The sequence below is a fragment of the Pantoea sp. nfd-35 genome (genome assembly GCF_056892255.1).
In genome coordinates, this window is record NZ_CP122403.1 from 1,552,719 (window position 1) to 1,610,389 (window position 57,671).

Annotated in this window: 49 protein-coding genes and 1 riboswitch (2 of these 50 cut by a window edge); of the genes, 20 read left to right on the forward strand and 29 right to left on the reverse strand. The window is 55.1% G+C overall.

Annotation, left to right across the window (positions count from 1 at the left end):
- Together fruK and fruA are read left to right on the forward strand one after the other, a co-directional pair.
- Nucleotides 1-883, forward strand: partial view of a 1-phosphofructokinase gene (fruK, locus tag P9J57_RS07280; protein ID WP_013026437.1) — the 3' portion only. Its footprint begins 56 nt before the window's first position; 883 of the gene's 939 nt are visible here — the last part of the coding sequence; its start codon lies beyond the left edge, outside the window; the stop codon is at nt 881-883.
- A gap of 16 nt (nt 884-899) precedes the next feature.
- Complete coding sequence (gene fruA / locus P9J57_RS07285; RefSeq protein WP_015699904.1) at nt 900-2,594, forward strand: PTS fructose transporter subunit IIBC; 1,695 nt, start codon at nt 900-902, stop codon at nt 2,592-2,594.
- Between the two features lie 45 nt (nt 2,595-2,639).
- Here fruA and nfo read toward each other — a convergent pair whose 3' ends face one another.
- From nfo to P9J57_RS07300, 3 genes are all read right to left on the reverse strand, one after another.
- Entirely contained in the window at nt 2,640-3,482 is an 843-nt protein-coding gene (gene nfo, locus P9J57_RS07290) for a deoxyribonuclease IV (protein ID WP_014594118.1), read from the reverse strand.
- Nucleotides 3,483-3,729: 247 nt separating this feature from the next.
- On the reverse strand, nt 3,730-4,623 hold the full coding sequence (locus tag P9J57_RS07295; RefSeq protein WP_064352344.1) for an Rpn family recombination-promoting nuclease/putative transposase: 894 nt from the start codon (nt 4,621-4,623) through the stop codon (nt 3,730-3,732).
- A gap of 178 nt (nt 4,624-4,801) precedes the next feature.
- On the reverse strand, nt 4,802-5,854 hold the full coding sequence (locus P9J57_RS07300) for a YeiH family protein (RefSeq protein WP_483279439.1): 1,053 nt from the start codon (nt 5,852-5,854) through the stop codon (nt 4,802-4,804).
- Between the two features lie 102 nt (nt 5,855-5,956).
- On the opposite strand from P9J57_RS07300, the gene P9J57_RS07305 reads away from it, so the two are divergent.
- The 5 genes from P9J57_RS07305 to P9J57_RS07325 all read left to right on the forward strand — a co-directional run bounded on the left by P9J57_RS07305 (nt 5,957) and on the right by P9J57_RS07325 (nt 10,859).
- A complete protein-coding gene (locus P9J57_RS07305; RefSeq protein ID WP_013026432.1) occupies nt 5,957-6,322 on the forward strand; it encodes a YkvA family protein in 366 nt (121 codons plus the stop codon).
- A gap of 14 nt (nt 6,323-6,336) precedes the next feature.
- On the forward strand, nt 6,337-7,203 hold the full coding sequence (gene yieE / locus P9J57_RS07310; RefSeq protein WP_028724920.1) for a DNA-binding transcriptional regulator YeiE: 867 nt from the start codon (nt 6,337-6,339) through the stop codon (nt 7,201-7,203).
- 183 nt (nt 7,204-7,386) lie between these two features.
- Nucleotides 7,387-8,853 (forward strand): amino acid permease, encoded by a 1,467-nt coding sequence (locus P9J57_RS07315; RefSeq protein ID WP_029570288.1) that lies wholly within the window; start codon nt 7,387-7,389, stop codon nt 8,851-8,853.
- A gap of 141 nt (nt 8,854-8,994) precedes the next feature.
- Nucleotides 8,995-10,071 carry a FecCD family ABC transporter permease gene (locus tag P9J57_RS07320; RefSeq protein WP_013026429.1) on the forward strand — a complete coding sequence of 359 codons (1,077 nt, stop codon included), beginning with the start codon at nt 8,995-8,997 and terminating at the stop codon, nt 10,069-10,071.
- Nucleotides 10,068-10,859, forward strand: coding sequence for an ABC transporter ATP-binding protein (locus P9J57_RS07325; protein ID WP_105079387.1), 792 nt, complete (start codon nt 10,068-10,070; stop codon nt 10,857-10,859). Before P9J57_RS07320 ends, P9J57_RS07325 begins: the two co-directional genes overlap by 4 nt.
- A 36-nt stretch (nt 10,860-10,895) precedes the next feature.
- On the opposite strand, the gene fghA is transcribed toward P9J57_RS07325, so the two are convergent.
- The 3 genes from fghA to ptrR form a co-directional block, all read right to left on the reverse strand.
- Nucleotides 10,896-11,741 (reverse strand): S-formylglutathione hydrolase, encoded by an 846-nt coding sequence (gene fghA, locus P9J57_RS07330; protein ID WP_013026427.1) that lies wholly within the window; start codon nt 11,739-11,741, stop codon nt 10,896-10,898.
- A 15-nt stretch (nt 11,742-11,756) separates the two neighbouring features.
- Nucleotides 11,757-12,881: an S-(hydroxymethyl)glutathione dehydrogenase/class III alcohol dehydrogenase gene (locus P9J57_RS07335; RefSeq protein WP_015699906.1), complete on the reverse strand. Its 1,125-nt coding sequence runs from the start codon at nt 12,879-12,881 to the stop codon at nt 11,757-11,759.
- Nucleotides 12,882-12,959: 78 nt separating this feature from the next.
- Nucleotides 12,960-13,871, reverse strand: coding sequence for a putrescine utilization regulator PtrR (gene ptrR, locus P9J57_RS07340; RefSeq protein WP_013026425.1), 912 nt, complete (start codon nt 13,869-13,871; stop codon nt 12,960-12,962).
- 106 nt (nt 13,872-13,977) lie between these two features.
- Between ptrR and P9J57_RS07345 the strand changes: the two genes are divergently transcribed.
- From P9J57_RS07345 to mglC, 7 genes are all read left to right on the forward strand, one after another.
- Nucleotides 13,978-15,105, forward strand: coding sequence for a YbfB/YjiJ family MFS transporter (locus tag P9J57_RS07345; RefSeq protein ID WP_014605426.1), 1,128 nt, complete (start codon nt 13,978-13,980; stop codon nt 15,103-15,105).
- 126 nt (nt 15,106-15,231) lie between these two features.
- Nucleotides 15,232-15,897, forward strand: coding sequence for a GTP cyclohydrolase I FolE (gene folE / locus P9J57_RS07350; RefSeq protein ID WP_014594111.1), 666 nt, complete (start codon nt 15,232-15,234; stop codon nt 15,895-15,897).
- Between the two features lie 50 nt (nt 15,898-15,947).
- The gene (yeiB, locus tag P9J57_RS07355) at nt 15,948-17,108 is read left to right on the forward strand and encodes a DUF418 domain-containing protein YeiB (RefSeq protein ID WP_022623414.1); all 1,161 of its coding nucleotides are present in this window, start codon (nt 15,948-15,950) and stop codon (nt 17,106-17,108) included.
- Between the two features lie 142 nt (nt 17,109-17,250).
- On the forward strand, nt 17,251-18,291 hold the full coding sequence (galS, locus tag P9J57_RS07360) for an HTH-type transcriptional regulator GalS (protein WP_013026421.1): 1,041 nt from the start codon (nt 17,251-17,253) through the stop codon (nt 18,289-18,291).
- A gap of 320 nt (nt 18,292-18,611) precedes the next feature.
- Entirely contained in the window at nt 18,612-19,607 is a 996-nt protein-coding gene (gene mglB, locus P9J57_RS07365; protein WP_013026420.1) for a galactose/glucose ABC transporter substrate-binding protein MglB, read from the forward strand.
- A 70-nt stretch (nt 19,608-19,677) separates the two neighbouring features.
- Nucleotides 19,678-21,198, forward strand: coding sequence for a galactose/methyl galactoside ABC transporter ATP-binding protein MglA (gene mglA, locus P9J57_RS07370; protein WP_029570284.1), 1,521 nt, complete (start codon nt 19,678-19,680; stop codon nt 21,196-21,198).
- A 19-nt stretch (nt 21,199-21,217) separates the two neighbouring features.
- Nucleotides 21,218-22,228, forward strand: coding sequence for a galactose/methyl galactoside ABC transporter permease MglC (gene mglC / locus P9J57_RS07375; protein WP_013026418.1), 1,011 nt, complete (start codon nt 21,218-21,220; stop codon nt 22,226-22,228).
- A 263-nt stretch (nt 22,229-22,491) separates the two neighbouring features.
- Here the strand turns inward: mglC and sanA are convergent, their stop codons facing one another.
- The 6 genes from sanA to metG all read right to left on the reverse strand — a co-directional run bounded on the left by sanA (nt 22,492) and on the right by metG (nt 29,451).
- Nucleotides 22,492-23,211: an outer membrane permeability protein SanA gene (gene sanA, locus P9J57_RS07380; protein ID WP_014594108.1), complete on the reverse strand. Its 720-nt coding sequence runs from the start codon at nt 23,209-23,211 to the stop codon at nt 22,492-22,494.
- Nucleotides 23,212-23,344: 133 nt separating this feature from the next.
- A complete protein-coding gene (locus P9J57_RS07385; protein WP_014594107.1) occupies nt 23,345-25,042 on the reverse strand; it encodes an NAD-dependent malic enzyme in 1,698 nt (565 codons plus the stop codon).
- Between the two features lie 168 nt (nt 25,043-25,210).
- A complete protein-coding gene (gene cdd, locus P9J57_RS07390) occupies nt 25,211-26,101 on the reverse strand; it encodes a cytidine deaminase (RefSeq protein WP_014594106.1) in 891 nt (296 codons plus the stop codon).
- 119 nt (nt 26,102-26,220) lie between these two features.
- Nucleotides 26,221-26,913, reverse strand: coding sequence for a CidB/LrgB family autolysis modulator (locus P9J57_RS07395; protein ID WP_014594105.1), 693 nt, complete (start codon nt 26,911-26,913; stop codon nt 26,221-26,223).
- The gene (locus P9J57_RS07400; RefSeq protein ID WP_015699913.1) at nt 26,906-27,298 is read right to left on the reverse strand and encodes a CidA/LrgA family protein; all 393 of its coding nucleotides are present in this window, start codon (nt 27,296-27,298) and stop codon (nt 26,906-26,908) included. The genes P9J57_RS07395 and P9J57_RS07400 overlap by 8 nt, the downstream gene beginning before the upstream one ends.
- Nucleotides 27,299-27,417: 119 nt before the next feature.
- A complete protein-coding gene (metG, locus tag P9J57_RS07405) occupies nt 27,418-29,451 on the reverse strand; it encodes a methionine--tRNA ligase (RefSeq protein WP_483279440.1) in 2,034 nt (677 codons plus the stop codon).
- Nucleotides 29,452-29,627: 176 nt separating this feature from the next.
- On the opposite strand from metG, the gene apbC reads away from it, so the two are divergent.
- Nucleotides 29,628-30,740 (forward strand): iron-sulfur cluster carrier protein ApbC, encoded by a 1,113-nt coding sequence (gene apbC, locus P9J57_RS07410; RefSeq protein ID WP_174261447.1) that lies wholly within the window; start codon nt 29,628-29,630, stop codon nt 30,738-30,740.
- Here apbC and P9J57_RS07415 read toward each other — a convergent pair.
- Entirely contained in the window at nt 30,737-31,204 is a 468-nt protein-coding gene (locus tag P9J57_RS07415; RefSeq protein WP_014594101.1) for a GNAT family N-acetyltransferase, read from the reverse strand. The genes apbC and P9J57_RS07415 overlap by 4 nt on opposite strands.
- Before the next feature lie 322 nt (nt 31,205-31,526).
- On the opposite strand from P9J57_RS07415, the gene ahpC reads away from it, so the two are divergent.
- Nucleotides 31,527-32,090 (forward strand): alkyl hydroperoxide reductase subunit C, encoded by a 564-nt coding sequence (ahpC, locus tag P9J57_RS07420; protein WP_013026408.1) that lies wholly within the window; start codon nt 31,527-31,529, stop codon nt 32,088-32,090.
- A 71-nt stretch (nt 32,091-32,161) separates the two neighbouring features.
- Nucleotides 32,162-33,730 (forward strand): alkyl hydroperoxide reductase subunit F, encoded by a 1,569-nt coding sequence (gene ahpF, locus P9J57_RS07425; protein ID WP_042676823.1) that lies wholly within the window; start codon nt 32,162-32,164, stop codon nt 33,728-33,730.
- Between the two features lie 47 nt (nt 33,731-33,777).
- On the opposite strand, the gene P9J57_RS07430 is transcribed toward ahpF, so the two are convergent.
- The 4 genes from P9J57_RS07430 to P9J57_RS07445 form a co-directional block, all read right to left on the reverse strand.
- Nucleotides 33,778-34,737 carry an AEC family transporter gene (locus P9J57_RS07430; RefSeq protein WP_014605433.1) on the reverse strand — a complete coding sequence of 320 codons (960 nt, stop codon included), beginning with the start codon at nt 34,735-34,737 and terminating at the stop codon, nt 33,778-33,780.
- 92 nt (nt 34,738-34,829) lie between these two features.
- Nucleotides 34,830-35,027: a hypothetical protein gene (locus tag P9J57_RS07435; protein ID WP_014605434.1), complete on the reverse strand. Its 198-nt coding sequence runs from the start codon at nt 35,025-35,027 to the stop codon at nt 34,830-34,832.
- A gap of 312 nt (nt 35,028-35,339) precedes the next feature.
- The gene (locus P9J57_RS07440) at nt 35,340-35,879 is read right to left on the reverse strand and encodes a hypothetical protein (protein ID WP_014594098.1); all 540 of its coding nucleotides are present in this window, start codon (nt 35,877-35,879) and stop codon (nt 35,340-35,342) included.
- Nucleotides 35,880-35,885: 6 nt separating this feature from the next.
- Nucleotides 35,886-36,956: a lysozyme inhibitor LprI family protein gene (locus P9J57_RS07445; RefSeq protein ID WP_483279441.1), complete on the reverse strand. Its 1,071-nt coding sequence runs from the start codon at nt 36,954-36,956 to the stop codon at nt 35,886-35,888.
- A 151-nt stretch (nt 36,957-37,107) separates the two neighbouring features.
- A riboswitch (TPP riboswitch) is annotated at nt 37,108-37,204 on the forward strand.
- A gap of 31 nt (nt 37,205-37,235) precedes the next feature.
- On the opposite strand from P9J57_RS07445, the gene thiM reads away from it, so the two are divergent.
- Nucleotides 37,236-38,036, forward strand: coding sequence for a hydroxyethylthiazole kinase (thiM, locus tag P9J57_RS07450; protein ID WP_246876440.1), 801 nt, complete (start codon nt 37,236-37,238; stop codon nt 38,034-38,036).
- Nucleotides 38,023-38,823, forward strand: coding sequence for a bifunctional hydroxymethylpyrimidine kinase/phosphomethylpyrimidine kinase (gene thiD, locus P9J57_RS07455; RefSeq protein WP_024471931.1), 801 nt, complete (start codon nt 38,023-38,025; stop codon nt 38,821-38,823). The genes thiM and thiD overlap by 14 nt, the downstream gene beginning before the upstream one ends.
- 34 nt (nt 38,824-38,857) lie before the next feature.
- Here thiD and P9J57_RS07460 read toward each other — a convergent pair whose 3' ends face one another.
- The 3 genes from P9J57_RS07460 to yegS form a co-directional block, all read right to left on the reverse strand.
- A complete protein-coding gene (locus tag P9J57_RS07460) occupies nt 38,858-39,544 on the reverse strand; it encodes a GntR family transcriptional regulator (RefSeq protein ID WP_015699924.1) in 687 nt (228 codons plus the stop codon).
- Nucleotides 39,545-39,588: 44 nt separating this feature from the next.
- Nucleotides 39,589-41,055 (reverse strand): mannitol dehydrogenase family protein, encoded by a 1,467-nt coding sequence (locus P9J57_RS07465; RefSeq protein ID WP_105087433.1) that lies wholly within the window; start codon nt 41,053-41,055, stop codon nt 39,589-39,591.
- Between the two features lie 156 nt (nt 41,056-41,211).
- Nucleotides 41,212-42,114 carry a lipid kinase YegS gene (yegS, locus tag P9J57_RS07470; protein ID WP_014594093.1) on the reverse strand — a complete coding sequence of 301 codons (903 nt, stop codon included), beginning with the start codon at nt 42,112-42,114 and terminating at the stop codon, nt 41,212-41,214.
- Nucleotides 42,115-42,174: 60 nt separating this feature from the next.
- Here yegS and P9J57_RS07475 point away from each other — a divergent pair, with 60 nt between their 5' ends.
- Nucleotides 42,175-42,306 carry a hypothetical protein gene (locus tag P9J57_RS07475; RefSeq protein ID WP_019106532.1) on the forward strand — a complete coding sequence of 44 codons (132 nt, stop codon included), beginning with the start codon at nt 42,175-42,177 and terminating at the stop codon, nt 42,304-42,306.
- Between the two features lie 38 nt (nt 42,307-42,344).
- Here the strand turns inward: P9J57_RS07475 and trhP are convergent, their stop codons facing one another.
- The 9 genes from trhP to P9J57_RS07520 form a co-directional block, all read right to left on the reverse strand.
- Nucleotides 42,345-43,721, reverse strand: coding sequence for a prephenate-dependent tRNA uridine(34) hydroxylase TrhP (gene trhP / locus P9J57_RS07480; protein WP_026021076.1), 1,377 nt, complete (start codon nt 43,719-43,721; stop codon nt 42,345-42,347).
- A gap of 116 nt (nt 43,722-43,837) precedes the next feature.
- Nucleotides 43,838-44,545 (reverse strand): envelope stress response regulator BaeR, encoded by a 708-nt coding sequence (baeR, locus tag P9J57_RS07485; RefSeq protein ID WP_483279442.1) that lies wholly within the window; start codon nt 44,543-44,545, stop codon nt 43,838-43,840.
- Nucleotides 44,546-44,551: 6 nt separating this feature from the next.
- On the reverse strand, nt 44,552-45,940 hold the full coding sequence (gene baeS, locus P9J57_RS07490; RefSeq protein ID WP_014594091.1) for an envelope stress sensor histidine kinase BaeS: 1,389 nt from the start codon (nt 45,938-45,940) through the stop codon (nt 44,552-44,554).
- On the reverse strand, nt 45,937-47,337 hold the full coding sequence (mdtD, locus tag P9J57_RS07495) for an MFS transporter (RefSeq protein ID WP_013026397.1): 1,401 nt from the start codon (nt 47,335-47,337) through the stop codon (nt 45,937-45,939). Before mdtD ends, baeS begins: the two co-directional genes overlap by 4 nt.
- Nucleotides 47,338-47,349: 12 nt before the next feature.
- Nucleotides 47,350-50,427 (reverse strand): multidrug efflux RND transporter permease subunit MdtC, encoded by a 3,078-nt coding sequence (gene mdtC, locus P9J57_RS07500; RefSeq protein WP_028715330.1) that lies wholly within the window; start codon nt 50,425-50,427, stop codon nt 47,350-47,352.
- Nucleotides 50,424-53,546, reverse strand: a complete 3,123-nt coding sequence (locus P9J57_RS07505) for an MdtB/MuxB family multidrug efflux RND transporter permease subunit (RefSeq protein ID WP_210452798.1) — start codon at nt 53,544-53,546, stop codon at nt 50,424-50,426. The genes mdtC and P9J57_RS07505 overlap by 4 nt, the downstream gene beginning before the upstream one ends.
- The gene (locus P9J57_RS07510) at nt 53,546-54,778 is read right to left on the reverse strand and encodes an MdtA/MuxA family multidrug efflux RND transporter periplasmic adaptor subunit (protein WP_014605441.1); all 1,233 of its coding nucleotides are present in this window, start codon (nt 54,776-54,778) and stop codon (nt 53,546-53,548) included. Before P9J57_RS07510 ends, P9J57_RS07505 begins: the two co-directional genes overlap by 1 nt.
- A gap of 401 nt (nt 54,779-55,179) precedes the next feature.
- Nucleotides 55,180-56,532: a molecular chaperone gene (gene yegD, locus P9J57_RS07515; protein WP_014605443.1), complete on the reverse strand. Its 1,353-nt coding sequence runs from the start codon at nt 56,530-56,532 to the stop codon at nt 55,180-55,182.
- Nucleotides 56,533-56,608: 76 nt separating this feature from the next.
- Nucleotides 56,609-57,671, reverse strand: partial view of a diguanylate cyclase gene (locus P9J57_RS07520; RefSeq protein ID WP_483279443.1) — the 3' end only. 2,276 nt of this gene lie beyond the right edge of the window; only the last 1,063 of its 3,339 coding nucleotides appear in the window; the start codon falls outside the window, past its right edge — the gene reads right to left on this strand; it ends in the stop codon at nt 56,609-56,611.

Below are 57,671 nucleotides of genomic sequence, written 5' to 3' on the forward strand. Positions count from 1 at the left end.
TACGCCTGAAATTGAACGTGGTGAAGTGAACCTGGTGAAAACCACTGGCTTACATGCTGCCGGGAAAGGCATCAATGTGGCGAAAGTGCTGAAAGATCTGGGTATCGACGTAACCGTTGGTGGCTTTCTGGGTAAAGACAATCAGGATGGTTTTCAGCAGCTCTTTAGTGAACTGGGGATCGCCAACCGTTTTCAGGTCGTGAATGGCCGCACGCGCATCAACGTCAAGCTGACTGAGCAAACCGGTGATGTGACCGATCTTAACTTTTCCGGTTTTCAGGTGACGGCTCAGGACTGGGATCGCTTTACCAGCGACTCATTAACCTGGCTGGGCCAGTTCGACATGGTGTGCGTGAGTGGCAGCCTGCCGGAGGGGGTCGATCCTGATGCCTTTACCCGCTGGATGACTGAACTGCGTACGCACTGTCCCTGCATCATCTTTGACAGTAGCCGCGAAGCCCTGGTGGCGGGCCTGAAAGCCGCCCCCTGGCTGGTTAAACCTAATCGTCGCGAGCTTGAGATTTGGGCAGGGCGCAAGCTACCTGCACTTCAGGACGTGATTGACGCAGCGCACGAGTTGCGTGAGCAGGGCATTGCACATGTGGTGATTTCTCTGGGTGCTGAAGGCGCACTTTGGGTCAATGCCTCAGGTGAATGGATAGCTAAACCGCCGGTGTGCGAAGTTGTCAGCACCGTTGGCGCAGGTGACTCCATGGTAGGTGGCCTGATTTATGGCCTGTTAATGCGTGAATCCAGTGAACATACGTTACGTCTGGCTACTGCGGTAGCCGCAATGGCTGTCAGCCAGAGCAACGTCGGCGTGACCGATCGTACCCAGTTGGCCGCAATGATGGCGCGCGTCGACTTACAACCCGTTAACTGACAGCAGGAGAGCGATAGTGAAAACGCTGCTGATAAAAGATCCTTCAACAGGACTGGCTTCTGCCTACATGGCAAAACAACGTCTGGCCGCTGCGGCTGCTCAGGCTGGTATAACGCTAACCGAAAACCCGGCCGAGGCCGAACTGGTGATCGTCACCGGTAAAACAGTACCAGAGGATGCCGCGCTGACGGGGAAATCCGTGTGGCTGGGCGATGTGCAGCAGGCAGTCAGTGAACCTGAACTGTTCCTGAATCGTGCCAAAACCGAAGCGAAACCCTGGCAAGCCAGCGTGGCAGCACCTGCTGCCGTTACCGCTGTGCCAGCGAATGGGCCAAAACGTGTGGTTGCCGTGACCGCTTGCCCAACGGGCGTTGCGCATACCTTTATGGCGGCCGAGGCAATCCAGGCGGAAGCGACCAAACGCGGCTGGTGGGTTAAAGTTGAAACCCGTGGCTCTGTAGGGGCCGGTAACGCGATCACCCCTGAAGAAGTTGCCGCAGCCGATCTGGTTATCGTGGCCGCGGATATCGAAGTGGATCTGGCTAAGTTTGCGGGTAAACCGATGTACCGCACCTCAACCGGTCTGGCACTGAAAAAGACCGCGCAGGAGCTGGATAAAGCCGTGGCAGAAGCGAAGCCTTATAAACCTTCTGGCGCGCAAAACAGTTCTCAGGAAGAGAAAAAAGAGGGCGGCGCGGGGGCTTACCGTCACCTGTTGACCGGCGTCTCCTACATGCTGCCCATGGTAGTGGCGGGTGGCTTGAGTATCGCGCTGTCGTTTGCGTTTGGTATCACGGCCTTTAAAGAGCCCGGTACGCTGGCCGCTGCCCTGATGCAAATCGGTGGCGGGAGTGCCTTTGCACTGATGGTTCCGGTTCTGGCGGGCTTTATTGCCTTCTCAATCGCGGACCGTCCTGGTCTGACGCCTGGCCTGATTGGCGGTATGATCGCCACCAGCATCAACGCGGGCTTCCTTGGCGGCATCATCGCCGGTTTTATTGCGGGTTATGCGGCCAAACTGATCAGCGGTAAGGTGAAGTTGCCACAGAGTATGGAAGCGCTAAAACCTATCCTGATTATTCCTCTGTTTGCCAGCCTGATCACCGGCTTGCTGATGATCTACGTGGTAGGTAAACCGGTCGCGGGCATCATGAGCGGTTTGACCAGCTGGCTGGCTAACATGGGTACCGCGAATGCAATCCTGCTGGGCGCTATCCTGGGTGGCATGATGTGTACCGATATGGGTGGTCCTGTTAACAAAGTTGCTTACGCATTTGGCGTCGGCCTGCTGAGTTCACAAACCTACGCACCTATGGCCGCGATTATGGCTGCCGGTATGGTGCCACCGCTGGCGATGGGGCTGGCGACGCTGGTTGCGCGTCGTAAATTTAACAAAGGTCAGCAGGAAGGCGGTAAAGCCGCGCTGGTTCTGGGTCTGTGCTTTATTTCAGAAGGTGCGATTCCGTTTGCGGCCCGTGACCCGATGCGCGTCCTGCCATGCTGTATCGTCGGTGGCGCAGTAACCGGTGCCGTTTCCATGGCGATTGGTGCCAAGCTGATGGCACCGCACGGTGGCCTGTTCGTCCTGTTAATCCCGGGGGCGATTACGCCGGTCGTGGGTTATCTGATGGCGATTTTGATTGGTACCGCGATTGCCGGATTAGGCTATGCAGTACTGAAGCGCCCGGAAGAAGAGCTGGCGAAAGCCTGACAGGTAAGACGACAAAGGAGCCGCAAGGCTCCTTTTTCTTATTTCTTAACGTTGTTCTGACTTAAGCCAGGCAATTTCATCTTTCCAGATATCCGGATTAATGGTCTCCAGAATCAGCGGAATACCATCGAAACGCGAATCCTTCATCATCCAGCTAAAGACGGTTTTACCGATATTCCCCTCACCCAGGCTGTGATGACGGTCAACCCGGCTGCCCAGCGTACTTTTGGCATCATTCAGGTGCATCCCGCGAAGATAGTTAAAACCCACCACGCGCTCAAATTCGGCAAAAGTCTCCGTGCAGGCGGCTTCACTGCACAGATCGTATCCGCCCGCGAAGGCATGGCAGGTATCAATGCAAACGCCGACGCGCGACTTATCTTCGACGTGTTCAATAATGGTCGCCAGATGTTCAAAGCGGAACCCCAGGTTGCTGCCCTGACCGGCGGTATTTTCGATAACGGCGGTCACGCTGTGGGTTTGATCCAGGGCGATGTTAATTGACTCGGCGATGCGCTTTAAGCAGGTCAGCTCATCAATTTGCTGTAAATGACTGCCCGGATGAAAATTCAGTAGCGTCAGCCCCAGCTGTTCCGCGCGCTGCATTTCATCTACGAACGCATCGCGCGATTTTTGCAACGCGTCCATGACCGGATGCCCCAGGTTTATCAGATAGCTGTCGTGCGGCAGAATCTGGCCCGGGCCAAAATGGTATTTCTCACAGGCAGCGCGGAAAGCGGCGATGGTTTCGTCTGACAGCGGGGCGGCTTTCCACTGACGCTGGTTCTTCGTGAACAGCGCAAAAGCCGTGGCTTCCAGTTCGTGGGCGCGGAGGACCGCCTGATCCACACCACCCGATGCGCTGACGTGCGCGCCAATATACTTCATGCCGTTCTCCTGAAGGATTTAACTCAGATTGAACGGCATGATACACGATGGCGCTGTGGCAAAGCGCGGTGCGCAGGAAATTTTTAGCGAGGTCAGGAGGAGGCATTATCAGGAATACAGCCGTGCCGCAAAGGGCTTGCTGTTTTCACCCGAATACACGAAAAGTCTCAGAAAAGGGGCCGGGCGTGAGGCGAAAACGGCCGATGCCGAATCGACCTTGTCTGTCGGAAGAAGGCAACGCAGCGAATCAGTGGCGGAGTTTCGCCAATTCGTCTTCGGTCAGGCCGGTCATTTTAATCACGGTCGGGCGATCAAGGCCGTTATTTAACATGGCCCGGGCAATCTTCAGCGCTTCTTCCTTCCTGCCTTTTTCAATGCCTTTTTGTTCCAGCTGTTCTGCAATGGTCATCAGAGCCTCTCCGTGTTGCGGCACCCGCTGTGCCAGCTTATGAACAAAGGTTTGCGCATCTGAAGCTTCGCCCACCTGTATCATGTAGTTTACCAGCGATATCACCAGCGATGAAGAGAGATGTTTATGTAGAAGAAGACTGACCAGGCTGTCAATCAGGGCTGTCAGGTTTCGCTGGTGGATATGCTTTTGCAGTAAGGTTAAGGCGGCCATGCTGCGATGGTGTGCAATCTCCTCGTCAGGGATAATCGTCACATCAACCAAAGGGAAAGCCGTGGTGTACAGTGCGCCCGCGATGTCCGGTCGGGCAAATTCATCGAGCCAGCAGAGGGAATAAGGATACGGGCTGCGTTTACCGGTATAGAACAACATTGGGATAACCAACGGCAGTGTTTTATGCCCGGCCTGCAGGTGGCGGTGCATGGCGGCAACCGCATAGCGCATCAACCTGAAGGCCATATGTTGATCCGGACCGGACTGATGCTCGATAAGCACGTGGATGTAGCCTTCCCCGGATGCGGTTTTAAGGCTGTAGAGCACGTCGCTGAAATACTGACGCAGATCGTCTTCGACAAACGAACCCGATTCCAGTTTAAGGGTGGACAGGTCGCAAAGGGCGCGTAACGGTTCTGGCAGGTGGATCGCCATAAAATCCTGCGCAATATCGGGCTGTGTCAGAAACTGCCTGAACAGGGCATCGTGAGGCGTTGGCGTGGTGGTTTTTATCTTCATCCGTCCCGGCTCGAAAAAATGATCCGCCTAAAATAGGGCAGACCGGGGCGTTCGCCTAATAACGGCGCAGTAATGTACGGCGCGTCTCGCAAATCTCCGCGTGTGGGGCAGTGAAGGGGAAGTGGCCGCCATAACCGGCGCCGTCAAGGGCCGGTCAGGAAGGGAGAGGGCTGCGTGCTTACGCCATGAGGTGCTGGACCAGCAGATTAATAGTACCGCCACCCACAATCAGCCAGACAAATACCAGTGCTCCTAACAGCACAGGCTTAAATCCGGCAGCGCGCAGGGCAGTAAAGCGGGTAGTTAAGCCCAACGCTGCCATTGCCATGGTCAGCAGGATCCCGCCGAGGGTATTTAATGTGTTAACCCACCCGGCCGGCAACCAGTGCAGGGAGTTGAACAGAGCGACAGCAACAAACATTAAAGCAAACCACGGAAAGGTGACCGGCTGTGCGCTATGCTGTGCTGTCTGTTCACGTCGCAGTACACCGCTTAGCAACAGTAAAAACGGAGCCAGCATCATCACCCGGAGCATTTTCGCAATGACTGCGCTGCTCTCGGTTTCGGGCGCAATGCTGTGCCCGGCGGCGACCACCTGGGCCACTTCGTGGATCGTCGAACCGGTGAAAACACCAAACTGTGTCAGACTGACGGCAGGGAAAAGATGATGAACCCATCGCCACAGCAAGGGATAAACAAAGATCGCCAGGGTGCCAAACAGCACGACCGTTGCCACCGCCACCGCCACCTTTGAGGGGGCCGCTTTCACGACTGGCTCTGTGGCCAGTACGGCAGCGGCACCGCAGATGCTGCTCCCCGCACCGATTAACCACACGGTGTCACGATCGAGCCTGAGCAGGCGCCTGCCCAGCAGGCAGGTTATAAAAAACGTGCTGCTCAGGGTCAGTACATCAATAACGACGCCGCTCAGGCCGACATCCGTGATTTGTTGTAAGGTGATGCGAAATCCGAACAGTATCACGCCCAGCCGGAGCAGTTTTTGTTTGGCCAGCAGTACGCCAGCGTCGCACTGACCGGCCATCGGGGAATAAACACTGTTGCCGATAATGATGCCCAGCATAATGGCCAGAGTTAACGAACCCAGCCCCAGATGCGAGACGGCAGGTACCTGCGCCAGCAGCGCCGTGACGCTGGCAAGGGTACCGCATAGCAACAGGCCTGGCAGCCATTGCTGCACAGTGTGAGATTTTGAAATGCTGATGTCGGCCATGATTACGCTCCTGGTTGAGCACGCATCATCGCGCCAGGTTTGTTAAAAGTGAAATTGATTATATATTTATAATCTACCGCTATAAGTGATAAGGCAGGATATATGCTGTTCGCACGACTGGGGCGCTTCATCACGCTCATCAAAAGAGATGTTTTAACGCTCGCCTATGCCTGCCGCGATCCCCGAACGCCGCTGTGGTGTAAAGGCGCGGCCGTGGGACTCATGGCGTACGGCATCAGCCCCATTGATGTGATCCCTGATGTCATCCCGGTCGTCGGGCTACTCGATGATGCAGTGATCATTCCCACCGGCGTCATGTTGCTGCTGAAAATGTTACCCACGGAAGTGCGCGCCAGCAGCGCAGAGCGTGCCCGGCAGCAGCGTGCACGCGGTAAAACCCTGTTCGGTGTGCTGGGTGTGGTTTTTCTGCTGTGGATAGCCCTGATGGTTTACCTCTTACAGCGTTAGATTCAGGAGTCTCCATGCACATTACACTGCGACAAATCGACGTTTTTACCGAAGTGCTGAAAAGCGGCTCCACCACGCAGGCTTCTCAGGTGCTGGCCTTGTCCCAGTCAGCCGTCAGTGCGGCACTCGCCGATCTGGAAAACCAGCTTGGCGTTCAGCTTTTCGACCGTGTAGGTAAGCGACTGGTAGTGAATGAACACGGCCGGTTACTATACCCGCGGGCCGTCGGCCTGCTTGAACAGGCGACGGAAATCGAACAGCTGTTTAAAGAAGATAACGGGGCTATCCGAATTTATGCCAGTAGCACAATCGGGAATTACCTGTTGCCGGGGATGATTGCCGGCTACCGCCGTGATTTCCCGACCTTACCTTTAGAGCTGAGCGTGGGAAACAGCCAGGACGTGATCATGGCCGTGTCTGAATTCAGGGTTGATGTCGGGTTAATCGAAGGTCCCTGTCATATGACGGAACTGGTAAGCGAGCCCTGGCTTGACGATGAGCTGGTGGTGTTTGCCGCGCCGGATGCCGCCATTTTACAGCAGCCGGTGACGCTGGCATCGCTGGCGGACGCCACCTGGATTCTTCGCGAACGGGGTTCAGGGACGCGCGAAATCGTTGATTACCTGCTGCTGTCTCATCTGCCGACCTTCCAACTGGGCATGGAACTGGGCAACTCCGAAGCGATCAAACATGCCGTGCGTCACGGCATGGGCATTAGCTGTTTATCCCGCCGGGTTATTGCCGACCAGCTCAGTGCCGGAACGCTCATTGAGCTGAATACGCCTTTGCCCAATTTGACGCGTACGCTTTACCGTATTCATCATCGGCAAAAACATATCTCAAAGGCGCTGTCACGGTTTTTGTCCTACTGCCGGGAATAACCGCAGGGGGAGGCTGATGATGAAATAAGCGGTTCAACCCCTTGAAATTCAGGGAGACAGGCGCTGCCGCTAATAATCTGCCGCCTATCATGAAGGTAACTTATATCAACGCAGCATTCGCTATACAGTGCGGCCTTTGCTGCTACAATCGCGCCTTATTTTTACCCAGCGTAATGTTTACACATGCATAATGACACAAAAACAACACAACAACCTGCGTTACGACGCGATCTAAAAGCGCGTCACCTCACCATGATCGCCATTGGCGGTTCAATCGGTACAGGCCTCTTTGTGGCATCAGGTGCCACCATCTCTCAGGCCGGTCCAGGCGGCGCGTTACTCTCCTATGTTCTGATTGGTTTGATGGTTTATTTCCTCATGACCAGCCTGGGTGAACTGGCGGCATTTATGCCGGTATCCGGTTCTTTTGCTACCTACGGTGCGAAATACGTCGAAGAAGGCTTTGGTTTTGCCCTTGGCTGGAACTACTGGTACAACTGGGCGGTTACGATTGCCGTTGACCTGGTGGCTTCCCAACTGGTGATGAATTACTGGTTCCCGGACACGCCAGGATGGATCTGGAGCGCTCTGTTCCTGAGCCTGATGTTCCTGATCAACTACATCTCGGTGAAAGGCTTCGGCGAAACGGAGTACTGGTTTTCGCTGATCAAGGTTGTCACCGTGGTGATCTTTATCGTGGTTGGCGTACTGATGATTGTCGGGATTATGCGCGGCGCTGAAAATGCGGGCTGGCATAACTGGCAGGTCGGTGACGCGCCATTTGCGGGCGGTTTCGCCGCGATGATCGGCGTGGCGATGATTGTCGGCTTCTCCTTCCAGGGCACTGAACTCATCGGTATTGCGGCGGGGGAATCAGAAGATCCGGCGAAGAATATTCCTCGCGCGGTACGTCAGGTGTTCTGGCGTATCCTGCTCTTCTATGTGCTGGCTATCCTGATCATCAGCCTGATTTTGCCTTATACCGATCCGCAGCTGTTACACAATGATATTAAAGATATCAGCGTCAGTCCGTTTACGCTGGTGTTCAAAAATGCCGGTCTGCTGTCAGCGGCGGCGGTGATGAACGCGGTCATTTTAACGGCGGTATTGTCCGCGGGTAACTCCGGAATGTACGCCTCAACGCGCATGCTTTATAACCTTGCACGCGAAGGCAAAGCACCGCGTATCTTTGCCCGCCTGTCAAAAGGTGGCGTCCCCCGTAATGCCCTGTGGGCGACCACGGTGGTGGCTGGTCTGTGCTTTTTAACCTCGAAATTTGGCAATCAGGAAGTCTATCTCTGGCTGTTGAATACCTCAGGCATGACCGGCTTTATCGCCTGGCTCGGTATTGCAATCAGCCACTACCGTTTCCGTCGGGGTTACGTTGCGCAGGGCCACGATCTTACTGCGCTGCCATATCGTTCCGGCTTTTTTCCCGTTGGACCGATTTTTGCTTTTGTCCTTTGTCTGATTATCACTCTGGGCCAGAATTATCAGGCGTTCCTGCAGGATAAAATCGACTGGTACGGCGTGGCGGCTACCTATATCGGTCTGCCGCTGTTCCTGCTGATCTGGCTGGGTTACAGGCTGGTGCGGGGCGGTCGGATCGTCAAATATACTGAAATGGAATTTCCCGTCTATAAAGACTAACAATGCCTGAAAGCGCCCGGTGAACGCCGGGCGTTTTTTAAGCTTACGTCATCACTGTTAACATTCCATGAATTGATAATTATTATCACCTGCACTATTGTGGCTGCGTTTTTAATTCTGGAGCCATTACTGGGTTGAATCATGACAACGGAATCCTCGTTGATCGGTGCTGAAGCGGACCATCAGCACACATTAAAAAACTATCATCAGGTTGTGCGCCGCCGAATCTTCTGGCTGGGTGCGCTGCTGATAGCGATACTCGCCTCACTCGTTCTTGATTTTACGCTCGGTCCGGCAGGGCTCTCTTTGTCCGTGTTGTGGCACACGCTGCTCTCTCCTGAGAGCGTCGATGCAGGTACCCGCGTAATCGTCTGGGATATTCGCCTGCCTTATGCCTTGATGGCGATTGTTGTTGGCCTGGCGCTGGGCCTCGCCGGCGCCGAAATGCAAACGATCCTGAATAATCCGCTCGCCAGTCCGTTCACGCTGGGCGTGTCTTCTGCGGCGGCGTTTGGTGCAGCACTGGCGATTATTCTGGGCGTAGGGATTCCGGGCATCTCCGGGCAGTGGTTTATCTCGGCCAATGCCTTTCTGTTTGCCCTGTTTGCCGCGTTGATGCTGGATGGCATTACGCGATGGACTCAGGTGTCATCGTCCGGTGTGGTGCTGTTTGGTATCGCCCTGGTGTTTACTTTTAACGCCCTGGTTTCAATGATGCAGTTTATCGCCAGCGAAGATACGTTACAGGGGCTGGTGTTCTGGACCATGGGCAGCCTGGCGCGCGCCTCTTGGGAAAAGCTGGGCGTACTGAGTGCGGCCTTTGCGCTGTTGGTTCCCTTCTCTATGCTCAGCAGTTGGAAACTTACCGCGTTGCGCCTGGGTGAAGACAGGGCGATCAGTTTTGGTATTGATGTTCGTCGTTTACGCCTGGCCACGCTGCTCCGTATCAGCGTACTGTCCGCGCTGGCCGTCGCCTTCGTCGGACCGATTGGCTTTATTGGGCTGGTGGCACCGCATATTTCCCGCATGATGTTTGGTGAAGATCATCGCTTCTATTTGCCGGCCAGCGCGCTGACCGGTGCCCTGGTGTTGTCGCTGGCTTCTGTGGCGTCGAAAAACCTTATTCCCGGCGCCATCGTGCCGGTGGGCATTGTGACTTCGCTGATTGGCGTACCGTTCTTCCTGAGTATTATTCTGCGTCACCGGGGGACAGTATGAGGGAGCAAGGATTAAGCCTGCGCGGCTTCACGACCGGCTATCCCAAACGCCAGGTCATTGAAAACCTGAATGTGGCGCGCCTGCCGCGTGGGGAAATTACGGTTCTGCTAGGACCGAACGGCTGTGGCAAATCTACGCTGCTGCGTGCGCTGGCCGGACTGAATAAAGGGCAGGGCGAGCTGTGGCTCAACGGGGAAGACCTGATGACCCAGCCTTTCGCCCAGCGTGCCAGACAGGTCGTGTATCTGCCCCAGTCGCTGCCGGCTGGCGTTCATCTGCACGTGCTGGAGTCCATTATCGTGGCACAGCGCGCCTCCGGTGGTTTACATAGCGCCGCCAGCGAGGCGGACGTGATGGCGCTGCTGGAGCAACTGGGCATTGCGCATCTGGCCATGCGTTACCTCGACCAGCTCTCCGGTGGACAGAAACAGTTAGTGGGCCTGGCGCAGTCGCTGATTCGTCGGCCTGCGCTGCTGCTGCTGGACGAACCGCTCAGCGCGCTGGATTTAAACTACCAGTTCCACGTGATGGATTTGGTACGGCGTGAAACCGCGCTGCGCAATATGGTCACGGTGGTGGTGGTGCACGATATCAATATTGCCTTACGCCACGCTAAGCATGCGGTGATGCTTAAAGCGGGCAGGTTAATTGCCGAAGGCACGCCGGATAGCGTTATCACCCCAGCAACCCTGGCGCAGGTTTACGGCGTACAGGGCCGCATTGAGCACTGTTCACGCGGTACACCGCAGGTCATGATTGACGGGCTGGTACAGGAAGGACTGTCTTGAAATCAGGGGATTGCACTGGCAATCCCCTGTGTGAGATCACCCTACCAGCAGGTGTTGCGCATGGAAGCGCAGGTGATCTTCGACAAAGCTGGCAATGAAGAAGTAGCTGTGATCGTAGCCAGGCTGGATGCGCAGGGTCAACGGGAAGCCCATTTCCTGCGCGATCGCTTCTAAGCGCTCCGGCTGCAGTTGATCCGCCAGGAACTGATCGCTGTCGCCCTGATCGATCAACAACGGCAGACGATGCTGAACCTCCCGCATCAGCTGGCAGCTGTCGTAGGCGAGCCAGGCCTGGCGATCGTCCCCCAGATAGGCCGTGAATGCTTTCTGGCCCCAGGGAACCTCACAAGGGTTAACGATGGGCGCAAAGGCGGAAGCCGACGCAAAGCGGTTTCCCAGACGTAATGCCAGCATCAGCGCACCGTGTCCGCCCATGGAGTGGCCCATTATCGACTGACGTTCACTGACCTTAAAGTTATCGGCAACCAGCTCAGGCAGCTCGTCACTCAGGTAGTCGAACATACGGTAATGATCCGCCCAGGGCTGTTGCGTGGCGTTGAGGTAAAAACCTGCGCCCTGACCCAGGTCATAGCCTTCGTCATTCGCAACCTGCTCACCGCGTGGGCTGGTGTCCGGCATGATTAACACCAGGCCCAGCTCGGCAGCGACACGCTGTGCGCCAGCCTTGGTGGTGAAGTTCTCGTCGTTGCAGGTCAGGCCCGCCAAAAACCACACCACCGGCGGCGGGGAATCACCGCGCGGACTCGGCAAATAGATACTGAACGTCATCGGGCAATGAAGTACCTGAGACTGATGACGCCAGCGCTGCTGCCAGCCGCCAAAAATACGATGCTCTTCCAGCAGCTCCAGAGTAGATGTCATAGATAGCGCCCCCGGTTACTTGTTAAAATGCACGACGGAGCGGATCGATTTCCCTTCATGCATTAAATCAAAGGCGTCATTAATCTCTTCAAGCGGCATGGTATGGGTAATGAAATCGTTCAGCGCGAACTTCCCATCAAGATAATCCTGCACGATACCGGGAAGTTGTGAACGGCCTTTCACGCCACCGAAAGCAGAGCCACGCCAGACGCGGCCGGTTACCAGCTGGAATGGACGCGTTGAAATCTCCTGACCTGCGCCTGCAACGCCGATGATCACCGACTCGCCCCAGCCCTTGTGACAGCACTCCAGAGCAGAGCGCATCACATTGACGTTACCGATACATTCAAAGGAATAATCCACGCCGCCGTCGGTGAGTTCAACAATCACGTCCTGAATCGGCTTGTCATAGTCTTTCGGGTTAATCAGATCGGTGGCACCCAGCTTACGCGCCAGATCAAACTTACTGGTGTTGATATCAACACCAATAATGCGGCCCGCTTTGGCCATTTTCGCGCCGATAATCGCCGACAGACCAATGCCGCCCAGCCCAAAGATGGCAACGGTATCGCCTTCTTTAACCTTGGCGGTGTTCATCACTGCGCCCATACCGGTGGTTACGCCACAACCCAGCAGGCACACTTCTTCCAGTGGCGCTTCTTTACTGATTTTCGCCAGGGAGATTTCAGGCACGACGGTATATTCAGAGAAGGTTGAAGTGCCCATGTAGTGGAAAATCGGCTTGCCGTCTTTAAAGAAACGCGTGGTACCGTCAGGCATCAGACCTTTGCCCTGCGTGGTGCGGATGGCCTGACACAGATTCGTTTTACCGGACAGGCAGAACTTACATTGACCACATTCTGGCGTGTAAAGCGGGATCACGTGATCGCCCACTTCAACGCTGGTCACGCCTTCGCCGACCGCTTCAACAACGCCACCGCCTTCGTGACCCAGAATCGCCGGGAACACGCCTTCAGGATCGCTGCCGGACAGCGTATACGCATCCGTATGGCAGACGCCGGTGGCGACGATACGTACCAGCACTTCCCCTTTCTGCGGCGGCATAAGATCCACTTCTTCGATTTTTAGCGGTTCGCCTGCGGCCCAGGCTACGGCGGCACGGGTTTTGATCATGTTCATGCAATCCCTCTTCCAGTCAGATTGTGACGCGATGTGGCGTCTGGATGGTCGTGATAAGTTAAAAATAGCGCGGAAACTCTATTCCGCCGCCTGCAATGGATGCATCAGCTCGTCATTGAGCGGACGATCGTGAAATTGTTCAATAATAAGATACTTCAGCGCCTCAACGTTGGGCGTGAAGGCATCGCGTCGCCACATCAGCCAGGTGGCGGTGTTGCGATATTCAGCCGGCAGGCTGTGTACCTGAACACGGGCGCGGTCTGGCATCTGTTTCAGCACCGACGCGGGAATCATAGCCACGCCCGCGCCGCCTGCGACACAGGCCAGCATGGCATGGTAAGACTGAATCTCCATCACGCTGTGAGGCGCGGCCTGGCTGTCGCGGTACCAGGCTTCAAGTTTAACCCGGTAAGAACAGCTGTTGCGAAAGGCAAACAGGGTATCGTCTTGCGTGTCGCGCGCGCAGGTTACCGGGATATGATCAAGATCGGTGATCAAGACCATCTCCTCGCGAAAGGCAATACAGCCATTCAGATCGTCGTGCTGAACCGGGCCATCGACCAGGGCCGCGGCCAGCGTGCCTTCACGTACTCGATCAATAATTTCCCCTGAGGTGCCTGTGATCAGCGATAAGGCGACAGCAGGAAAACGCTGATGGAAGGCAGCCAGAAGGCCAGGCAGGCGCGTCGCGGCGGTACTTTCCATCGAGCCAAGTGCAAAATTCCCGCCGGGTTTACCCGCTCGGGTCATATTTAATGCTTCATCACTCAGGGCCAGAATACGCTGGGCGTAGTTAAGGAAATTATGGCCCATGGGCGACAGGCGAATGCGCTGTTTTTCGCGAATAAACAGATCGACACCCAGTTCCTCTTCCAGCTGACGCAGACGCGTCGTGAGGTTGGAGGGAACCCGATGCAGCTGTTCCGCAGCACGGGCCAGGGAACCGCTTTCTGCCACGGAACAGAACATACGTAACTGAACTAAATCCATAGTGTTCTCTTCCTGTAAACAAGTTGCTTAAGATTATTCACTTTTTGTGAGTTTAAGCATCGTTCATGCTATAAGCAAGTTTCTGTGTAAAAAACTGAGGTGGCAGATGGCGTTTCGCGTGGCAATAAGTGCATTTTTGACGTTGTTTGTTGTAATGGGAATCGGGCGCTTTGCCTTCACTCCGCAGGTTCCCCTGATGATTCAGGCGCACCAGTTAACGCTGACCAGCGCCAGCCTGGTGGCGGCGTTAAACTATCTGGGCTACCTGTGCGGGTCTTTCGATGCCATGCGCGCACGCCATAAGGTCGCGTTGCGTCTGCAACTCGGAACGTGGGGTGCCGTGGTGCTGACGGCACTGTCGGCCTTTGCCGACGGGCCGTGGTGGCATGGCATTATTCGCTTTGCCATCGGCTGGGCCAGTGGATGCGCCCTGGTGCTGGCGGCGGCGTGGAGCAACGAGCAGTTGCATCAGTATGGTCGTCCGGGGCTGTCGGCAGCCGTCTTTGCCGGACCGGGTGCAGGCATTTTTATCAGCGGTCTGCTCGCGGTGAGCTTGCACAGATATCAGGTCTCAGCGGCGCTGGCCTGGTGGGTTTATGCCGCGCTGGCGGCGGTATTGGTGGCGCTCATTAGCCGAAATCTGCCGCGCAAGGGTGAGCTACATCGTCCGGAGCAGGCACCGCCATCGCTGGTGCTGACCCGTAACCTCCGGCGGCTGGTCCTGAGTTACAGCCTGGCGGGCTTTGGCTATATTCTCCCCGCGACATTTCTTTCACAAATGGCTGCAGTGCGTTTTCCAGGCAGTGCTGTGGCACAGTTTGTCTGGCCGATATTCGGCGGTGCGGCGGTCATCGGTATTGTTCTGGGCATTGTCACGCGCAAGACGGGGAGCAGCCATGCCCGCCTGGCGGTGGCCCTGTGGGCACAGGCGCTGGGTGTGCTGGCGGCCGCATTGCTGCCGGGATTCAGCGGGCTGCTTATCGGCGCGCTACTGGTCGGGGGCGGCTTTCTGTGTGTGGTACAGCTGTCTTTGCTCTGTGCCCGTGAACTGGCACCGCAGCATATGCGTTATATGGCCGGCCTGCTGACAACCGGCTATGCGGTTGGGCAACTGGCAGGGCCTATGCTCTCCTCGCTGTCAACGCTGTTTCTTCATCGTCTCGAACCCGCACTGTGGGTGGCGGGGGCCAGTCTGATCGTCGCAGGGCTTCTGGTCTGGCGTCGGGACGCGTGAAAAGCTTTCATCTCCAATCGGATTGATTGCTGGATTCCCTGCACAGAAAGTTTCACAATACGCACTCAGAAATATGACCCGCTGGCAACAGACGGCGGGCGCAACACCTGCCGGAGAAGAGTAAAGATGAGCACCTTGAGTCAGGAAGCTGCACTGGTCCACGAAGCGCTGCTGGCGCGTGGGCTGGAAACGCCGCTGCGCGCACCCACGCGTGAAATAGACGATGAAACGCGTAAAAGCCTGATTGCAGGCCATATGACGGAAATCATGCAGCTGCTGAATCTGGATCTTGAAGATGACAGCCTGATGGAAACCCCGCATCGCATCGCCAAAATGTATGTCGATGAGGTCTTTTCCGGTCTCGATTATGCCAACTTCCCCAAAATCACGCTCATCGAAAACAAGATGAAAGTGGATGAGATGGTGACGGTTCGCGACATTACGCTGACCAGCACCTGCGAACATCATTTTGTGATTATCGACGGGAAAGCCACCGTCGCGTATATCCCTAAAGATAAGGTGATCGGCTTATCGAAGATCAACCGCATTGTGCAGTTCTTCGCGCAGCGGCCTCAGGTGCAGGAGCGTTTAACACAGCAGGTCCTGCTGGCGCTGCAAACGCTGTTGGGAACGAATAACGTTGCCGTTTCGATCGATGCCGTGCACTACTGTGTGAAAGCGCGCGGCGTGAAGGATGCCACCAGCGCCACGACCACGACCTCGCTGGGTGGGCTGTTTAAATCCAGTCAAAATACCCGTCAGGAATTCCTGCGCGCGGTGCGTCATAACTAAAGCTGACGGGCGGGCGCGACGGTCGCCCGCCTGAGACATCAGGATCCCACATGCAACGCTACCTCGTGCTGGATTTTATTCGGGGCTGTGCCATTCTCGGCATTCTGTTGTTAAATATTATTGGCTTTGGTTTACCTTCTGCTGCCTACCTTAATCCTGCCTGGCAGGGCAGCATCACACTTTCTGATGCCTGGACGTGGGCTATTTCCGATGTCTTTGCCCAGCTTAAATTCCTGACGCTTTTCGCTCTGCTGTTCGGAGCAGGCCTGCAGATGCAGCTGTCACGCGGTAGCCGCTGGCTGACTGCCCGTTTATCCCTGTTAGTGATGCTGGGATTAATTCACAGCGTATTTATCTGGGAAGGCGATATCTTGCTGGATTACGGCATTATCGGGCTGGTTATCTGGCGTATGCTGCGCGATGTTCCCTCTACCCGGGGGTTAATTAACACCGGAATTCTGCTCTATCTGATGGGATGCGCCGTGTTGCTGGTATTTGGCTTGATCTCCAGCCCTGAACCGTCGCCCTCATGGCTCCCGGGCGCTGCAGAGATCCAGTACGAGCAGTTCTGGAAGCTCACGGGCGGTCTGGCCGCCGTGCAGATTCGTTTAGATCACCTTTCTTCGGGATTGATGGCGCTGGTGGCCCAGTACGGCTGGCAACTGGCGGGACTGATGATGCTGGGGGCGGCGCTGGTGCGCAGCGGATGGCTGAAAGGAACCTTTCCGCTACAGCACTACCGACGCGTTGCCGCGCTGTTGCTGCCGCTGGGTTTGCTGATGGCGGCGGCGGGCGTTGCCGCACAGTGGTGGGTTAACTGGGACTACCGCTGGAGCGCGTTTTATCTGCAACTGCCGCGCGATCTGGCCAGTCCGCTCATCAGCCTCGGCTATACGGCATTGTGTTTCGGCTTTTGGTCTTCGGTCCAGCGCTGGCGGCTGAGCTATGCCATTCGTTGCGTAGGTCGAATGGCGCTCAGCAACTACCTGTTGCAATCCCTGATCTGTACCACGCTCTTTTATCGCTTCGGCGAGTTTATGCATTTCTCACGCCTGCAGCTGGTGATGCTGGTGCCAGTCATCTGGTGCGTTAACCTGCTGTTTTCCGTGCTGTGGCTGCGTTACTTCCCGCAGGGCCCTCTCGAATGGATCTGGCGTCGTCTGACGCTGATTGCCGCAGGCGCACCGTCCACTTCCCCCTCTGAAAGATAATGACCGCCATCACAAAGGTTACAGAATTGTATGTAACCGTTTTCATTGATGTGACGTAATTCACGCTGTGTGGCGATCTTCCCTGACAAAATAGCGCCGGTGTTGTAACTGGCGTAATGCCTTATCTCTCTGGAAGTGCTGCATGATAACGATTCGTGATGTTGCGCGTCAGGCCGGTGTGTCAGTGGCCACCGTTTCGCGCGTACTAAATAACAGCAGCGCGGTCACCGCTGAAACACGTGACGTCGTGTTACAGGCGGTTGACGCTCTGGGCTATCGCCCAAACGCCAACGCTCAGGCGCTGGCTACCCAGGTGAGTGATACCATCGGGGTGGTGGTTATGGATGTTTCCGACCCCTTTTTCGGCGCGCTGGTGAAGGCGGTCGATACCGTGGCACAGCGCGTGCACAAGCATGTTCTGATCAGTAACTCCTGGCACCATGAAGAAAAAGAACGCCACGCCATTGAAGTGTTGATACGCCAACGCTGCAATGCGCTGGTGGTGCACGCGAAAACGCTTTCAGACGCCGAACTGGCCGATTTTATGAGCCAGGTGCCCGGTATGGTGGTGATTAACCGTAGCGTGCCGGGTTTCGAGCATCGCTGTGTCAGCCTTGATAATGTAACGGGCGCATTGATGGCCTCAAGAATGCTGCTGCAACAGGGGCATTGCCGCATTGGCTATTTGTGTTCCAGTCATCCCATTGAAGACGTTACACAGCGGCGTGAAGGCTGGCTGCAGGCCCTGGCAGAGCAGGGGATTCGTCCGCAGGAAAGCTGGATAGCCAGCGCCGAACCCGACATGCAGGGCGGCGAAGCCGCAATGGTAGAACTGCTGGGGCGTAATCTCAATTTGAGCGCCATATTCGCCTATAACGACAGCATGGCGGCAGGCGCGCTTACGGCCCTTAAAGACAACGGAATTCAGGTCCCTCAGCATTTTTCCGTAGTGGGCTTCGACGATATTCCGATTTCCCGATACACCGATCCGCAACTGACCACCGTTCGCTATCCCATTGTTTCAATGGCAAAACTTGCCACCGAACTGGCGCTTCAGGGGGCCGCGGGCTGTATCGACAGCAGTGCAAAACACATCTTTATGCCGACGCTGGTACGCCGCCATTCCGTAGCGCAAAAGCAAATTGTGGAGTCCGTCACTAATTCAGGCGATTCCACGATGTAACCGTTTTCAATCTGTGATTGTATTCACAGTTAATTAACATTGCTATCACTATGATGGCAGCGTCTTACAGTACTGAAACATTATGTAACGCCACTCTCCTGTTGAGGGCACCGGCCTGGTCGCCGGTTTACATGGTTCATGACACGCACTATGGATGCAGTAGCCTACACGGAAGTCACGGAAGTTGAGTTTTGCATGGCACAGCAGTGGCTCAGCCTGATAGAGAGCGCATCCTGCCTCGCCGAATAATTCTACCTGATGTTCTAACGCCATCTGCGCGGCAGAACAAAAAAAGACCCTGCAAAAAAACCGGAGATACCATGAATAAGAAGGTTTTCACGCTCACAGCACTGGTTGCCAGCATGATGTTTGGTGCAACGGCGCATGCCGCTGACACGCGTATCGGCGTAACCATTTACAAATACGACGACAACTTCATGTCGATGGTACGTAAAGATATCGAGAAAGAAGCCAAGACGCTGGGCGGTATTCAGCTGCTGATGAATGACTCGCAGAACGACCAGTCTAAACAGAACGATCAAATTGACGTGCTGATGGCAAAAGGCGTGAAAGCGCTGGCAATTAACCTGGTCGATCCGGCCGCGGCCGCGGTGGTTGTCCAGAAAGCCCGTGCTAACGACATTCCCGTGGTGTTCTTCAACAAAGAGCCAAACGCGAAAGTGCTGGCCAGCTATGACAAAGCTTACTACGTGGGTACTGACTCAAAAGAGTCGGGTGTGATTCAGGGCAAACTGATTGAGAAGCACTGGAAAGCAACCCCGGCCTGGGACCTGAATAAAGATGGTGTGATTCAGTTCGTTCTGCTGAAAGGCGAGCCGGGTCATCCGGATGCGGAAGCGCGTACCAAATACGTTATCGATACGCTGAACAAAGACGGTGTTAAAACCCAGCAGTTAGCGATGGATACGGCAATGTGGGATACCGCTCAGGCGAAAGATAAGATGGACGCCTGGCTGTCAGGTCCTAACGCCAAGAAAATCGAAGTGGTTATCGCCAACAACGATGCCATGGCAATGGGTGCCGTAGAAGCGCTGAAAGCACACAACATGTCTTCCATCCCGGTCTTCGGTGTGGATGCGTTACCTGAAGCACTGGCGCTGGTTAAGTCAGGCGCAATGGCCGGTACCGTGCTGAATGACGCGGAAAACCAGGCGAAAGCCACCATCGACATGGCCAAGAACCTTGCAGATGGCAAACCGGCGACGGCAGGCACCAACTTCAAGATGGTTGATAAGATCGTACGCGTACCTTATGTACCGGTTGATCAGGAAAACCTGTCTCAGTTCCAGAAATAACTCTTTGCAGACGGGCGCGGCAGCTGCTGCGCCTTTTTTATGTCATCACCGTTTTGTAGCCAGGTAAATTATGGCCAGTGATAATACGACCGCGCAGCGCGAATATCTGCTGGAAATGACCAACGTCAGTAAATCATTTCCCGGCGTGAAAGCTCTCGACAACGTTAATTTAAAAGTGCGGCCTCACTCCGTTCATGCACTAATGGGTGAAAACGGCGCTGGTAAATCGACATTGTTAAAGTGTTTATTTGGTATCTATAAAAAAGATACAGGCAGCATTCTTTTTCAAGGGCAGGAAATAGATTACAAAAGCTCCAAAGAAGCGCTGGAAAACGGCGTGTCGATGGTGCACCAGGAATTAAACCTGGTATTACAGCGTACCGTGATGGACAACATGTGGCTTGGGCGTTATCCACGCAAAGGCTTTTTTGTCGATCAGGACAAAATGTACCGTGATACCAAAGCGATTTTCGACGAGCTGGATATTAATATCGATCCGCGTGATAAAGTCGCCCATCTCTCCGTCTCGCAAATGCAGATGATTGAGATTGCCAAAGCATTTTCCTATGACGCCAAAATCGTGATCATGGATGAACCGACTTCTTCGTTAACCGAAAAAGAAGTTAATCATCTGTTCACGATTATTCGTAAGCTCAAAGATCGCGGCTGTGGAATTGTTTATATCTCGCATAAAATGGAAGAAATTTTCCAGCTGTGCGATGAAATTACCATCCTGCGTGATGGCCAGTGGATTGTGACTCAGCCGCTTGAAGGGCTGGATATGGATAAGATCATCTCCATGATGGTTGGGCGTTCTCTCAGTCAGCGCTTCCCGGATCGCACCAATGTTCCGGGTGAAACCATTCTGGAGGTGCGCAATCTGACCTCGCTGCGTCAGCCCTCAATTCGCGATATTTCTTTTGATTTACGTAAAGGGGAGATACTCGGCATTGCCGGGTTAGTGGGTGCAAAACGTACCGATATCGTTGAAACGCTGTTTGGCATTCGCGAAAAATCGGGCGGCACAATTAAACTGCATGGTAAAACGATTAACAATCATACCGCCAATGAAGCCATTAACCATGGTTTTGCGCTGGTAACTGAAGAGCGTCGTTCTACCGGTATTTACGCTTTTCTGGATATTGGATTTAATTCCCTGATATCCAATATCAAAAAATATAAGAACAGTATTGGTCTGCTGGATAATAAACGCATGAAAAGCGATACCCAATGGGTTATCGACGCTATGCGGGTAAAAACGCCAGGGCATCATACGCAAATTGGTTCACTTTCTGGTGGTAACCAACAGAAGGTCATTATTGGTCGCTGGTTGCTGACTCAGCCTGAAATCTTAATGCTTGATGAACCCACGCGCGGTATTGATGTGGGGGCCAAATTCGAAATTTATCAGCTGATGGCTGAGCTGGCGAAGAAGGAAAAGGGCATCATTATTATCTCTTCCGAAATGCCAGAGCTGCTGGGCATCACCGATCGTATTCTGGTAATGAGTAACGGTCTGGTCGCCGGCATTGTTGATACGAAAACGACCACGCAGAACGAAATATTGCGTTTAGCGTCATTACACCTTTAATGAAGTAAGGGCTGTTAACATGAAAGCGACTACAAAAAAGAATGCGCTAACCTGGCTGAAAGAGGGCGGCATTTATGTCGTACTGCTGGTACTACTGGCTGTTATTATTTTCCAGGATCCGACATTTTTAAGTTTAATGAACCTGAGTAACATTCTGACCCAGTCTTCGGTGCGTATTATTATCGCGCTGGGCGTGGCGGGGCTGATTGTGACCCAGGGTACTGACCTGTCTGCCGGGCGTCAGGTGGGGCTGGCCGCCATTGTGGCCGCCTCATTGCTGCAATCCATGGATAACGTCAACAAAGTGTTTCCGCATCTGGAAACCGTGCCGATTCCGGTCGTTATCCTGATTGTTTGTGTGATTGGTGCCGTTATTGGTCTGGTGAATGGTGTCATTATTGCCTATCTGAAAGTGACGCCTTTTATCACTACGTTGGGTACCATGATCATCGTTTATGGCATTAACTCACTGTATTACGACTTCGTTGGGGCCTCACCGATTGCGGGCTTCTATGATGGCTTCTCAACTTTCACACAAGGCTTCCTTCGTTTCGGTGATTTCAAACTGTCTTACATCACCTTCTATGCAGCGATTGCTGTCGTGTTTGTCTGGATTCTGTGGAACAAAACGCGCTTTGGTAAAAACATTTTTGCTATCGGGGGTAACCCGGAAGCGGCAAAAGTGTCAGGTGTGAACGTTAACCTGAACCTGATCCTGATTTATGCCTTGTCAGGCGTGTTTTATGCCTTCGGCGGTATGCTGGAAGCGGGTCGTATCGGCTCAGCCACGAATAACCTCGGTTTCATGTATGAACTGGATGCTATCGCAGCCTGCGTAGTCGGTGGCGTGTCCTTTGCCGGTGGTGTCGGTACGGTGGCCGGTGTGGTGACCGGGGTGCTGATCTTCACCGTCATCAACTACGGTTTGACCTATATCGGTATCAACCCTTACTGGCAGTACATCATCAAGGGCGGCATCATTATCTTTGCTGTGGCGCTCGACTCGTTGAAGTACTCGCGTAAAAAATAACAGCAGTGGTAATGATGCAAGCGGCCTCAGGGCCGCTTTTTTTGCGCCCTTTTACGCGGTGTTGTGGGGGGCGCTCATCGTCGGGGCGCTGTTTCTTTCATGGCACCGGCGCAACATCACGGGTGCGCAACCCTGAATTGGCTGGCGGACGTCGCCGCAGCCTTCCCGTTTCATTTCTGACAGCAGCATCAGGCAGGTAAGGTGGGGGAGCCATAAGCCATTCCGGGCTCATCTGTTACTAAAACGCGGGTAAACGGGGTGAATTACTGACGGCGTTTCTGTTCCAGTTCCAGTAGCTGTTCTGGCGTCACGGCAGGATAGCTCTGTGCATCTTCAGGAACTTCATGTACAGCCGGGATCGGCACCAGCGGGCCAAGGAAACGCGGTTCGCGCTTCAGTAAAAACAGATCGGCCAGCGCACCCAGCCGCGCACCGACTTCACGCATTCGTACGCTGAGCATATTTTTAGGAGACGGAACCGCATAGCACTGCGCCTGAATCCCCAGGTGCAGGGCAATAAACAGCGCCCGTTCGCAGTGAAAACGTTGGGTAATGATAATAAAGTCGTTGGTATCGAATACCTTACGCGTACGGACGATAGAATCCAGCGTACGGAAGCCCGCATAGTCCAGCACAATATCAGCAGGATCGACGCCACCTTTGATGAGATCGCGCCGCATAGTCATGGGTTCGTTGTAACTTTGCTGCGCATTGTCCCCGCTCAGCAGCAGATAGTTCACCTTTCCACTGTTATAGGCGTTAAGCGCGCCCTGCATGCGGTACAGGTAATACTGGTTAATTACGCCGGTGCGATAATATTTGGCCGTGCCCAGTACCACCCCGACCTGACGGTGGGGCAGGGAAGCAAGGTTGTCATAGATATAGGGTGCCGTTTTCCAGCTGATCCAGCGGTCCAGGCCGAGCGCCGTCGCCACCATCGTTAAGATGATGAAAAGCAGAGCAATGAAAACGCGTTTCAACATGCGCCTGAGCACTCGAGATCCGAAGTTTGGGTGGGACAAGGCTACTTGAGCGTCACCCGCTAAGCAAGTTTACCCCGTCTGGCTGGTGTAAATTTAAGCAGCGCTGGATCCGCAGGGATCCAGCGCCGTGTTTTTAGATAGAGGTACGGCGGTAGTGGCGGTATTGAGGCAGCCAGAAATTATTGGCGATAGACTGTGAGAGCACGTCTTCTGAAGTCACCACCGCGACGCCCGCGAGCTGGGCAGCTTTGCCCACTTCCATCGCGATAATCTTCGACACGCCCTGAATATCTTTAATTTCAGGCAGAACCGGGCCTTCACCATCGTTCACCAGCGGTGAACAATCCGCAAGAGCACGGCTGGCCGTCATCAGCATGGTATCGGTGACACGCGATGCGCCAGACGCAATCACGCCCAGGCCAATGCCAGGGAAGATGTAGGAGTTATTACACTGCGCGATCGGGTAGGTCTTACCGTTCCACGAAACCGGTGAGAACGGACTACCGGTAGCGACCAGGGCGGCACCATCGGTCCAGGCAATAATGTCTGCCGGCGTGGCCTCAACGCGAGACGTTGGGTTAGAAAGCGGCATCACGATTGGACGTTTGCAGTGCTTGTGCATCTCACGGATGATCTCTTCTGTGAACAGCCCAGGCTGACCTGACACACCGATTAAGATGTCTGGCTGTGCGTTACGCACCACGTCCAGCAGTGAGATCGCATCATTTGAGGTATCCCAGTCTTTCAGGTTGTCGCTTTTCTGCACCAGCTTGCTCTGGAAATCGAGCAGGTTAGGCAGTTTGTCGGTCAGCAAACCAAAGCGATCCACCATCATGACGCGACGACGGGCTTCGTCGTCGCTCAGACCTTCCGATTTCATCTGTGCGATGATCTGTTCGGCAATACCACAACCGGCTGAACCCGCGCCCAGGAAGACAACCTTCTGCTCGCACAGGCGGCTGCCTGCTGCACGGCTCGCGGCAATCAGGGTGCCAACGGTGACCGCAGCGGTACCCTGAATGTCATCATTGAAGCAGCACACTTCGTCACGATAGCGCTCCAGCAGCGGCATGGCGTTTTTCTGTGCAAAATCTTCGAACTGCAACAGCACTTTTGGCCAGCGGCGTTTCACGGCCTGAATAAACTCGTTTACAAACTCGTCATATTCTTCGCCCGTGATACGGGGATGGCGCCAGCCCATGTACAGCGGATCGTTAAGCAGCTGCTGGTTATTGGTGCCCACATCCAGCACCACCGGCAGGGTATAAGCCGGGCTGATGCCGCCACAGGCGGTGTACAGTGACAGCTTACCGATTGGAATGCCCATGCCGCCGATGCCCTGATCGCCCAGGCCAAGGATGCGCTCACCGTCAGTGACCACAATCACTTTCACATTTTGTTTGGTGGCGTTTTGCAGCATGTCTTCGATGTGCGCACGGTTGGGATAGGAGATGAACACGCCACGCGCGCGGCGGTAAATTTCTGAGAAGTGTTCGCAGGCGGCACCGACGGTTGGCGTGTAGATAATTGGCATCATCTCTTCGAGATGGTTGTCCAGCAGACGATAAAACAGCGTTTCGTTGGTATCCTGAATGTTGCGCAGGTAGACATGTTTATCGTTGTTGTTTTTGAAGTCCTGAAACTGACGCCATGCGCGTTTTGCCTGCTCTTCGATGGATTCTACCGCTTCTGGCAGTAAGCCATTAAGGTTAAATTCATTGCGCTCTTCGATGCTGAAGGCACTGCCTTTATTCAGCAGCGGAAATTCCAGCAATATAGGGCCAGCATAAGGAATGTATAGCGGGCGTTTACTTTCGTATTCGAGTTCCATGCAGTCATGCTCCGGTTGCAAGTTTTCCTGGCGCAATAATCAAAGAGTAGGGTGACGCCAGTTTTATTGTGATGACGAAGACCTGGCGCCAGATCCTATGAAATTTCTGGCCGATGTACAGCTTTTGTAAATAAAAGATTTAGAAACTGTTTAAAACCGTGCCTCACCTTACGCTTTTGCCAGCGTAAGGTGCGTCAGGTTATCGCAACCCAGGGCGTGCAGGGTGGCCTGAGTTGCAGAGAACTGATCCAGGGCTGGCTGCGGCGTCTGGGCTAATGCGGCGGCCTGAATATCGTGGCAAGATTCCCCCGCCATATTCAGTAGAATCAGCGCGGCCTGCAAAGGGGGCAGGCTGGGATTGAAGGCGGCGTTTTCTGCATAGCGTCCGCTGAAAATCCGGCCGGAGGCGGTCTGTAACGCCACTCCGCTGAACGCCCGACTGTAAGGCGCATGGCTGCGATTAGCCGCCTTAACGGCGGCCTGAGACAGCGCATCGCCCGTTGCAACATAACCCTGGTCCACATCATCCATCAGGCGTTCGGTGATATTCAGATCGCCTGGGCCGAATGCGTCAGGCAGATAGTGCGCCAACGTATGCACCGCGCGCTGCGGCAGGCTAATGCGAATATCTGTGCCGCTGTTAAGTTCATTCATAAACTGGCGACAGTGACCGCAGGGGGTGTAATTGACTGTAATGGTCTCCAGACGGGATTCACCGCGCAGCCAGGCATGGGTGACCGCGCTCTGTTCAGCATGAACGGTTTGCTGCATGGTCGCGCCGGCAAATTCCATATTGGCGCCGAAATACCAGTTGCCGCTGACGCCGCGCGCGATAGCGCCGACGTTAAAATGTGAAAGCGTGGCAACCGCGCAGGCAGCGGCAACCGGCAGAAGCGCCAGCGCCAGCGCATCGGCATCCAGTTGAGTTTGCTCTTGCAACAAGGTGACCTGATCGGCCTGCAGCATCGCGTCAAATCCCGGCTCGCTCAGCACCGGACGCAGCGCGGTTTGCAGAGTGGCTGGAAGTACTTCAAAGGCAGAGTGGAAACGTGGATGCATGGAAGCCTCATTCAATCATCAGGGCAATGTGCCAGACATCGGTTTATATGTGATCTCTGTCTCTCTGACAATGCAACATGTCTTACAGTTTTCAACTTTGCGAGATCTCTCCCAAAGTTTTAGCCAAACCAGTGCAGCAGCAGCGGGAAAATAAAGGGGGCGAGCAACGACGTGATGATGCCGCAGATCACCAGCGCCAGCGAGCTGAAGGCACCTTCCTGAAAATCAAGTTCCGCTGCCCTGGCCGTTCCCAACGCATGCGAGGCATTGCCAATCGCCAGCCCGCGTGCGGCTTTGCTTTTCACTCCCAGCAGATTAAGCAACATATGACCAAACACGGCGCCCAGCACGCCCGCAATCAGGACACAAATTGCGCTGATGGCGGGAATGCCGTGCAGTGAGGCTGAAACCGCCATGGCGATCGGCGTGGTAACCGATTTCGGCAAAATCGTGGCGGCGATTTCTGGTGTGGCGCCCATCCACAGCGCGATGGCGGTGCCTGAAATCATCGCCGTCAGGCTGCCGATCACGCAGACGCCAATAATGGATTTCCAGCGGGCGCGAATTTGATGCATCTGCTCATACAGCGGCAGTGCCAGGGCCACGACGGCGGGCTGCAACAGTTGATTCAGTATCTCGCTGCCTGCGAAGTAGCGGGCATAAGGCATGTGCAGTAACAGCAGAAGGGGAATAATCACCGCCATGGAGACCAGAAGCGGGTTCAGCAAGGGAATTTTCAGCGTTGCCGCCAGCTTGCGCGCCAGCAAAAAAGCCCCGACAGTGAGGGGCAATGACCACCAGATATCACTCATCGTTGCCCCCTTTGATCACGGGGCGCGAATGCAGCTTATGCGCGCTTACCCCTACAATGGCCAGGACAGCGAAGGTACTGACAAGACAGGAGACCACAACAGGACCGAACTGCGCGGTAAGAATATCGGTGTAATTCATGACGCCAACGCTGATGGGCACAAACAGCAGCGCCATATAGCGAATAATCAGATGGCAACCCGGTTTGACCCAACGCACGGGCAGGATTTGCGATGCAAGCAGCGCAAACAGAATCAGCATGCCAATAATGCTGCCGGGCAGGGTGATGGGCAGCAGCAGGGCCACGCCGTTTCCGGCATATAAGCAAAGATAGATAATGATAAAAGCGCGCAGATAACGCCAACTCATCGTTAGCACGGTGTGCATGACAGGCTCCTGTTTTTAACGGGGTTTATCATACGCACTAACGGTCAGGCCCGCCAGCAATCAGCGGTGTGGCTGAAGCCGCCATCCCCGGCGGTAAACTGCAGAGGATGGCCAACGGACTATTTCACCGGCATGCCGGGCACCGCGCCGCTGTCTACGGACAGGACAAACAGATCTTTGCCGCCGGGACCGGCAGACAGCACCATGCCTTCTGACACGCCAAACCGCATTTTACGCGGCGCAAGGTTAGCCACGATAATGGTCATTTTGCCAACCAGTACCGCCGGATCGGGATAGGCCGCACGAATACCGGAGAAAATCTGGCGCTTCTCGCCGCCCAGATCCAGTTCAAGACGCAGCAGCTTGTCCGAGCCTTCGACGAATTCCGCTTTCTCAATCAGCGCCACGCGCATATCGACTTTGGCAAAATCATCAATGGTAATGGTATCGCCAATCGGCGCATCGGCCAGCGGGCCGGTCGCCGCGGGTTTATTGGCGTCTGCCGCATCCGCTTTTGACGCCTCAATCAGGCCGTCGACCTTCGCCATTTCGATTCGGCCATACAGGGCCTTGAACGGCGCAACCTGATGGTTCAGCAGCGGTTGCTGAATGGCATCCCAGTGCAGCTCAGTGTTCAGGAACGCTTCGGCGCGCGCGCTCAGCGACGGCATGACCGGTTTCAGCCAGGTCATCAGCACCCGGAACAGGTTAATGCCCATCGAGCAAATGGCCTGCAGGTCTGCATCGCGGCCTTCCTGCTTCGCCACCACCCACGGCGCCTGCTCATCCACATAGCGGTTAGCCAGATCGGCCAGCGCCATGATTTCACGAATGGCACGGCCAAATTCACGGCTGGCCCAGGCCTCACCAATCTTCTCAGATGCGTCCAGGAAGGTTTGATACAGCGCCGGATCGGCCAGCTCAGCTGACAGCTTGCCGTCAAAGCGTTTGGTGATAAAACCGGCATTACGTGAGGCCAGATTGACGACTTTGTTAACGATATCGGCGTTAACGCGCTGAACAAAATCTTCCAGATTCAGGTCGATGTCATCAATGCGTGAAGAGAGCTTGGCCGCATAGTAGTAGCGCAGGCTGTCGGCATCCAGGTGCTGTAACCAGGTGCTGGCTTTGATAAAGGTTCCACGCGACTTCGACATTTTTGCACCGTTGACGGTGACGTAGCCGTGCACGAACAGGTTAGTCGGCTTGCGGAAACCGCTGCCTTCCAGCATGGCCGGCCAGAACAGGCTGTGGAAGTAGACAATGTCTTTACCGATGAAGTGATACAGTTCCGTGGTGGAATCCTGCTGCCAGAATTCGTCAAAGTTAATATCGCCACGTTTGTCACACAGGTTCTTAAAGGATCCCATGTAGCCGATAGGCGCATCCAGCCAGACGTAGAAATATTTGCCCGGCGCGCCAGGGATTTCGAAGCCAAAATACGGCGCATCGCGCGAGATATCCCACTGTTGCAGACCGGATTCGAACCACTCCTGCATTTTGTTCGCGACCTGCTCCTGCAGTGCGCCAGAACGGGTCCAGGCACGCAACATCTCACTGAACGAGGGGAGATCGAAGAAGAAATGCTCGGAATCACGCAGCACGGGTGTTGCACCCGACACCACAGATTTCGGATCGATCAGTTCAGTCGGGCTGTAGGTCGCGCTGCACACTTCGCAGTTATCGCCGTACTGGTCAGGTGACTTACATTTTGGGCAGGTTCCCTTAACAAAACGGTCAGGCAGGAACATGCCTTTTTCCGGATCGTACAGCTGAGAGATGGTCCGGTTTTTAATGAAACCGTTCTCTTTCAGGCGGCCGTAAATCACCCCGGCGAGCTCACGGTTCTCATCGCCATGCGTGGAATGGTAATTGTCATAGCTGATGTTGAAACCGGCGAAATCTGTTTCATGCTCCTGCTTCATTTCAGCAATCATCTGCTCCGGCGCAATACCCAGCTGCTGGGCTTTCAGCATGATCGGCGTACCGTGAGCGTCATCGGCGCAGATGAAATAAACCTGATTGCCACGCATTCGCTGATAACGCACCCAAATGTCCGCCTGGATATGCTCGAGCATGTGGCCGAGATGAATTGAGCCGTTTGCGTAAGGCAGGGCGCAGGTTACCAGAATTTTTTTAGCGACTTGAGTCATAGTTTGCGTAGCTTTCAGTTAAGTAAAAAAACGGGCTTAGATGGTAACCGATGGGCACAGCCGCGTAAACATAAGGGATTTCCCGTGCGCGACAGCCCGCGAAACGATCGGCATCTGATAGTATTGTTAGTACATCGCTGAAACACAGCGCAGGCCTAGCAGAAAAAGGAGTGGGGATGACAGCGCAATCCCGGGAACCGCAAACACCAGAAGCCTTACGCGCCGTTGTGGCCGGCGTACTGAACGGCTTTGAACATCCGACGCTTCAACGCAACCTCATTGCTCTCAAGGCGTTACACCACGTGGCCCTGTTGGACGGCACGCTGCACATTGAACTGCTGATGCCGTTCGCCTGGAACGGGGCGTTTGAAGAGGTGAAAGCAGAAACCAGTGCTGAGCTGCTGCGCCTCAGTGGCGCGCAGGCTATCGACTGGCGTCTCAGTCATGATATCGCCACCCTGAAGCGGGTTAAAAATCATCCCGGCGTTAACGGCGTGAAGAACATTATTGCCGTCAGCTCTGGCAAAGGCGGCGTGGGTAAATCGAGCACGGCAGTTAATCTGGCCCTGGCGTTAATCGCAGAAGGGGCACGCGTAGGCATTCTGGACGCCGACATTTATGGCCCGTCCGTGCCCAACATGCTGGGGTGTGAAAAAGAGCGGCCAACGTCGCCAGACGGTAAGCATATGGCCCCTGTTATGTCGCACGGGCTGGCAACCAACTCCATCGGTTATCTGGTAACAGATGATAATGCGATGGTCTGGCGCGGCCCGATGGCCAGTAAAGCGCTCATGCAGCTGCTTACCGAAACCCAGTGGCCAGAGCTGGATTATCTGGTGCTGGATATGCCCCCGGGCACCGGCGACATTCAGCTTACGCTGGCGCAAAGCGTACCGGTCACCGGCGCGCTGGTGGTCACCACGCCGCAGGATATTGCGCTTATCGACGCGCGTAAGGGGATGGTGATGTTTGAGAAGGTGAACGTGCCGGTACTGGGCGTTGTGGAAAATATGAGTATTCATATTTGCAGCGAGTGCGGCCATCACGAGCCAATCTTCGGCACAGGCGGCGCGCAACGGCTGGTGGATGACTATGGTACCCGGCTGCTGGCGCAGCTACCGTTGCATATTCACCTGCGTGAAGACCTCGACGATGGCGAACCCACTGTGATCCGTCGTCCACACAGCGAGTTCGCGGCACTTTATCGCCAGCTTGCCGGCCGGGTGGCGGCTCAGCTCTACTGGCAGGGCGAGGTGATTCCGGGCGATATCGCGTTTCGCGCGCTTTAACGCCCGCTGGCCTCGCTGGTGTAGAGCGATGGCTGAGGATAGTGCATCAGCACATAATTCCCCTGTTCGCTCTCACCCTGCGAAATGATTTTCCAGCCGCGCTGCAAATAAAATGTTTGTGCGGCTTTGTTCATTTCCAGGCACTTTAGCGCGCCCGTCGAGGTGAAGCGCCCCTGAACCTCATTAAGCAGCGCGCTGCCCACGCCACGGCCCTGATAAGCCGGATCGACATACAGGCTGTGCAGAAAATTATCGTTTTCCATCAGCCCGGCAAACCCCACCCGATGACCGTCCAGTTCTGCAACCAGAACCGTCTCGCCGGGGATGATCTGATCGAAATCTTCAAGCTGCCAGTCCTCGTTTTCAATCCAGTCCCAGTTATGGCGGCGCGCCGCCAGATACAAGGTTCGCAAAAAAGGGCGGTCGGCCTCAGTAAACAGTCGAATATGCACATCGCGCTCCATTAATCCTTTTTAACAAACATGGCAGGGATTGCCAAAAAAGCAAAAGCAGAACAAATGTCATCTCTTTCACTGTACACTGCTGGGCGGTGCCTTTTGGGGAGACAGGAACGGGTGGTGAATTTCAGGCGCTGGATTTCACGCATAAGCAAGTAAAACGTGATTTCGCAGCGAGCGTTGCCGCCGTAAAGTCGGTTTTTTCCCTGAAAGATCAAGACGATCGGCGTTTGATAGCTTTCGTTTATTTTATTGATAACGAGGGCTTATTAGATGTTGGCCCGAAAAATTTGTAATCTGCATCACATATTCTAAAGGAGGCCATCACATGTCCATTATCAATACCAAAATTAAGCCGTTCAAAAACAGCGCATTCAAAAACGGCGAATTCATTGATGTAACCGAGAAAGACGTTGAAGGTAAATGGAGTGTTTTCTTCTTCTATCCTGCTGACTTCACTTTCGTTTGCCCAACCGAACTGGGCGACGTAGCGGATCACTACGAAGAGTTCCAGAAAATGGGCGTGGACATCTATTCCGTGTCTACCGATACCCACTTTACCCACAAAGCCTGGCACGGTTCTTCCGACACCATCGCGAAAATCAAATATGCGATGATTGGTGACCCAACTGGCGCGCTGACCCGCAACTTCGACATCATGCGCGAAGACGAAGGTCTGGCGGATCGTGGTACGTTTATCGTTGATCCACAGGGCGTGATCCAGGCAGTAGAAATCACTGCTGAAGGTATCGGCCGTGACGCCTCTGATCTGCTGCGCAAAGTGAAAGCGGCACAGTATGTGGCGTCTCACCCAGGCGAAGTGTGCCCGGCGAAATGGAAAGAAGGTGATGCCACTCTGGCACCGTCTCTGGACCTGGTTGGCAAAATCTAATTTCGCATCGATACGTCGATCATTCTCTCATCGGGTGCTGCGGCACCCGATTTTTTGACCAGGAACTCACTATGCTTGATACCAATTTAAAAACACAGCTCAAAGCCTATCTTGAGAAACTCACCAAGCCTGTGGAGTTGATTGCGACGCTGGATGATGGCGCGAAATCAATGGAGATTCGCAATTTGTTGGTCGATATCGCGAGCCTGTCTGACAAGGTCAGCTTTCGTGAAGAGAACGATCGTCAGGTGCGTAAGCCCTCGTTTTTAATTACTAACCCAGGCGCTGATCAGGGGCCGCGTTTTGCCGGTTCGCCGCTGGGTCATGAATTTACCTCACTGGTACTGGCACTGCTACAGACCGGTGGGCATCCCTCTAAAGAAGCGCAAAGCCTGCTCGACCAGATTGCGGCGCTGGATGGGGATTTCCATTTCGAAACCTATTATTCACTGTCGTGCCACAACTGTCCGGATGTGGTGCAGGCATTAAACCTGATGGCGGTGTTAAACCCACGCATCAGTCACACCGCCATTGACGGTGGCCTGTTCCAGAATGAAATTCAGGAACGCAATGTGATGGGCGTGCCCGCTGTCTATCTGAATGGCAAAGAATTCGGTCAGGGCCGCATGAGCCTGGCGGAGATTGTCAGCAAAGTCGACACCAATGCAGATAAGCGTGCCGCAGAAGAGCTGAACAAGCGTGAGGCTTACGAGGTTCTGATCGTGGGCAGCGGTCCGGCGGGCGCCGCCGCGGCTATCTACTCCGCACGTAAAGGGATTCGCACCGCGTTACTGGGCGAGCGCTTTGGTGGACAGGTGTTGGATACAGTCGATATTGAAAACTACATTTCCGTACAGAAAACGGAAGGGGCCAAACTGGCCGGTGCCCTGCGCGCTCACGTGGATGATTACAACGTTGACATCATTGACAGCCAGAGCGCGATTAAACTGATTCCCTCAGCGGTGAAAGGCGGCCTGCACGCTATTGAAACGGCCTCCGGCGCGGTGCTGAAATCGCGCAGTATCATTCTTGCCACCGGTGCGCGCTGGCGCAACATGGGCGTGCCTGGCGAAGAGCAATATCGCACCAAAGGCGTGACGTACTGCCCACACTGCGACGGCCCGCTGTTTAAAGGCAAACGCACGGCGGTCATTGGCGGCGGTAACTCCGGCGTAGAAGCCGCAATCGATCTGGCGGGCATTGTTGAACACGTGACGCTGCTGGAGTTCGCCAGTGAAATGCGTGCAGATAAAGTGCTGCAGGACAAACTGCGCAGCCTGAAAAACGTGGATGTGATTCTGAATGCACAAACCACGGAAGTGAAAGGCGATGGCAGTAAGGTGACGGGCCTGCAATATCTGGATCGCACTAACCAGACTACTCATGAGCTGGCGCTGTCGGGCATTTTCGTGCAGATCGGTCTGCTGCCTAACACCAACTGGCTGGAAGGCGCGGTTGAGCGCAACAAGATGGGCGAAATCATGATCGATGCGAAATGCGAAACCAGCCTGAAAGGCGTTTTCGCCGCAGGGGACTGCACCACCGTTCCTTATAAGCAGATCATCATCGCCAGCGGTGAAGGAGCAAAAGCCTCACTGAGCGCGTTTGATTACCTGATTCGCACCCAGCCTGCGCACTAAGTTTTACGCGTAAGACGAAAGCCCTGTAACCTGTGTTGCGGGGCTTTTTAATATCCGGCCAGCGTCATCAGCATCATCCATAACGGTGTAGTAATGGCAGCAAAAAGCGTGGAAAACAGCATGCTCGCGGCCGTCGGTCCGGTTATCACATTAAATTTCTGCGACATCAGATAGACGTTCACGCCCACCGCCATGGATCCCAGCAGCACCACCACTTTGCTTTCCAGCGCGGGTAACCCGGTCAGCCAGGCAATAGCCCAGACGCACAGCGGTTGCAGAATCAGTTTCAACGCACAGATGGTGTAACTCTCTTTTAAGCCTTCCCGAATCCGGTAGTGCGCCAGGCTCATGCCAAGGGTAATCAGGGACAGAGGCGCGGCAATCGAGGCCAGCATGCGTAAGGGTTCAGCGGCAATAACGGGAAGCGGCCGCTGTAGCAGACTCCAGGTCGTGCCGGACAAAATACCGATGATTAATGGGTTTTTCAGCACGCTGATCAAGGTTCGTTTAAAGCCTCCCAGTGAGAAACTGCCCTGTTTGGACCACTCCACCGATACCGTCAGCAAGGTCCAGAGAATCAGGCTGTTAAACACCAGCACCAGCGCGACGGAGGGGAGTGCCGCTTGACCAAGCAGGACGGTAGCAACCGGAATCCCCAGCATCACGTTGTTTGAGAACACGCCGCCCAGGGCAAAAACCGATCCGGCTACGCCATCCAACTGAAACAGGCGCGATGCGACAATCCGTCCCACAATGAAGACCAACAGGCAACTGCCAAAAAACGCCAGCAGCAGGCGTACATCGACCGGTGGACTGTTATAAAAATCACTCATGATGCGAAACAGCATGCAGGGCAGGGCGACATTGAACACAAAACGGTTCATGCCTTCGCTGACGGTAACGGGCCATCTGCCAAACCGGATAAGGCAGAATCCCAGAAAAATCAGGATAAATAGCGGGGCGGAAAGGTAGATCTGGTGTCCTAGTGTATCCAGCAGGAATGGCATAAGTGTAAGCAATCCAGTGACTCAGTAACCGCAAGACTATCAAATTGCTTCAACCACGTAACCTGGCAAAACAGGGTGCGCGGTCAGCCAGATCATCCCAGCCAGCGACGCGCCTGATCATCACTGATATCGCGGTAATAAACCCGATGGATAACCGTATCGCAACGTTGGCAGCGGGCAGAAAGATAGGTGGAATAATAATATCGGCCAGAAGGAGAAACCGCACCCTGACGGGTGATGCTAATGTCGGTCCATCGGTGACGATGAGGAATAAGCGCTAAGAATCGCATCATGCTTCCTGTAAAGGATGAAGTGTTCTGGTAATTTTTAACTATATTATTTGAATATTTATTGTTGCGATGTTGTAGGCAGGCTTGTTAACTTCCGGGCGATGTAATAATGGTGAAAAATATTACTTAATAGTGTTAATAACTCTACTGCTATTACTTGAGAATTTTTAGCCCGCAGCATTAAGCCTTTTTTTGTAGGGAAGGGAGTTGATCCAGATCATGCAAAAGGTTGCAGAGAATTTTTCATATCAACGCAAAGCTTTGCAGAGAGAAACCATAAGGTGATGACGACCCTGATCAGTTGAACAGGCGTTAACGCCACAACGTATCCTGAAGATAGAAGTGGCCGATAAACGGTTGGGTCACGATACTAAGCTCGGGATCACGTTTTTTTGAACAGCGGTCAAAAATGCACTCGGCTTGCCACTGACCTTCAGGTGCATAGACGAGATCGGTAAATCCCTCATTAAACTCATCCCATTTTATGATGACTGGCTGATGAGTGTAGTATTGTGCAATATCAAAAAGGGGATAATAACTAGGGTAAATCAAAAATAACTTGATATAGTTAAACTCTGTGACAGAAAGGAACACTAAGCCAGCGAAAATGAATGGCAGGGAAATAACTTTCGCGACATCTTTCCAACGGCGTTCCCAAATAGATGCAACAAGTTCGCATATTAACCACATTGCCCAACTTATTAATATTAAAGTGCCCCCTATTAAAGAAAAGATAAATGTACCAGAAGACACAGATGTATAAGCCATAATCATCAGAAGTGCAATAATCACAATCAGCGGTAAGCTAATTAAGCCTTTGATATTAGATGGCGCTTCATCGTCTTTTAACATTTTTTATTACTCATCATCGGTAATGTTATTTAGCAGGATCGTGATTGAACGTCTGGCTTCGCTATTCGCCGTATCCGCCGGCATGTTAAACGCATGTTGGTAGTAGTGTGCCAGCTCAATAAGGCTATTCTGGTAGCCTTCAGTATGCTGCTTGATAAACTGCTGTGCGTCGTCAGATAAGCTATTTTTTCCGTATTGGATGGACTTTAAAAACTTCATGCTGTGACTTAACGTGGCTGAAATTTCCGCCCGCGTAATGGCATAAATTGTAAAACGAATGGTCCCTGTGCTAACAGGGGTGGCATCTTCCGCCAGATGAATAAATTGCTTAAACAACGGCAGTGTGGGCTGAGTTTGTTCGCAGTCACTGATGGGGGTTCGGCTGTCAATTGCACCACCGGCCAGCGGTTCCAGCCAGACGATATTTTGTGGATGCCGTAAAAATGCCTCGCAGGGGATAATAAGTGATTCTGGATTATTTTCGGCAATGAGCCAGAGAAACATGCCGAAGTTGTTGGTATTTTCTGCTGCGCTTTCTGCATCAGGAATTTTATCTTCGAATATGTGGTTATCTGTTACTTCGAAAGCGGGTCGAATGAGTTCGGTGACCTTATTATGCCTGGTTGAACCTGCTGGAAGAGAAGTAAACTGATAAATCGCTTCGTATATGTTCACTAACTCGGGATTTATTTTACGAATTTGCTTAATGGCTTCGCCATGATGGGTATAAAGAACCATGACAGCGAGTTCAAAAAGCCGTTGATCGTAGTATCCTTCAATGCGTTTTTCTTGAGGGTCAGTGAGACACATTTTAGTCAGGTTTTTTAACCATTGCCGTTGTGCGGTAATGAGCCCCGAAGGTCCGGCCGTGGCGTTTTTTTTCGCGAGATCAAAAAAATGCGCCATTAACCGATCTTTTGCCGATAACGTCTGGCTCTGACAAATCACCTTTTCGATTGCGCTGGGATGCGCACATGAAAAACTGGGGGCGGCACTCGCCTGAAATGCCAGCATCAATCCTGACATGAGTAACGCCAGTTTTATAAAATATGCGACCAGGCTGAAGCCAGTTTTCATCAGGATACTCTGAGTAAATAATTGTTATCTCAAGAATAAGCCCAAGAAGGCGTGTTGAATATAAACCCGGATTAAACGATCTGATTTGATGCGGGCAAGGTTGCTTTGCCAGTGGCTCAACCTTATGCTGATGACGGGTAAAGTGAATTTACCTGACGACTCGGGGTGCCCTTCTTTGTGAAGGCTGAGAAAAACCCGTATTACCTGATCTGGATAATGCCAGCGTAGGGAAGTCTGATGCCTGACCGCATTCGCCTTCTTGTCCGCCGGTTGGGAGTTATGATGACACATCAACCGCAACACCTTTCTGATGCGCAATGCGCGCCCATTCTGCAACAGTTTCGCCGTCAGTCACCGCTGGTGCACTGTATGACCAACGATGTGGTGCAAACGCTAACCGCTAACGTTTTACTCGCCCTTAATGCCTCTCCGGCCATGGTTATCGACGCTGAAGAAGCGGCGCAGTTTAGCGCGGTTGCCGATGCGCTGCTTATCAATGTCGGTACGCTAACCCACGATCGTAAGCAAGCGATGCAGGCTGCGGTGCTTGCAGCAAATCAGGCGGGCACGCCCTGGACACTGGATCCGGTGGCGGTCGGCGCGCTGACGCTGCGCACCGTGTTTTGCAAGCAGCTGCTCGCGCAGTCGCCTGCAGTGGTGCGCGGCAATGCCTCAGAGATTCTGTCGCTGGCGCAGCAGGCAGCAGGCGGACGCGGTGTTGACAGCCTGCATTCGGCCGAAGCCGCGCTGCAGGCTGCCCAACAGCTGGCAAAAGCTTTTGATACCTGTGTCGTCGTGACCGGCGAAGTAGACTATGTCACCGATGGGCAGCGCACCTGGGCGATTACGGGCGGTTCGCCGTTAATGACGCGGGTGGTCGGCACCGGCTGTGCGCTTTCAGCGGTGGTTGCGGCCTTTGCCTGTTTGCCAGGTGACCGACTGATCAACATCGCCTGCGCCTGTCGGGTGATGGCGCTGGCTGGAGAAAAGGCCGCGCAGGATGCAGATGGACCGGGTAGCTTTGCGCCTGCTTTCCTGGATGCACTCTGGACGCTGGAGGCACCTGATGAAACGCATTAATGCCCTGACGATTGCAGGGACCGATCCCAGCGGCGGGGCCGGTATCCAGGCCGATCTGAAAACCTTCTCTGCACTGGGCGCGTACGGTACCAGTGTGATCACGGCGCTGGTGGCGCAGAATACCTGCGGCGTGCAGTCGGTATACCGCGTTGCGCCAGAGTTTGTGACCGCCCAGCTGGACTCGGTGCTGGATGATGTGCGCATCGACAGTGCGAAGATTGGCATGCTGTCTGAAACAGAAATTGTCGAGCGGGTGGCCCATGGCCTGCAGCGGCGGGAAATTCCCTTTGTGGTGCTGGATACGGTGATGGTGGCTAAAAGCGGCGATGCCCTGCTGAATCCGGATGCGATTGCCTGTGTGCGAGATCGTTTATTGCCACAGGTGTCATTGATTACGCCAAACCTGCCCGAAGCCGCTGCACTGCTGGGATGCCAGGTTGCCCTCAATGAAGATGAGATGCTCACCCAGGGCGAAGCGCTACTGGCGCTGGGTTGCCAGGCAGTGCTGATGAAAGGCGGTCATCTCGATGGTGATGAAAGCCCGGACTGGCTGCTAACTCGGGCAGGGCGTCAGCGCTTTAGCAGCGTGCGGGTAAACACGCGTCATACGCACGGCACTGGCTGTACACTGTCCGCCGCGCTCGCGGCCTTACGTCCCCGGCATGACAGCTGGGAAGCGACGATCAGTGAAGCGAAAGCCTGGCTGCAGCAGGCATTACTGGCGGCAGATTCGCTGGAAGTGGGCAACGGGATTGGGCCGGTGCACCATTTCCATCAGTGGTGGTAGCCCATCGTGTTTCGCCTTGCAGACTGGCAAGGCGTTAATCCTCTTCAAACCAGGCGCTGTTTTGCTTGATGACTGGGGTGATCGAAAACATCATGGCCTGCAAATGATGGCGCAACGCCGCCTCAGCCTTGACGGGATCGTTTGCCTTCAGCGCCGCAAAAATAGCATCATGCTGTTCTATCAGGGTTTCGGCGGGCGCAACGTCATTCAGGGTTAAATAGCGTACCCGATCCATGGTGGCTTTGATGTTTTCAACCGTTTCCCACGCCAGCGGACAGCCGATGCTCTCAGCGATGAGGCGATGAAACTCATCGTCCAGGCTTAAGAACATCTGGCTATCGCCACGGGCAGCGGTGATGCGTTGCAGTTGCAGGTTATGCTCCAGCGCCATCAGCCCTGACTCTTCGATTTCCTCAGCAGCGCGACGGACCACGGCAATCTCCACGGCCTCACGAATGAAACGACCATCTTCGACCCGTTTAGCCGAGATCCTGCGCACAAAGGTGCCGCGCTGCGGCAGGATCTGAACCAGACCGGCCTCCGCGAGCTTGATAAAGGCTTCCCGCACCGGCTGACGTGAGAGGTTGAACCGGGCGGAAACCTCTTTTTCCGAGAGCAGTGCGCCCGGCTGAATTACGCACGTCACGATATCGCGGCGCAGATAGCGGTAAACCTGCTGATTCACCGGTTCGCTGGTGGTAATGGTGTAAGAAAGTGTCATATCGCTGTCCGTTTTATCTTCGGCCTGGGCATCAGGCGATCGCATCAGACCTCAGGACCGGCAATGGCCTGCTGGACGCTGGCACGGGCTCCCTGAGCGGCAAGCTGCAGGTAACAGGCGGTAAGTTGTTTCACCAGCGCATCGTTTTTAGCAAGATCGTCGCCAAATACCCTGCTGATGTTGAGTAACGCCCGCACGCGAGCTTCACCGTCATCACTTTCCGCTACGCAAGTGGCCAGTTGTGCGTTCAGCGGATCGCGGATCTCGATGGGCTCGCCTTTTTCGTCCACTGCGCTGACATAGCGCATCCAGGCCGCGATGCCCAGCAGCAGCAAGGGACACGGCGTGCCGTGGTCCAGATGCCAACGCAGGCTGTCGAGAAAGCGCTGGGGCAGCTTCTGGGTCCCGTCGGTCGCAATCTGATAAGTCCGATGCTTAATCGCCCGATTGGCAAAGCGGGCGATAAGCGCATCGGCATAGGCGGATAAATCGACATCCTGAATGGTCAGCGTAGGAGCCTGCTCATTGACCATCAGCGCCCGTGCCGCTGCGCGAAACGCGTCATCAGCCATACAGTCGCTGATGTGTTCGTAACCGGCAAGATAGCCAAGGTAAGCTAAAAACGAATGGCTGCCATTGAGCATGCGCAACTTCATCTGCTCAAACGGTAGAACATCCTGCACCAGTTGAGCGCCCGCTTTATCCCAGTCCGGTCGGCCGCTGACAAAATGGTCCTCGATCACCCACTGAAAAAAAGGTTCAGCTTCAACGGCGACCGGATCCCGTGAACCGATGCGCTGTTGCAGGGCGTCAAATGCCGCGTCATTCATGGCGGGCACGATACGGTCCACCATGGTGGAGGGAAAGGTGAGGTTCTGTTGGATATAGTCAGCCAGGGAGGCATCGTAGTGCCGGGCCAGCTGCATCACGACATTACGGGTTACGCGGCCGTTTTCTGGCATATTGTCGCAGGACATCACGCTAAATGGCGCGACTCCCCGTTCACGGCGGCGGCGGATTGCCGCGACAATCAGACCCGGCAGAGAGTGCGGCTGGTCCGGCTGCGCCAGATCGTGCTGAATATCCGCGTGCTGAACGTCAAGGTCGCCGCTGGCGGGCAGATGACAGTAGCCTTTCTCTGTCACGGTCATTGATACAATCGCCACGTCAGGCTGACACAGCGCCTCAATGACGGCCTCGATACCGTCCGTTTTGCCATGCAACGCAGACGTGATAATGCCGATTACACGGGTTTCTACAGCATCGTCGCTCTTTTCTGTCAGCGTGTAGAGCAGGTCCTGTTCCCGCAGCGCCTGAATAAGAGCGCCGCTGTTCAAATTCACCTCGCAGTAACCCCAGTCGCTGCCCAGTTCAGCCAGCTTATCGCTACATAACGCCTGGTGGGCGCGATGAAAGGCACCAAACCCGATGTGTATCATTCGGGTTTTAAGCTGGCTACGGTCGTAGGCGGGGCGCTTAACATCAGCGGGAAGGTGGTCAGTTTGCAGCATCATGCATCCTTGTGGCGGAGGGAGCGACAGGCCATTCCGGCGGTAAGGATGAAAAATTACGCGCCCCGCGACTACCATACAAGTTGGCGTGACGAAATTGTGAATGCAATCACGAACTGTTTACATCTAAGCCGGGAGTCTTCACTCCCGGTTAACTTAGCTCAGCAACGCGCACTGCGGTGGCAGGCGACAGCTTAGCGCACCTGGCATAACATCAATCGTAAACTCCTGTCCGGACAGCGGTTCGCCATCAAGATTAAACGTCATCTCATGCGATGAGCGGATCGTCAGGGACGATAGACGGGTGGAAATAATACTGGGATTGTCCTCATCGCCGCCGGTCAGTGAGTGCAGCAGGGTAGGCAGTAACTCCTGCGCCGTGACCACGCTGATGTCGAGCAGGCCGTCGTTGATCAACGCAGCGGGACACAAACGCTGACCGCCGCCAGCCTGACGGCCGTTACCAATGCCAATGACCAGCGCATCGCCCTGCCAGCTAAAATCAGGTCCGGTGATTTCACAGCTGTCGGGCTTGAGTGTATCCATGCGCATCAGCCCGTGAATGAAGTAGGAAACGCCACCCAAGGCCGACTTCAGTTTTTCCGGCGTTTCAGTGGTAATACGTGTACCGAAGCCGCCGGTCGCCATGTTGATAAAGTAGTGATGCTGATTCACCCGGGCCAGGTCGATATCGTAGGCTTTGCCCTGAATCGCCAGACGCAGCGCAGGCTCGATTTCTTCAGGAATGCCGACGCTGGTCGCAAAATCGTTGGCCGTCCCCAGGGGAATAATGCCTAAGACAGGACGGTCGGCGACGTTGACGGACGCCAGGGCGGTGGCGATTTCATTGACGGTGCCATCGCCGCCGCCTGCCACCACGGTTTCAGCCTGTAATTCCAGGGCTTCTTCGACGTAGCGCTCGCCGTCGCCTTTTTCATACGTCACGCGCACGGCAATGTTGTAGCCCTCATCGCGCAGCTTAGTGACCGCTTCACGTAGATCATCATTGCCTGCGCCTTTACCGTTCAGGATCAGCAGCGTAAGCGATTGTTTGTCCATTATCTGTTCCTTGGAGATCTAAAGCGTAGTGAGTGGTTATAGCATAGCCGGAGAAGAAAAATGATTGGCGAAAAGGAGAAAAAAGAAAACCCGCACGGGGGAGCCGGGCGGGTGAATGAGGTGGATCCAGTTACAGCTGCTGATAATTGTTACTCATTGGTAGCAGGCAGCACTATAGAACAGCAAAATTAAGCCGTCTGTGATCCTACTCTTGCTTTTGTCAAAATGTGTCAAGCTGGCACGCGCGTGGCGTGCGGATCGCGTGTATCCTGACCCGCAGTAAAGTTGCGCAGCAGCAACGCAAATTGCAGGTCAACATCAGGCGGCACCTTCATCCAGACGCGATGTCCGTCTCCCGGCGCCACCTCCGTCGGCTCGCCCCGGCTGTTTTGCAGGGCATCCAGCGTACAAATCAGGTTGCCGGCGGGCGTCATGATCTCCAGGCTGTCGTGCAGGGCAAATTTATTTTTCACCACCACTTCCGCCCAGCCATCACGCAGCTCGCCGCTGAATTCGCCGACAAACTGCTGACGTTCCGAGATGGAATAGCCGTTCTGGTAATTCTGGTAGCTGTCATGGGTATGACGGCGTAAAAAGCCTTCGGTGTAGCCGCGATGCGCCAGGCCCTCCAGCGTTTCCAGCAGAGCGGGATTAAAGGGTTTGCCCTCGGCGGCATCGTCAATGGCTTTGCGATAGACCTGAGCGGTGCGAGCGCAGTAATAGTAGGATTTGGTCCGGCCTTCAATTTTTAATGAGTGAACGCCCATCTGGCTGAGCCGTTCAACATGCGCCACGGCACGCAAGTCTTTCGAATTCATAATGTAGGTGCCGTGCTCATCCTCAAAGGCACTCATCATCTCACCGGGTTTCATCTTCTCTTCCAGCAGAAATACCTTGTCGCTGGGTTGGCCGATGCCCAGGGTTGGCGTGACGTCCTGCACGGTAACCGGCTGATGGATTTCAACAATATTCCCCACCTCATCCTGCTTAGCCTCCTGCAACTGGTATTCCCAGCGGCAGGCATTGGTGCAGGTTCCCTGGTTAGGATCGCGCTTATTCATGTAACCGGAAAGCAGGCAGCGCCCGGAATAGGCCATACACAGCGCACCGTGTACGAACACTTCCAGCTCCATTTCAGGCACCTGCTGGCGAATCTCGGCGATCTCTTCCAGTGACAGTTCACGTGACAAAATCACCCGACTTAGCCCCATCTGCTGCCAGAACTTCACCGTTGCCCAGTTAACGGCATTGGCCTGAACGGATAAGTGAATGGGCATGGACGGAAACGCCTCACGCACCAGCATGATTAATCCGGGATCGGACATAATCAACGCGTCCGGCTGCATCTCAATCACCGGCGTTAAGTCGCGGATAAAGGTTTTCAGCTTGGCGTTATGCGGGGCAATATTCACAACGACGTAAAACTTTTTACCCAGTTCATGGGCTTCATTAATGCCCTTCGCCAGGTTTTCATGGCTGAATTCGTTGTTACGCACGCGCAGGCTGTAGCGCGGCTGGCCGGCGTACACGGCGTCCGCGCCGTAGGCAAAGGCGTAACGCATATTCTTCAGCGTCCCGGCTGGAGAAAGCAATTCTGGTTTCATGATGAACTCACTGATATCAGGTCAGCATGCCGCCTGGGCGGCACGTGCAGGGCTAACCCCTGCAAAAGATGCGGAATTGTAGGCAGTGAGAAAAAGGAAGTAAATTGATCTGAATCAATCTAAATCAAATGACAGATATCGGCTTCCCAGCGATAGCCCATGCCGTACACGGCGCGGATAAAGGGCTGCTCGCTGTCCAGATTTTCCAGCTTTCTACGCAGGTTCTTGATATGGCTGTCGATGGTGCGGTCGGTGACCACGCGATAATCATCATAAAGATGGTTTAACAGTTGCTCACGGGAAAAGACTTTCCCCGGCTCAAGGGACAGCGTTTTTAACAAACGAAATTCAGCGGGGGTTAAATCGAGCGGCTCATCGCGCCAGCTGGCCTGAAAGCGGCTTTCGTGCACTTTCAGCAGCGATGCGATCGGCGCGTCTTCTGGCGAGCGTTTGGCGCGACGCAAAATGGTTTTGACGCGCGCAACCACTTCCCGCGGGCTGAACGGCTTACAGACATAGTCGTCTGCGCCAATTTCAAGGCCGAGCAGGCGATCGATCTCTTCCGTACGCGCGGTCACCATAATAATCGGCAGTTCAGAGTCGCGCCGGATTTCACGGCACAGCGTCAGCCCGTCTTTACCTGGCAGCATCAAATCCAGCAGGATAAGATCGGGCGGCGTCTGGTTAACATAATCCAGTACTTCATTGCCGTGCGCCAGGTGATGAGTCCGGTAGTTAGATGCCTGTAAATAATCAATCATCAGTTGTGCCAGCTTGGGTTCATCTTCAACCACAAGGATCAGCGGATACGCGTTTTCCTGATTCATAGTCTTCTAAACGGGAGGAACATAACGCAATTGTAGCGCGATTTTCAGTCCACCTAAATCAGCGTGCGTCGCGGTTATGGTGCCGCCATGCGCATCAACGATGTTTTTACAGATAGCCAGGCCCAGCCCCGAGCCGCCGCTGGCGCGATTGCGTGAACCTTCGGTACGGAAAAAACGCTCAAAAATTTTGGCCTGCTGCTCGCCATCCACCCCGGGTGCGCTGTCTTCAATGATGACTCGCCAGTCGGGCGCGTCATACCAAAGACGTACCCGGACCTCGCCACCGGCATCGGTGTAACGCAGGCTGTTTTCCAGCAGGTTGATAAACAACTGCATCAGGCGATCGGGATCGCCAAAGAAAGGGGCTTCTTCAGGCATGTCCAGATGCAGCGTTAACTCATGAGCCCGGTAGCGCTCAGTAAAGTTGCCTGCGCTGACCTCAATAAGCTGCACCAGATCCGTCGCCTGCTTGCGGTAGGCCAGCGCGCCGACGTCAGAAAGAGAAAGCTGATGTAAATCGTCAACCAGCTTGGTTAACAGGGCAACCTCACTTTGCAATGAGGTAATGGCGTCGGGCGTCAGCTTACGAACGCCATCCTGCATGGCTTCCAGTTCACCGCGTAAAATAGCCAGCGGCGTGCGTAACTCATGGGAGATATCGGCCATAAATGCCCGGCGCATACTCTCATTTTTTTCCAGCGAACGGGCTAACAGGTTAAAGTCATGGGCCAACTGACCCAGCTCATCCTGACTGCTGACCTCAACCCGGGTGGCTAAATTCCCTTCGGCAAGATGATGGGTGCCGTCCACCAGCCTTTTGACCGGCGCCAGTAGGCCCCGCGCCATCAGCCAGGTCACCAGCGCGGCAAGCAGGGTAGAGAGGCCAACGATATACCAACTGGTTCGTCGCTGTTGCTGATCAAAATTAATATCGGTACTGCGCGTCAGGCGTTCAGGCGGGGAGCTGATTATCCAGCCCACGATTTTGCCGTTGCTGGTGGTGATGTTATGACGTATGCCTTCTGGCGGCACCTGTGAACGTGGGCCTACCATCACTTTGTACTGCTGATCGAGCACCCAGAACTGGGTTCGCCAGCCGTGCGGCGGAAGCTGATTACTGCTGTCGGGATTTTGTTCCAGCGATCGCAGCATGGTAAAAATCAGTCGGTCATTATTACGCAGAAAGTCCCAGTTGCCATGCTGCTCGTACTGATCGGCCAGCGCTGCACCCAGCAAATTCAGTCGCTGTTCATTACCACGTTTAATGTAGTCCACGAAGCCATGCTCAAAACTCAGCCTGACGCCCCAGTGCATGGTGATCAGCACCAGCATGCAGGTGGAGAAAATAGCCATAAACAGCTTGGCACCAATGCCAACGCGCAGAAACGATCTCATTCACTTCTCCGGCGCCGCAGATCGACGCTTTTACTCTCTTCTTTCGGAACGCGCCAGAACACCAACGCAGGCAGAATAATAATCAGGGCCATACAGAGATAAACGTAGATAAAGGCCTGATGGCTTAGCCCGTGGTGCCCCAGCGCCGACTGGCCGAAGGCGCCCAGCAGCAGGCCCGCAACGGTAACGCCGATACTCATGGATAGCTGCATGATCATGGATAACAGACTGTTGCCGCTGGAGGCCAGTTCGTCCGGCAGCTCCTTTAGCGTCAGCGTATTCATTGAGGAGAAGCGAATGGCATTCACCATGCCCTGCAGAAACAACACCAGCGGCAACATGGCCGTCCAGCCCAGCATCGCCACCAGCGGAAACAGTAAGACCACCAGCGCCAGGCCCACCGTCGATCCCACCAGCACGTTGCGGTAGCCAAACAGGTTAACGATACGGACCACGATGCGTTTCATGCCCATATTCCCCAGCACCATCGCAATCATCATCAAACCGGCATGAAACGGGCTGAAACCCATGCCGATCTGTAAAAAAAGCGGCGTCATAAACGGCAACATTCCGCTGCCGATGCGGCCCGCCAGGCTACCGAGTAAGCCAATAGAGAACACCCGATTATCAAACAGCTTCAGGCTAAACAGCGCATCGTCGTTATGGCGCGCATGTAACAGGTAAAACAGCAGTGACCCCATTCCTGTCAGAATCATCGCCGCCAGCAACAACGCAGAGCCGCCGCTGCTGCGCTGACCATCAAGGGCCAGCGTCAGGGTTGCCATACCGACTGCCAGCAGGATAAAACCCAGAAAATCGAAGCGTCGTGGCGGCATGGCGTAGTTGGGTAACAGCTTTAAGGTGGCGATGGCGCCGATCACACCAACCGGGATGTTAATCAGGAAAATCCAGTGCCAGCTGGCATATTCCACCAGCACTCCGCCAAGCGCCGGACCCAGTAGCGGACCCACCTGGCCGGGCAGGGTGACGAATGTCATTGCAGACATATATTGATCGCGCGGCACAATGCGCATCACCGTCAGGCGACCCACCGGCACCATCATGGCGCCGCCGATGCCCTGTAGTACCCGCGCGACGAGCAGCTGATCCAGCGTGTTCGATAACCCACACATCAGCGACCCCAGGCTAAACAGAACGATGGCGCTAAAGAAGATATTTCTGACGCCAAACCGATCGGCCAGCCAGCCGCTCAGCGGCAGCGTCACCGCCACCGTTAACACATACGCGACAATGACCGAATGCATATGCAGCGGGCTCACGCCCAGATCCTGAGCCATTGACGGGATCGCCGTGTTGACGATCGTGGTATCCAGCGCCTGCATAAAGAAGCCAAAGGCGACAATCCATAACTGCCAACGGACAGTTACGCTCTGCATGATAGTGACCCCTTAATGCTGAGTGGCATTGATCGTCTGGGTGCGCTTTTTACGACGCAGTTTATCCATCATTAAGTACACCACCGGCGTGGTATACAGGGTGAGCAACTGACTCATGATCAGGCCACCCGCAATAGTAATGCCTAACGGCTGGCGCAGTTCCGCGCCATCTCCGCTGGTCAGCACCAGCGGGAGTGCGCCAAACAACGCTGCCAGAGTGGTCATTAAAATAGGGCGGAAACGCAGCAGGCAGGCCTGAAAAATGGCATCGCGCGGACTCAGGTTACCGTTGCGCTCTGCCTCAAGAGCAAAGTCCACCATCATGATGGCGTTCTTTTTCACGATCCCGATTAATAACAGAATACCGATCAGGGCAATCAGGCTGAACGGCGTATCAAACAGCGCCAGCGCCAGCAGCGCACCGACGCCCGCCGAAGGCAGCGTGGAAAGAATGGTTAACGGGTGCACATAGCTTTCATAAAGAATGCCCAGCACAATGTAGACCGCCGCAATGGCGGCCAGCATCAGCCACAGCTGGCTGCTCTGTGACTGCTGGAAAGCCTGCGCGGTACCAGCGAAGCTGCCCCGCACGCTGGAGGGTACGCCCAGCGCGGTCATGGTGCGCTCAATGGCCTCCGACGCCTGCGACAGCGACACGCCTTCTGGCAGGTTAAAGGAAATGGTCGATGCGGCAGACAGCCCCTCGTGGTTGACCGACAAAGGTGCGTTAGCCGGTTGCCATTTGGCGAACCAGGCGAGCGGAATCGGTTTGCCCTCGCTGTTGATCACAAACATCTGATTCAGGGCGCTAATGTCCTGGGTGTAACGGGGATCCACTTCCATGACGACCTTGTACTGGTTCAGCGGCTGATAAATAGTGGAAATCTGCCGCTGCCCAAAGGCATCATTTAACAGGGCGTTGGCTTCTGAAACGTTGATCCCCAGCCGGGCCATGCTGGCGCGGTCATAGGTCAGGGCCATTTCACTGCCCTTATCCTGTTGGTCGGAGTTGACGTCAGCCAGTTCCGGCAGGGCAGTAAAGGCCTGACGGATTTTAGGTTCCCAGGTGCGCAGCGCAGCAAGGTCGTCTGACAGCAGCGAGTACTGATAGCTGGCATTGGCTTCGCGACCGCCCACCCGGATATCCTGCACCGCATTAAGATACAGATTGGCACCGGGTTCGTTCGCCAGTTTGGCACGCAGGCGGGCAATCACCGCCTGCGCCGTGTCTTTCCGTTCAGACAGGGGTTTCAGAGAAATAAACATCAACCCCATGTTGGTGCGCATGCCGCCGGTAAAGCCTACCACGCTGGAAACGTCCGGATCGGCGCCAACAATTTTCATGAAATCTTCCAGCTTGCCGCGCATCGCCTGGAACGAAATACTTTGGTCAGCCGAAATAAAGCCAGACAGGCGGCCGGTGTCCTGCTCGGGCAGGAAGGTTTTGGGAATACTGATAAACAGCCATACCGTCAGAGCCACGGTGCCCAGCAGCAGGAGCAGTACCCAGCGGGCATGATTGAGCACAACGGTCAGCGAGCGGGCATAACCGCGCTGAACCGCCAGCAGCAGCCGTCCAACGCCCCGTCGCTGCGGTTGACTGCGCGGCGCGTGGGGTTTGAGCAGATAAGCACACATCATTGGCGTGAGCGTGACCGAGACAAACAGGGAAATCAGAATGGCGACCGACAGGGTGATTGAGAATTCGGCAAAAAAGCGACCAATCAATCCGCCTGTCATGAGCAGCGGCAGGAAGACCGCGATTAAGGAGAGGCTCATCGACAGCACGGTAAAGCCGACTTCACGCACCCCTTTCAGTGCGGCCGCCATCGGTTTCATCCCGGCTTCCACATGGCGGGCGATGTTTTCCAGCACCACAATCGCATCATCCACCACAAAACCCGTGGCGATCGTCAGGGCCATCAGCGACAGGTTATTCAGGCTAAAGCCGCACAAATACATTGCGGCGAAGGTGCCGATCAGGGATACCGGCACGGCAACGGCGGGGATCAGCGTGGCGCGGCCGGAGCGTAAAAACACGAACACCACCAGAATGACCAACGCAACGGCAATCATCAGCGACTGCTCCACTTCCTCAAGAGAGGCGCGGATGGTAGGGGAGCGGTCCTGAGCCACCTCAAGGTTGATGGCAGCCGGAATGATCTCGTGCAGTTCGGGCAGTTCGGCACGAATGCGATCCACCGTTTCAATCACGTTCGCATCGGCGGTTTTTCGTATCACCAGTAACACTGCCGGTTTACCGCGCGACATCCCGGCGTTGCGCACGTCCTGGACTGAATCCTGCACCGTCGCAACATCCGACAGGCGCACCGCCGCGCCGTTGTTGTAGTGCACCACCAGCGGCTGATATTCACTGGCAGTTTGTAGCGCATCGTTAGTGCGCAGCTGCCAGCGCTGCTGGCCGTCTTCCACCGCGCCCTGAGGGCGGCGCTGGTTGGCGTTGGAAATCGTCTGCCGTACTGCATCCAGCGAAACGCCCTGGTTAAACAGCGCCTGCGGATTCAACGCCACGCGCACCGCGGGCAAAGAGCTGCCGCCCACGGTCACATCGCCCACGCCGTTAATCTGCGACAGCTTCTGCGCCAGCTGTGTGGACGCGTAATCGTAAAGCTGAGCCGGGCTGTACAGGTCTGAGGTTAGCGTCATGATCATGATCGGTGCATCAGACGGGTTCGCTTTGCGGTAGGTCGGGCGCGAAGGCATTCCCGTGGGAAGCAGACTCTGCGCGGCATTGATCGCCGCCTGCACATCCCGCGCCGCGCCGTTGATGTCACGATCGAAATCGAAAACCATAATGATGCGGGTCGATCCCAGGGAGCTGGTGGAGGTCATCTCACTCACGCCCGCGATGCGGCCCAGCGAGCGCTCCAGCGGCGTGGCAACCGAGGAGGCCATGGTTTCCGGCGAGGCACCGGGCAGAGAAGCCGACACCATTATGACCGGAAAATCCACCTGCGGCAGCGGCGCGACCGGCAGCAGGCGGAACCCCAGTATCCCCGCCAGCGCAATCGCCAGCGTGAGCAGCGTGGTGGCTACCGGCCGATGGATGAACAGCGCAAAGAACTTCACGACGGTTCCTCCGTGTGACCGATGCGGCGACGCAGATTGTGCGCCAGACGGTCAAACAGCAGATAAATCACCGGTGTGGTAAACAGGGTCAGAACCTGGCTCAGTATCAGGCCGCCGACCATGGCAATCCCCAGTGGTTGCCGTAATTCTGCGCCAACGCCGGTGCTGAGCATCAGCGGTAACGCCCCCAGCAGCGCCGCCAGGGTGGTCATCAGAATGGGGCGGAAGCGCAGCAAACAGGCCTGGTAAATGGCGTCATAGGGCTTCATGCCCTGTTCCCGCTCGGCGGCCAGGGCGAAGTCAATCATCATGATGGCGTTCTTTTTCACGATACCAATCAGCAAAATGATGCCGATGATCGCCACAATATCCAGCTCGTTACCGCTTATCATCAGGGCCAGCAGCGCACCTACGCCCGCAGTAGGTAGCGTTGAAAGAATGGTAATGGGATGGATAAAACTCTCATACAGGACGCCCAGGACGATGTACATCGCCACGACCGCCGCCACAATCAGCCACACCGTGCTGGTCAATGCGGCCTCAAAGGCCAGCGTGCTGCCCTGGAACTGGGTCATCACCTCTGACGGCATGCCAAGCTGTTCCTCGGCCTGGATGATGGCTTTTGTTGCGTCTTCCAGAGAGTAGCCTTTTGCCACATCAAACGAGAAAGTGGCAGACGGAAACTGGCTCAGGTGGTTGATCGTTAAGGGCGCATGGCGCTGCTCAATACTGGCGATAGCATTAAGGGGAACGCTGCCGCCATCGGTACTGGTCAGGCGAATGCCATCCAGACTTGGCAGGCCCTGGATCGCGCTGTTGTCCTGTTCCAGCACCACGCGGTACTGATTTGCCTGGGTATAAATGGTGGAGATCAGCCGCTGACCAAAGGCGTCGTAGAGCGCATTGTCCACATCTGCCATGCTGATGCCCAACCGGCTGGCGCTGTCGCGATCGACCTTGATATAGGCTTCCAGGCCCTGATCCTGCCAGTCGCTGCTGACATCACGCAGCGCGGGCAGTTTCTGCAAGGCACTTACCAGCGCGGGCACCCAGGTGCTGAGTGAGTCCAGCGACCCGGACTGCAGCGTGAACTGATAGGGCGTTCGGCTGGCCTGGGTATCGATTGTCAAATCCTGAACCGCCTGCAGCCATAACGTCACGCCGGGGATCTTGCTGACTTGCTGTTGCAGGCGTTGCTGAATCTCAGGAATACGTTCGCTGCGCGCATCCAGCGGTTTAAGGTTTATCTGCAACCGGGCACTGTTAAGGGATGGATTGGTGCCGTCCACGCCCACAAACGAGGTGAGACTTTGCACCGCCGGATCTTTCATAATCACCGAGGCGACGTCGCGGGTGCGTTCCGCCATACTGGCATAGGACACCGACTGCGGGGCCTGCAGGGTGCCCTGAATAATGCCGTTATCCTGCTGCGGGAAAAACCCTTTGGGAATGGCGATCCATAACAGCACGGTAAGCAGCAGGGTTCCCAGCGCCACGGACAGCGTCAGCCAGGGATGATTGAGCACCCGGCTCAGCCCCCGGCCGTAAACCGCGATGATACGATCAAACATCGCTTCGCTGGCGCGGGAAAAGCGGTTCTGCCTGCGCAGTGATTCGGCGCTGAGCATGCGTGCACACATCATCGGCGTCAGGGTGAGCGACACCACGGCCGAAATCAGAATCGCCACCGCCAGCGTGACCGCAAACTCCCGGAACAGACGACCAATCACATCGCCCATAAACAGTAACGGGATCAATACCGCAATCAGTGAAAAGGTCAGCGAGATAATGGTAAAGCCGATTTCGCCGGCGCCCTTCAGGGCGGCGGTCATGGGTTTTTCGCCTTTCTCGATATAGCGTGAGATGTTCTCGATCACGACGATGGCATCATCCACCACAAAGCCTGTGGCGATGGTGAGCGCCATCAGCGTCAGGTTGTTGATCGAAAACCCCAGGAAGTACATTGCGGCGAAGGTGCCGATCAGCGACAGCGGCACCGCCACGGCCGGAATAATGGTTGCAGGGACGTTGCGAAGAAACAGGTAGATAATCATCACCACCAGCCCCATCGCCAGCATCAGTTCATGCTGTGTGTCAGTGACCGACGCGCGAATATTGGTGGTGCGGTCTGTCACCAGCTTCACGTCTACGGATTTAGGCAGGCTGGCAATCAGCGACGGCAGCATGGTACGAATGTTATCGGCCGTGGCAATAATGTTGGCACCGGGTTGGCGCTGCACATTCAGCACGATAGCCGGTTCACGATTAGACCAGGCCCCCAGCCAGCTGTTTTCTGCGCCCTGATCGATGGTCGCCACGTCGGCCAGCCGCACCGGAGCGCCATTTTTATAACTGACGATCAGCTGGCGATAATCCTCCACGGATTTCATCTGATCATTGGCGGAAAGGGTGACCGAGCGGGTAGGGCCATCCAGGCTGCCTTTCGCGGAGTTAACGTTAGCATTCGTGATGGCCGTACGTACCGCTTCACTGGTCAGCCCCATAGCGGCCAGCGCCTGGGTGTTCATTTTCACGCGCACGGCGGGACGTTGACCGCCCGTCAGCGTGACCAGACCAACGCCCGTGACCTGGGATATTTTCTGTGCCACGCGCGTTTCCACCATATCCTGCACCTGGGTTAATGGCATGCTGGTGGTGGTGACGGCCAGGGTCATGATCGGCGGATCGGCCGGGTTCACTTTGCTGTAAACCGGCGGGTTAGGCAGATCGTTGGGCAGCAGGTTGCTGGCGGAGTTGATCGCCGCCTGCACTTCCTGCTCTGCCACGTCGAGCGGCAGGGTCAGCTGAAACTGCAGAGTAACGATGGAGGCGCCGCCAGAACTTTGTGATGCCATCTGCTTGAGTCCGGACATCTGGCCGAACTGACGTTCAAGGGGCGCGGTAATCGAAGAGGTCACCACATCCGGGCTGGCCCCGGGATAGAGGGTAACGACCTGAATGGTGGGATAGTCCACTTCCGGCAGGGCGGAGACCGGCAAAAAGCGGTAACCCAAAATCCCAGCCAGAAGAATGGCGATCATCAGTAAGGTCGTTGCGACCGGACGCAGGATAAACTGGCGTGACGGCCCTCCGCTGTGGTCAGGAGGCATAACCTGCATTACTCAGATTCCCCTTTTGACGGCAAGCTGGCACGGGTCTCTTTTGTGGCGCGACTCTGCGCGGCAACCACTTCGACTTTTGCCCCTTCCGTCAGGCGGTCCAGCCCGTCGGTAACGACGCGGTCGCCTGCGTTGAGTCCGGCGCTGATCACCACTTTTTGGCTGTCCTGCAGTCCGGCGGTTACGCTTTTCTTACTGACCTTGTCTTCATTGTTGATCACCCAGACAAAGTGGCCTTCATTGCCCATTTGCAGCGCGGCGGCAGGAATAACCACTGCATCCTGCAAGGTATTCACCTTCAGCCGGGCGTTGACGAACTGGTTCGGGAAGAGCAGGTCATCCTGATTATCAAAGCGCGCTTTGATTTTGATCGTACCGGTCGTGGCGTCGATCTGGTTATCCAGACTGAGCAGCTTACCGCGGGTGATTAAATGTTGATTGCTGCGATCCCAGGCTTCTACCAGCAAGGGTTCACCACTTTTCTGCGCCTGCATGATCTGACTAATATTATTCTCAGCGACGCTGAACACCACGTCCACCGGATGCGTTTGCGTAATCACCACTAAGCCATTGGTATCGCCGCTGGTAATGTAGTTGCCAATATCAACCTGCTTCAGGCCTACACGGCCATCAATCGGCGAGGTGATGCGGCTGTAAGTCAGATTCAGTTGGGCGCTGGCAACACTGCCTTCGTCGGCTTTAATGGTGCCCAGGGTTTCACTGACCAGGGCGTTCTGCGTGTCCAGATCCTGCTGAGACACCAGCGACGTTTTCGCCAGTTTTTGATAACGGGCTAAATCGCGGCGTGCGTTAGCCAGAGTTGCCTGATCGCGTGCCAACTGGCCCTGCGCCTGCATGAGCGCAACCTGATAGGGGCGCGGGTCAATCTCCGCTAACAACTGCCCGGCTTTGACCTGCTGACCTTCCGTGAAGTGGATAGACATCAGGTTTCCATCAACCCTGCTGCGGACCGTCACGGTATTGGCGGCCGTCACGGTGCCTAACCCGTTAAGGTATTGCGGCACACTTTCTGTCACCGCGCTGGCCGCCTGAACGGGAGCCAGCGGTTTGTGCGCGCCATTGCCTCTTTTGCCATGTGCTGACTGACCAGACAGGTCACCGTCGCTGCTGGGCTGTGCCGGATGTTTCCACCAGTAAAAGCCGCCTGCGGCTACGGCAATGACCACCAGCACAATCAGACCTTTTTTCATAACAGGGTATCGGTTGTTCATTGTTGTTGTTGCTCTCCAGCTATGTCTTTCCAGGGCGCGGGCTTAAACGGTAGCCTGCAAACCACGAATTGTAGTCGTCCCTGACGGTAAAAATTTGAAGGAATTAAGGATATCTGTCAGCACAGCGTAATTATGTTCTTTTTCTGAACAGACGTGGCCGTTTAATTGCCGCCCGTCAACAGAATGCGTTTCATAAAGTTTGCCACAGGATAACGGGTGATGAGCCGCTGTTGTCAGGAAATAACACGTTGAAATTTGATGAAGGGCAACACGGGTAAACGTCAGAGAGGCAATGTTCGCCAGGCGATAGTGATGCGCGGGGGCATCCGCCTGCCTTTTGCCCGCAGGGAGGCGGGCAAAAGGCATGGCTGGCACAGGACGGTTCCGCCTGTGCCGGTAGGTCAGGCAAACATAACCTCTGCCCAGCGCGCCAGGCCGGCGGTCACTGAGGCAAAGTCGTCTCCTCCCGCTATCGGTGTGTCTGGCAGAGCCTGCTGGAGCGCCGCGCGCAAAAGTGGGGAACGGGCACTGCCGCCGGTGAGATAAATCACCTCGGGTTTGATATGGCTGGTCGCCAGCGCCAGATGAACCTGCTCCAGAATCTTCTCCAGCGGCTGGCCGATCGCCTCCTGCAGGGTCGCGACGCTGATCTCGGCCTGTAAGCCGGAGGTAACAAAATCCAGTGACGCCGCAAACGCAGGGCGCTCAGACAGCGCGATCTTGCTTTCTTCCGCCGTACGGACCAGGCGATAACTCAGCTTCTGTTGCCAGACTTTAAGCAGGTGAGCCACGGCGGCAGGATTTTCTGCATCGCGCACTAAATCACGCAGCAGCTTGCCGCAGGCGGCGCTGTAGAAATCGCTTTGTGCCGGCACGTCGTTCACCGCCACCGCATTCCACCAGGGCAGGGCAGGCAGGGCGGTGCCTTTTTGGGTGTTGCCGCCCGCGCCGAGCAGGGGCATCAGGGCTTTAAACGCCAGCATAATATCTAAATCGTTACCGCCAACGCGGCAGCCGCTGTGACCCAGCAGGCTTTCACGCCGGTCTGACAGGTTGCGCCATTGCGGGCCCATCAGCAGCATTGAGCAGTCGGTGGTGCCCCCGCCAATATCGACAACCAGTACGCGGGTCTCTTTTTCCAGTGTCGCTTCAAAATCCAGGCCCGCCGCGACCGGCTCGAACTGAAATTCGACATCCCGAAAGCCGGCGCGTTTGGCCGCACGAAGCAGAATGCCCTGTGCCTGTTGATTCGCGTCTTCGCTGCCTAATCCCTGAAAGTTGACCGGACGGCCGATGACCGCCTGGTCGATAGGCTGCTGGGTCTGCGCTTCACCCTGCTGGCGAATGTGCAGCATCATGGCGCACACCAGATCCTCAAAAAAGGCAATCTGCTGCGGTTTCAGGCCGGTTGCGCCCAGAAAGGATTTGGGGGATTTAACAAACCAGACATCTTCTGGATCGACCATGTAATGCTGAAGTGCGGTCAGGCCGAACTGCACGCTGTCAGGTAAGACATCAATATCTTCTTCACGATTGTAGCGCAGGGCCCGCTGCAGCAGCGCGGTGCTTTCCTGTTCCGGTGTTGCAACCTGATGATGGCGGTGAAGCCATTCCGTCACCGCTTCACGCGTTGGGGAGCAAATCATGGACGGCAGCAGGCGTTGGCCATTCTCCAGCGCTAACAAACGCGGCGCGCCTTTTTCACTGACTGCAATTGAGCAGTTAGCCGTACCGTAATCAAATCCAATGAACATTTTTCGCCCCCAGGCCGGAAAAAAGGGGGCGACTTTAGCGCAGCTGATCGGTCGTGGCAAGCGGTGAGCGGCAGAATTAGCGAATAGCGAAAAGGGGGGCTTCCGCAAGTCTGCTCATTCGCTGGCGTTCCGCAACGGCACTGCCCCAAACGCCGTCCACTTCAAGGCTGGTCAGCGTGGTGAGCACCGCGGGAACGGACACCGGGCCGGCAAGCAGGGTGATATCACGCTGGCTGGTCTGGCTCTGAATAATGGAGATTAGCATCTCATCCATCAAATTGTTGTGCAGGTTAGCCACCAGTTCCGGGGACAGGATCAGGCAGTCCACCACTTTACCGGTCAACTGGTTAAAGGCATCCAGATTGCGGCCGAAATGTTGCAACACGATGCGGCAGCCCGCCTGGCGCAGTTTCATCAATGCACCGATCAGGCCATCGCCGCTGGAAAGCACACTGGAGGCGTTAAGCGCGATCCCGCTATGGCTGCGGGCAAGACCGGATTCGGCGAAGCGCAGGCAGAGATTGTCAACGAAAGCCGGATCGTACAGTGCGTGCACATCGAGAGGCAAAATCAGTGCGATACCTTTTTGGCTCATCGTTGCAATCTGCTGGCGGAAGAAGGCATTAACAATATTGTCTTCAAGCCGGCGTTTCAGCATATCGTCAGTCAGGTTATTACGTAGCAGATGCTCATCAATGAGTAACCCTTCTGGCGAAAATAGCTGAACCTCAACCAGCCAGACGCTGGCGGAATGCGGCTTGCCAGGCGGCGCAACGGCCCATACCTGCATGTCCACTTGTAAGGCATCCAGGGTCGCGAGATCCACGGAGTGATGGCTTCCCATGAGCGCCAGCGCATGCTGCTCATACACCTTATACCGACCCCGCCCACTCCGCTTGGCGTTGTAACAGGCAATATCTGCCTGAGACAGCACATCGCTACTCTGACAGTTCTGCGCGTTGATTTGGGTTATGCCTGCGCTGGCACCGACCTGATAGGCGCGCCCCAGCCATTCAAAACAGTAGTCACCGACCGCGCGAACGATGTCCTGCACCACGTCGCGAGCCTGATCCAACGAACATTCGGGCATCAACACGGCAAATTCATCCCCGCCCAGTCGGGCCAGGAAATCGCTCCCG

Bases quoted from the DNA above. Each gene is read 5' to 3' on its own strand.
- apbC (WP_174261447.1), top strand. From the start codon at position 29,628: ATGACAGCGCAATCCCGGGAACCGCAAACACCAGAAGCCTTACGCGCC.
- cdd (WP_014594106.1), bottom strand. From the start codon at position 26,101: ATGCATCCACGTTTCCACTCTGCCTTTGAAGTACTTCCAGCCACTCTG.
- ahpF (WP_042676823.1), top strand. From the start codon at position 32,162: ATGCTTGATACCAATTTAAAAACACAGCTCAAAGCCTATCTTGAGAAA.
- P9J57_RS07335 (WP_015699906.1), bottom strand. From the start codon at position 12,881: ATGAACATGATCAAAACCCGTGCCGCCGTAGCCTGGGCCGCAGGCGAA.
- P9J57_RS07320 (WP_013026429.1), top strand. From the start codon at position 8,995: ATGACAACGGAATCCTCGTTGATCGGTGCTGAAGCGGACCATCAGCAC.
- P9J57_RS07385 (WP_014594107.1), bottom strand. From the start codon at position 25,042: ATGGAACTCGAATACGAAAGTAAACGCCCGCTATACATTCCTTATGCT.
- baeR (WP_483279442.1), bottom strand. From the start codon at position 44,545: ATGAATCAGGAAAACGCGTATCCGCTGATCCTTGTGGTTGAAGATGAA.
- yegS (WP_014594093.1), bottom strand. From the start codon at position 42,114: ATGGACAAACAATCGCTTACGCTGCTGATCCTGAACGGTAAAGGCGCA.
- yieE (WP_028724920.1), top strand. From the start codon at position 6,337: ATGCACATTACACTGCGACAAATCGACGTTTTTACCGAAGTGCTGAAA.
- mglB (WP_013026420.1), top strand. From the start codon at position 18,612: ATGAATAAGAAGGTTTTCACGCTCACAGCACTGGTTGCCAGCATGATG.
- ahpC (WP_013026408.1), top strand. From the start codon at position 31,527: ATGTCCATTATCAATACCAAAATTAAGCCGTTCAAAAACAGCGCATTC.
- P9J57_RS07510 (WP_014605441.1), bottom strand. From the start codon at position 54,778: ATGAACAACCGATACCCTGTTATGAAAAAAGGTCTGATTGTGCTGGTG.
- thiM (WP_246876440.1), top strand. From the start codon at position 37,236: ATGATGACACATCAACCGCAACACCTTTCTGATGCGCAATGCGCGCCC.
- ptrR (WP_013026425.1), bottom strand. From the start codon at position 13,871: ATGGATTTAGTTCAGTTACGTATGTTCTGTTCCGTGGCAGAAAGCGGT.
- thiD (WP_024471931.1), top strand. From the start codon at position 38,023: ATGAAACGCATTAATGCCCTGACGATTGCAGGGACCGATCCCAGCGGC.
- P9J57_RS07315 (WP_029570288.1), top strand. From the start codon at position 7,387: ATGCATAATGACACAAAAACAACACAACAACCTGCGTTACGACGCGAT.
- mdtD (WP_013026397.1), bottom strand. From the start codon at position 47,337: ATGCAGAGCGTAACTGTCCGTTGGCAGTTATGGATTGTCGCCTTTGGC.
- nfo (WP_014594118.1), bottom strand. From the start codon at position 3,482: ATGAAGTATATTGGCGCGCACGTCAGCGCATCGGGTGGTGTGGATCAG.
- P9J57_RS07300 (WP_483279439.1), bottom strand. From the start codon at position 5,854: ATGGCCGACATCAGCATTTCAAAATCTCACACTGTGCAGCAATGGCTG.
- P9J57_RS07435 (WP_014605434.1), bottom strand. From the start codon at position 35,027: ATGCGATTCTTAGCGCTTATTCCTCATCGTCACCGATGGACCGACATT.
- folE (WP_014594111.1), top strand. From the start codon at position 15,232: ATGAGCACCTTGAGTCAGGAAGCTGCACTGGTCCACGAAGCGCTGCTG.
- P9J57_RS07465 (WP_105087433.1), bottom strand. From the start codon at position 41,055: ATGCTGCAAACTGACCACCTTCCCGCTGATGTTAAGCGCCCCGCCTAC.
- mglC (WP_013026418.1), top strand. From the start codon at position 21,218: ATGAAAGCGACTACAAAAAAGAATGCGCTAACCTGGCTGAAAGAGGGC.
- fghA (WP_013026427.1), bottom strand. From the start codon at position 11,741: ATGACATCTACTCTGGAGCTGCTGGAAGAGCATCGTATTTTTGGCGGC.
- baeS (WP_014594091.1), bottom strand. From the start codon at position 45,940: ATGAGATCGTTTCTGCGCGTTGGCATTGGTGCCAAGCTGTTTATGGCT.
- P9J57_RS07305 (WP_013026432.1), top strand. From the start codon at position 5,957: ATGCTGTTCGCACGACTGGGGCGCTTCATCACGCTCATCAAAAGAGAT.
- galS (WP_013026421.1), top strand. From the start codon at position 17,251: ATGATAACGATTCGTGATGTTGCGCGTCAGGCCGGTGTGTCAGTGGCC.
- P9J57_RS07415 (WP_014594101.1), bottom strand. From the start codon at position 31,204: ATGGAGCGCGATGTGCATATTCGACTGTTTACTGAGGCCGACCGCCCT.
- yegD (WP_014605443.1), bottom strand. From the start codon at position 56,532: ATGTTCATTGGATTTGATTACGGTACGGCTAACTGCTCAATTGCAGTC.
- metG (WP_483279440.1), bottom strand. From the start codon at position 29,451: ATGACTCAAGTCGCTAAAAAAATTCTGGTAACCTGCGCCCTGCCTTAC.
- P9J57_RS07505 (WP_210452798.1), bottom strand. From the start codon at position 53,546: ATGCAGGTTATGCCTCCTGACCACAGCGGAGGGCCGTCACGCCAGTTT.
- P9J57_RS07400 (WP_015699913.1), bottom strand. From the start codon at position 27,298: ATGCACACCGTGCTAACGATGAGTTGGCGTTATCTGCGCGCTTTTATC.
- P9J57_RS07475 (WP_019106532.1), top strand. From the start codon at position 42,175: ATGATTGGCGAAAAGGAGAAAAAAGAAAACCCGCACGGGGGAGCCGGG.
- P9J57_RS07440 (WP_014594098.1), bottom strand. From the start codon at position 35,879: ATGTTAAAAGACGATGAAGCGCCATCTAATATCAAAGGCTTAATTAGC.
- P9J57_RS07460 (WP_015699924.1), bottom strand. From the start codon at position 39,544: ATGACACTTTCTTACACCATTACCACCAGCGAACCGGTGAATCAGCAG.
- mglA (WP_029570284.1), top strand. From the start codon at position 19,678: ATGGCCAGTGATAATACGACCGCGCAGCGCGAATATCTGCTGGAAATG.
- P9J57_RS07325 (WP_105079387.1), top strand. From the start codon at position 10,068: ATGAGGGAGCAAGGATTAAGCCTGCGCGGCTTCACGACCGGCTATCCC.
- P9J57_RS07430 (WP_014605433.1), bottom strand. From the start codon at position 34,737: ATGCCATTCCTGCTGGATACACTAGGACACCAGATCTACCTTTCCGCC.
- P9J57_RS07345 (WP_014605426.1), top strand. From the start codon at position 13,978: ATGGCGTTTCGCGTGGCAATAAGTGCATTTTTGACGTTGTTTGTTGTA.
- P9J57_RS07295 (WP_064352344.1), bottom strand. From the start codon at position 4,623: ATGAAGATAAAAACCACCACGCCAACGCCTCACGATGCCCTGTTCAGG.
- P9J57_RS07445 (WP_483279441.1), bottom strand. From the start codon at position 36,956: ATGAAAACTGGCTTCAGCCTGGTCGCATATTTTATAAAACTGGCGTTA.
- P9J57_RS07395 (WP_014594105.1), bottom strand. From the start codon at position 26,913: ATGAGTGATATCTGGTGGTCATTGCCCCTCACTGTCGGGGCTTTTTTG.
- sanA (WP_014594108.1), bottom strand. From the start codon at position 23,211: ATGTTGAAACGCGTTTTCATTGCTCTGCTTTTCATCATCTTAACGATG.
- yeiB (WP_022623414.1), top strand. From the start codon at position 15,948: ATGCAACGCTACCTCGTGCTGGATTTTATTCGGGGCTGTGCCATTCTC.